The sequence below is a fragment of the Rhodoferax sp. genome, from assembly GCF_025354435.1.
GTDB lineage: Bacteria > Pseudomonadota > Gammaproteobacteria > Burkholderiales > Burkholderiaceae_C > Rhodoferax_B.
Map to the genome: position 1 here is coordinate 1 of NZ_JANXMU010000069.1, position 44,779 is coordinate 44,779.

Consider the following 44,779-nt stretch of genomic DNA (forward strand, 5'->3'; position numbering starts at 1 on the left):
CCAATCCGCCATCACCACCCAGTTGGGTAGCGATGCCAAGGACGTGACCGTTACCGCCAGCAACGGCACCGTGACTCTGCACGGCTGGGCACAAGGCCCCCAAGAAGAAGCCAAGGCCCGTTATGTCGCCAGCACCGTACCCGGCGTAGCCAATGCCTACAGCAACGTGCGTACTTTCTCGACCGACACCAACGACTAAGCCACTGCACTGCGGTGCCGCAGTACACGCAGCCCACGGGGCCGGAAGCCATTCCGGCCCCGTGGGCTTTTTTGCGTGGGGTGCACTTAGTCCCAGACGGGTGCCAGACCTTCGGGGCTGGTCAGGCGACCGCCCCGGTCCAGCGCGGCGATCTGGGCCATGTCGGCCTCGCCCAGCACCAATTGCTGCGCCAGCAGATTGCTCTGCAGGTTGACCCGCTGGGTAGACGACGGAATCACCGCGTAGCCCAGCTGCATTGCCCAGGCCAGCACCACCTGCGCCGGGGTGGCCGCGCGGGCCTGGGCGATGGCCTGGATGACGGGGTCGTGCAGCACCTTGCCGTAGGCCAAAGTCATGTACGAGGTGATGGCAATGCCCTGGCTTTTCGCAAATGCGGCCACCTTGCGGTTTTGCAGGTAGGGATGCAGCTCGATCTGGTTGGTGGCGATTGCACCCGCACCCACGGCGGCAATCGCTTGCTGCATCAGATCGATGGTGAAGTTGGACACGCCGATCTGCGTGGCCAGGCCCTGGCGCTTGGCATCGTGCAGCGCAGCCATGAATTCGGCCACCGGCACGGCGTTGCCGGGCGACGGCCAGTGGATCAGCGCCAGGTCCACATGGTCGGTGCGCAGCTTGGCCAGGCTGTCTTGCAGGCTGGGGACCAGCTTGTCGTGGGCGTAGTAGTCAATCCAGATTTTGGTGGTGATGAACAGGTCTTTGCGGGCCACGCCGCTGTCGGCAATGGCCTGGCCGACTTCGGCCTCGTTGCCATAAATCTGCGCGGTATCGACCACGCGGTAGCCGAGCGCCAGGCCGTGGGTAACCGAGTCGATGGCGGCCTGGCCCTGCAGGCGAAAAGTACCGAGGCCGAAGGCGGGAATGGGGTGCGTCATAGGGAAATCCTTCAAAGTGGCCACTAGTGTCGCGCCCATGCCTTTGCAGAAAAACCCCTGAATCCCCAAAACACTGTTGACTCCGTTTCCACAATGGTCAGTGCCCGCCCCGCCGCCAAAGATGACAAATGCAACACAAGCCTCCAGTTCCGACACACAAGCAAGCCCGTGCCTTGGGAAGATCACTCTATCGCACCAAGGTGTGCACCTTTCAAAGGAAACTGCCATGACACGCTCTATCCACCATATTGCTGCTGCCGCCTTGATCGCCCTGGCCGCAGGCCCTTTCATGTCGGCACAAGCCGCCACGAGCGATGCCGATCTGGCCAGCGCAGTGCAGTCCGCCCTTAGCACCTCGCTCGGCAGCGATGCCACCAAAGACCTCACCGTGACCGCCCATGACGGCTCGGTCACCTTGCACGGCTGGACCCAAGGCCCCGTGGAAGAAGCCAAGGCCCGCTATGTCGCCAGCACGGTGCCCGGTGTGAGCAACGCCTACAGCGCAGTGCGTACCTACTCCACCGACAACGACGAGTAGCCAATTTCCCAGGAATTGCGCAGCGCCCAGCTGGCAGGTTTGCGGCCCTCTGGCCGGACGTTGCGTAATTCCATGTCCTGTGTCCCGGATACCCGGTCCAGCTCCCCTAGGGCTGGCCCAATCGTTACGGGTTAAGGCCTCTGTCGCATACACAAATATGCGGCAGGGGTTTTTTTTATGGGCGCCTGAAAGTAGCCCTGAACCGTGGGCCCCCAGGGCTTTCACAAAGATGTCATACCCCGTGCGTAACCTGAAACTTTACAAATCCTACACGTTGCAGACACACGATGAACACACCTACCCACGCCCTCACCACCACCTTTACCGACCCTGACGACCTCGACAACAACCCCAGCCTGAACCACCATTTGCAAGACGTGATGGCCGCCCCCATGAGCCGCCGCCAGGTGCTGCGCTCTGGCGTGGGCGCACTGGCCACGGCCAGCCTGGGCGGCGTGGCTCTGACGGCCTGCGGCGGTGGCGATGACGATGTGGCGGCAACCGCCCCGCTGCTGCCGCCCGTACTGGGCTTTACCGCCGTGGCCAAAAGCCTGACCGATGCCGTTACCGTACCCGCGGGCTACACCGCCACCGTGGTCTATGCCACCGGCGACTCCATCGACAGCGCCGTCAACGACTACAAAAACGACGGCACCGACAGCAACTTCGCCCGCCGCAGCGGCGACCACCACGACGGCATGCATTACTTTGGCCTGGGAACCGACGGCACGCCCTCGCAGACCAGCAACACCCGCGCGCTGATGGCCATCAACCACGAAGCCATCAACGGCACGGTGCAGTTCATGCACCCCAACGGCCAGACCAACATCGGCGCCAGCGCTGGCCCCCGCCCCGAAGCCGAAGCGCTGAAAGAAGTCGAAGCGCACGGCGCATCGGTCATCGAAATCAGCAAGACCTCCGGTGTGTTTGGCGTGGTCAAGGCATCGACCTTCAACCGCCGCGTCACGCCCCGCACGCCCATGGTGTTCGGTGGTCCGGCCAAGGGCTCGGCTCTGCTGAAAACCAAATACTCCACCGACGGTACCGCCACCCGCGGCATGATCGGCAACTGCGCCAGCGGCTACACGCCCTGGGGCACCTACCTGACCTGCGAAGAAAACTTTGCCGGTTTCTTTCGCCGCGGCAGTGCCGACGATGCCCTGCGCAGCGCCAAGGAACGGACCGCCTTCAAACGCATCGGCCTGGCCCAGGGCGCAGGCGGCGGCCAACGCTGGGCCACCGTGGTGCCCGCCGATAGCAGCAGCACCGAATACGCCCGCTGGGATGCCAGCAAACTGGGCGCGTCTACCGACGGTACGGACGACTTCCGCAACACCCACAACACCTTTGGCTGGGTGGTCGAGATCGACCCGTACAACCCCGCCTCCACCCCGGTGAAGCACACCGCCCTGGGCCGCTTTGCGCACGAAGGTGCCTGGCCGAGCAACCCGGTGGTCGGCCAGCCGCTGGCCTTCTACATGGGCGACGACTCGCGCAGCGAATACGTCTACAAATACGTGTCCAACGCCGTGTGGAGCGCTGCCGATGCCAACCCCGCCGACCGCCTGGCCACGGGTGCCAAGTACCTGGACAACGGCACGCTGTTTGCGGCCAAGTTCAATGCCGATGGCTCGGGCACCTGGCTCAAGCTGGACCTGAGCAACACCGCCATCAGCGGCAACAGCGCCTACGCCTTTGCCGACCTGGCCGACGTGCTGGTCAACGCCCGCCTGGCCGCCGATGCCGCCGGTGCCACCAAGTGCGACCGCCCCGAGTGGACGGCGGTGAACCCGCGCAATGGCGAGATCTACATCACCATGACCGAGAACCCCGACCGCGGCAACGTCGGCAGCACCAGCAGCAACAACGTGCCGAATCCCGATGTGGACCCGGCCTTCCCGCGTTATTGGCTGGACAACAAGGGCGTGTCCTCCCAGAGCGCCAGCACCAGCACCCTCAAGGGCAATGTGAACGGCCAGGTCATGCGCATGCGCGAAACCGGCAACCTGGCATCGGCCACCACCTTCAACTGGGACATCTACCTGTTCGCCAACCAGGCCACGGCCGACATCGGACTGGACAACGTGAACTACCAGGCCAACGTCAACCTGTCGGGCCTGACTTCAGTGAACGACCTGTCCAAGCCCGACGGCTGCTGGTTCTCCAAGGCCAGCGGCATCCTGTGGATCGAAACCGATGACAACGCCTACACCGACGTGACCAACTGCATGCTGCTGGCAGCGGTACCCGGCAGCTACGGTGACGGCGGCAAGATCACCGTGACCAACCAGGCCAACGGCAAGCCCGGCACAGCAGGCACGGCACCGGTAGTGGTGGACACCTATGCCGGCAAGAAGATGAACGACACCATCTTCCGCCGCTTCCTGACCGCGCCGCTGGGCTCCGAAGTCACCGGCGTGGCCGAATCGCCGGACGGCAAGGCGCTGTTCATCAACATCCAGCACCCGGGCGAAAACACCGCCGCCGCCAACATCGGCGACCCGACCAAGTACGAAAGCCATTGGCCTGGCAACGGTGCCGGTGTGGCCGCCTACGGCCCGGGCAGCAGCAGCGCCCGGCCCCGCTCGGCCACGGTGATGATCACCAAGAACGACGGCGGTGTGATCGGGCTGTAAGCGCACAAAGCACAGCGGTATAAAGTTCTATTTTAATAGCGCTTTATACTGACTGGACGGGCACGGCAAGCATTTTCAGCCGTGCCCAGTCGCTTTCAACACCATGGGATTTGCCTCCAGCCTTCGCAGTTTCCGCGCCAAAGTCCGCCGCTCCTTTGCCCACCGGGGCCTGTGGGGCACCCTGGCCTATGTGCCCGAGTTCGCCAGCTATCTGGCCCGCAGCCTGGCCCCACAGCGCAGGCGCTGGGAAGCCGATGCCCTGCGCGTGCAGCAGCAGTTTGACCGCGACTTTCAGGTGGACACCGCAGGCATCACGCAGTTGAGCGACCTGGCCGTAGTGGGCCAGCACCGCGACCTGGGGCACTACTACCATGGCACCGATCCGCAGGTGTTCCAGCGCCAGTTGGAGCAGCTGCCCATAGACCACGCCCAATACAGCTTCATTGACTACGGCTCGGGCAAAGGCAAAGCCCTGCTGCTGGCCTCGCTGTGGCCCTTTCAGGCCGTGTGGGGGGTGGAGTTTGCCGAAGCACTGCACGCCGTGGCGCTACGCAACATCGCCAGCTTCCAGCACCCCGGCCAGCGCTGCCGCACGCTGCAGTCCGTGCACCTGGATGCCACCCAGTTCGAATTACCCGGCACTCCCTGCGTAGCGTATTTTTACAACCCGTTCAGCGAGGTGGTGCTGGCGTCCATCCTGCAAAAAATCCAGGCCTCATTGGCCGCCCAGCCGCGCGATCTGTGGGTCTGCTATACCCACCCCTACGCCCACACACCGCTGGACCAGACCCCCTTTTTGCACCTGGTGCAGGCGCACGCGCACTACCGGATTTACCGGGCGGTGTAGTCGATTACCAGCTCGGACCGCGGCGGATGCCGTCGATCTTGCCTTCGAGCTTCTTCACACTCTCGGCCCCGGTGGCTTTGCCGGACAGCACTTCGTGGGTGGCGTTCCAGAAGGCGGCGGACACCTCGTTGTACTTGACCCCGGTGGCGGTAGCCGGGCGGGGGATGGCAACCTTCAGCGTCTCGAACAGGTCGCCGTAGAACGGGTTGGCGGCCAGGATGTCCTTGTCCTGGTAAAGCGCGGGAATCGTGGGGTTGGACAACAGGGTGATGGAGCGCTCTTTCTGCACTGGCTGGCTGGTCATGTAGAGCACCAGGTCGGCGGCTTCCTTGGGGTGCTTGGAGTATTTGCTGACCGCCATTTGCCAGCCGCCCAAGGTGGAGGCCGAGGTGCTGCCTGCACCCTCGCCCCGGGGCATGGTGGCCACGCCGATCTTGCCTTTGATGCCGCTGTCGGCCCCGTTGCCCAATGCCCACGCATAGGGCCAGTTGCGCATGAACACCGCGTTGCCGTTCTGGAACACGCCGCGGGCTTCTTCTTCGGCGTAGTTGAGCACGCCGGTGGGGGCGATGGTGCCGATCCAGCTGGCGGCCATGTCCAGCGCCTTGGCGGCCTGGGGGTTGTTGATGGTGGTTTTTCCCGCACTGTCGATGATGCTGCCACCGCCCATGCTGGCCACCCATTCCAGCCCGCTGCAGCTCAGGCCTTCGTAGGCCTTGGCCTGGAACACAAAGCCCTGCATGGCAGCGTTGCCCGCCTTGCGCTCGGCCTCCATCACCTTTTTGGCGGTGGCGGTGAGCTCGGCCCAGGTGGTGGGGGGCTTTTCGCCGTACTTGGCCAGCAGGTCTTTGCGGTAGAACAGCACGCCTGCATCGGTCACCCAGGGCAGGGCCAGCAACTTGCCGTTGACCGTGTTGTTGACCACCATGGCGGGGAAGAAGTTCTTTTCCACACCCTGGCTGTAGGGCTTCAGGTCGAGCAACTGGTCTTTCAAAATACCGGGCCAGACCACGTCGATCTGCATCACGTCGAGCTTATCGGACTTGGCGGAAAACATCTGGCGAAACAGCCCCAGGGTGTCGCTGGACGACTGCGGAATGTTCAGCAGCTCCAGCGTGTTGCCGGTTTTGGCCCCCCACTCGGCGGCGATCTTTTTGCAGTACTCGTGGTCTTGCCCCACCGAGCCGCACGACATGGTGAGCGTCACACCCGCTGCCTGCGCATTGGCCGCGCCCAGTGCCAAGGCACCCATCCACACCATCTTTTGCATCTTCATTTTTTGTCTCCTGAAAGTTATTCAAAAACCACTCACTCCAACCGAAAGATTGCCGCCTCATAAGGCCTTAAAACCATGTTCTGCAGACCAACTCCCGTCTCGGGGTAGTTGCCAATCACCCGCTGCGCCGCGCGGTACGGCACATCCAGCACCGGCGTGCCACCGTAAAAGTTGCACACCACCAGCCAGCGCTTCTTGCCCAGGGCGCGCAGGTAGGCGTAGATCTCGGGGTGCTCGGCCAGCAGCAACTTGTAGCGGCCGTCGACCAGCACCGAGTGCGCCTTGCGCAGGGCAATCAGGGCGCGGTAGTAGTGGAAGACCGAGTCCGCATCAGCCAGCGCCGCTTCACTGTGGACGGCGGGGTAGTTGGGATTCACCGGCTGCCAGGGCGTGCCGGTGGTGAAACCGGCGTGGGCGCTGGCATTCCACTGCATGGGTGTGCGGGCGTTGTCACGGCCCTTGGTGCGGATGGCCTGCAGGGCCACCTCGGGGTCTATGCCGCGCTCTTGCGTGGCAGTGCGGAACATGTTGCGCGACTCCAGGTCGTAGCAGTCGTCTACCGAGGCGTAGGGCTTATTGGTCATGCCCAGCTCTTCGCCCTGGTACACGTAGGGCGTGCCCTGCATGCCGTGCAGCAGCGTGGCCAGCATCTTGGCAGATGCCACGCGGTGCACGCCGTCGTCGCCAAAACGGGACACGGGCCGGGGTTGGTCGTGGTTGCTCAGGTACAGGCTGTTCCAGCCGCGGCCCGCCAAACCGTCTTGCCAGCGCGACAAAGAGGTTTTGAGATCACCCAGTTGCAGCTTTTGCAGCGCCCATTTGCCTTCGCCATGGCCGGGCACGGAATCCAGATCCATGTGCTCAAACTGGAACAGCATGCCCAAGGCCCCGGTCTCGGGGTGGGTGATCTCCACGCCCTGGCGCAGCGTGGCGCAAGGCGCTTCACCCACGGTGATAGTGTCATAGTGGTCCAGCACCTCGCGCCGCATCTCCTGCAGGTATTCCACCAGGCGTGGGCCGTTGGTGACCAGGGTGAATGCGGGCTGCAAGAAGCCGGGCCGCACCACCGGAGCGTTGGGCAGGCTACCATCTGCCGCGTAGGTTTTGGACACCATATTGATCACGTCCATGCGGAAGCCGTCAACACCCTTGTCCAGCCAAAAGCGCATCAGCGCATGCACCTCGGCACGCACCAGCGCGTTCTCCCAATACAGCTCGGGCTGCTTTTTGGAGAACATGTGCAGGTAGTACTCGCCGGTGGGCGCATGGAATTCCCAGGCCGAACCGGAAAAAGCGGCTTCCCAGTTGTTGGGTGGCCCGCCATCGGCTGCCGGGGCACGCCAGATGTAGTAATTGCGGTAGGGGTTGTCTTTGGATTTGCAGGCTTCCGTGAACCAGGGGTGCTCGTCCGAGGTGTGGTTCACCATCAGGTCCATCATCAACCGGATGCCGCGCTGGTGCATCTGCGCCAGCATCTGGTCAAAGTCGGCCATGCTGCCGTATTCGGGCGCAATGGCGCGGTAGTCGCTGATGTCGTAGCCGCCGTCGTCGTTGGGCGACTGGTAGATGGGCGACAGCCACACCACGTCGATGCCCAGCGTGCGCAGGTAGTCCAGCTTGGAGGTGATGCCGGGCAAGTCGCCCACGCCATCGCCATTACTGTCGCAAAAACTACGCGGGTAAATTTGGTACGCGACGCTGCTTTTCCACCACGGCTGGGCCATTGAAACTCCTTGTTGTGTGGCCGAAAGTTTAGGAGCCCAGGTCGCCCACAGCCAGCGAATCCACTGCCAGAAAACTGCAAGATATGCAATAAAACTGGGATGCATGGAAAGCGATGACTCAGGGTAAATACGGGTTAATCATCCCTGGTGCAACGCAAGGTATCTGGTTTTAATGGCAGATCTATGCAACAAAAACCAGAGCGCCGGGGCCTGCAAGCGCTGGAGGCCAAAACCGCCCGCAACAGCGCCGACAAAGCCCGGTGGATGCGCCAGCAACTGCGCCACAGCATGGCCGGTCTGCTGGCCGACACCCAGCCGGTGCGCCCCTGCGGCAGGCCGCGGGTGGCCGATCTGCGCGGCGAAGGGCACTTCCACCTGGTGCCCGAGCTGTTCTTGCAAACCGGTGGCAGCACCTGCTTCACCCTGCCGCACGGCCCTTTGGCCCTGCACGCGGGCGAGGCCCTGCTGATGCCGCCGCGCATGCTGCATGCCGAAGCCACCGTGGGCACCGCTTTTAGCAACATCGTGGTCTACGCCGACGGCACCGCCCTCACCTGCCACCTCGCCACCGAGACCTCGCCGGGCCGCCCCGGCATTGACCACCTGGAGTCGCGCCAGCACCCGCACGCCGCCCGCATCCACGACTGGCTGGCCGATGCCGCCACGCTGGGCAGTGATGCGGAAGATGCCGATGCCCGGCTGCAGGTGCGCGCCCTGCTGGCCAGCGCCTGTGCAGGCGTGCTGCGGGTACTGGACGATGCCGCGCCACGCACCCAGCCCGAGCCGCCGCTGGTGGCCCGGGTGCGCATGTGGGTCAACAACCAGCTGGGCGACCACGCCCTGACCGTCACCGCCCTGGCCGCGCAGGCCGGGTGCACGCCCGAATATTTGTCGCACGTGTTCAGCCAGACCACCGGCGGCCACCTGATCGCCCACATCAACCGCCAGCGCATGGCCCGCGCCGCCCACCTGCTGGCCGAGACCGACATGGCCGGCAAAGAGGTGGCCTGGGCCTGCGGCTTCACCACCCCCAGCTACTTCATCCAGACCTTCCGCCAGCAGTTCGGGGCCACACCGCAGCAGTGGCGCGCCAAACGGCGGGCCGAACTGGGCGACACTGCACCCTCTTAGGAGCCCCCATGTCCACCCACCCCAGCACCGCAGAATTTTTACTCGACCAATTGGCCGCCACCGGCAACGCATCGGTGCGCCGCATGTTTGGCGAATACTGCCTGTACCTGGCGGGCAAGCCGGTGGGTTTGGTGTGCGACAACCAGCTATTTCTAAAGCCCACCGACGCAGGCAAGGCCGTGATGCCCCAGCCCGTGGAAGGCTTCCCCTTCCCCAGTGCCCGGGCCCACTGGTGCGTCACCGCCGACCAGTGGGAAGATGCTCCCTGGCTGTGCCAGCTCATCCAGGCCACGGCGGGGGCGCTGCCGGAGCCGAAAGCCAAGGCACCCCGTAAGCCACGGTCAAAAACTACAAAATAGATAGCTGCTTGTGCTCATCCAATAAGCACAAAGTGCCAATTTGATCCTCGAAAATCTAGGCTGCCCGTAGCGCCTTGCGGGGCTCAAACAACTGGCCGCTGGCGGTCAGTGCGCCGTCCTCGTGCAAGGCATGGATATACGCGGCCAGCCGTGTGCCCACGTATTCGGCCAGCTTGACGGGCACGGCATTGCCAATCACTTGCTCCACGTCCGACTTGGTGCCGGGCAACTGGAAGCTGGCGGGAAAGGTCTGGATCAGCGCCCGCTCGGCCGTGGTCAGCGAGCGCAGCCCGTCGGTCACCGGCACCGGGTCGCCCGCGTGGCCGGGATAGCCTTTGGGAATGGGGCGGTTGACTCCCCGGATGGTGGGGCTGGGCTCGTCGATGCTGAAAACACCCCGGCGCGCATAAGAACGCGGGTGGCGGTAGTAGTGCTCAAACGGCAGGCGGTTGCAAAAATACTGGCGCAAGGTCACCGGCTTTTCGCTCAGCCCGGCTTGCAGCGCATCGTCTAAAAAACCATCTTTGCCGCCCAATTGCCCGATGACGATCAGCCGCTTGCGGGACTGGGGTGCGCCGCAATGGGCTGCATTCAGTAGCTGGATGGTCAGGCCGTAGTTGGCGCGCTTGAACACGTCCAGCGCCACTTTGAAGGCCTTGGAGCTGGCTGCACGGGCCACGTTTTCCATCACAAAAAACTGTGGCCGGTAGCTGGAGATGACATTGGCGAAATGGATGGTCAGCGATGCCCGCCCGCCACCTTCGTCGCGCTTGCCCGCGCTGGAGAAATCTTGGCACGGCGGGCCACCCACCACGATCTCGGGTCGGTAGCTGTCCAGCAGTTGCAGAGTGGCCAGCTCGTCGGATAGGTCCAGCTCCACGGCATCGTGGTCGGGAAAGTTGGCGCGGTACACGGCCAGTGCGGGCTGCCAGTTCTCTACCGCGCAGACCATGTCGAAGCCCGCCTGCTGCAGGCCCAGGCTGAGGCCGCCGCCACCGGCAAAAAATCAACCGTGCGCAGCTGCATGGGGGTCTCCAAACAAGTCGGTAGAGAAGTACAAGATGGCATCAAAACGCCGCTCGGGGCTGAGGAACTTTTGTCCACCACCAAGGATGATGTGCTGGATTTCGTCCCGTGCAATGGCCGGTTTGACCAGCCGGGCGCAGGCCATCAGCTCGCGCGAGCGGGTGCCCGACATGGCGAATTCTTTGTCGTTCTGGTTGTCGAAGGTCATACCGTCGAAGATGGGGGCCTGGAACACCTTTTCGTCCTTGGAGCGCTCGTATAAAAACCGCGCCAACCGCAGGGCAGCGCGGGCGTAACGAGAGATAGAAGTGGTGTCGGGCGGCTTGCGGGCCGAATCCAAGAACAAATGGGTCAGCCCAAAGTCGCTCCACACAAAGATGTCCAGACAGTGCTCGGCCAGCACCGGTGACTTGCCCACGGTTTTCCAGATCGGCTGCATTAGCAATGGCGATTGCAAATGCTTGAACTCGGTCAAAAACAGCTCCAACGCAGCGACGGCCCGGGGGGTGATTTGCACCATTTCGGCTTTGCTGTCCCAGTTGCGGACGCGGGCAAACACGGGCTCGAAAATCTCACGGACCCGGCTGCGGTACGGATCCACCGCCAACGCCATCGACAAAGCCATGTAGCGCACGGTGGCAGAGCGGATCACCAGCTCGGCACCGTATTTGTCTTCACTCAGGGATTCGGTGGTGTTGTCGGGCAGCGTGGTGAGCTTGACCTCGATAGGACGGATCTGCCGCACCGGGTCGCCCGCCCCACTACCAGGTCGATCGCGGGCAGCTCGTCGTGGACGAAAGAACGGAAATGGTCAAACCGTGCCTCGAACGCGAAGTGGAGTTGCTCGTTCGGCAAAGTGCTGCCAAACAACTTTTCCACATCCAGCTCACCGACTTCGGTTTTACCCGTGTCTTTGAACTGCACATATACCAGCGGCAACTGCCGGGACCGCATGTAACAGGCCAGCGCCACGGGGAAAGCCGAGTTAAATTGGTTCTTGCCCCAGTAGTACGGGCCGGCAAAGTTCCGGTTGCTGCGGGAAATGCCGAAAAGAGAGGGACTGATGAGCTGGGACATGCTGCTATTTTATACAGTGTTTACGCAAATCCAAGGCTCAGCCCAAGGCGTAGCTCCCCACCACCCCCACGAACACCGCACACCCTACCCAGTGGTTCAGCCGAAAGGCTTTGAAGCAGCCATCGCGGCCCCGGTGGCGGATCAGGGTCCAGTGCCACAGGGCTTGCAGGGCGGCCCCACCAATTGCTATGTAAAAAAAAGCACTTAGCGCATATGGAATAAGCGCCACCACCCAAATAAGCATAAAAATGGTGTAGAAGGCCATGACCCCGGCCACGTCGAAACGGCCCAGCGTGATGGCCGAGGTTTTCATGCCGATCTTCAGGTCGTCGTCGCGGTCCACCATAGCGTATTCGGTGTCGTAGGCCAGCACCCAGAACAGGTTGCCCAGCAGCAATACCCAGGCCACGGACGGCACGCTGGCCGCCAGCTTGGCCAGCGAAAAATCGGCCCATCCGGCGGCAGACAGCACCTGCCACGGCGGCCCGCCCTGCACGGCGGCGAAGGCCATGGGGATGCCAAAGCTGAAGGCCACGCCCAGCACCGCCTGCGGCATGGACACATAGCGCTTGGCGTACGGGTAGACCACGGCCACGGCCAGCGCGGCGAACGACCAGACCACGGTGGCTGCGTTGGTGGTCAACACCAGCGCAAACGCGGCCAGGGCCAGCAGCGCGCCAAAGCGCAAGGCCGCCCCCACCGACAGCGCGCCACTGGTCACCGGGCGCTGGGCGGTGCGCTTGACGTGCTTGTCGAATTCGCGGTCGGCCACGTCGTTCAGGCAACAACCCGCGCTGCGCATCAGGATGGTGCCCAGGGTGAACACCAGCAGCAGGTGCCAGCCGGGGAAGCCGCCAGAGGCGATCCACAGCGCGCTGAGCGTGGGCCAGAGCAAGAGCAGCCACCCGGCGGGGCGGTCCCAGCGAATAAGCTGCAAATAAAGACGGGAATATTTCATAGTCAAACAGGCCTCTAGTGCATATGGAACATACGCTAGAAGCTATTATTTAAATAGCAAATGACTTACAGGCCCAACTGGCGTAAATCCAGTTGACCGCCACGCACCGGTGGGCACCACAGGTAGGCCCCGGTGACGGGCTTGGAATAGGTAAACGTGGCATCCACAATACCGTCCTCTTGCCCAGCCATACGGCGCATCTGGGCTTCGAAAGCGTTCAGGGTCGCACCAAAGGCCACAAAGAACAGGCCGCACTGGTGGCCCACGGCCCAAGGCAGGCTGCGGCGCAGCACAAAGGCTTCGGGGCTGAAACTTTCTTGCGCGGTGCGTTTCACGTGGGCGGATGCGGGGGCATCTTCCAGCTCTTCGTTGTCGCTCATGCGGCGTCCCATGGCGTTGTCTTGGCCCTGGGTGCCCAGCGCGTCGAAGGCATCCAGGTTGTGCACCCACTGCTGGATGGCGACGAAGCTGGAGCCGGCCATGCCCTCAGGCGCGTCGTGCACCAGGGCGGCGGCTTCGGCCTCGTCGCCCTCGGGGTTCTCGGTGCCGTCTTCAAAGCCGATCAGGTCGCGGTCGTGCGCGGCGGCAGGGTCGCCGTGGCGAAAGCCGTCCAGCACGCGGTCAAGGTGGAAGGCCGGGGCCAGGGCTTTCTCAACGCGGCGGGCGTGCAGCACCACCTCGCCCTGGGCCGCTCCGCGCACCCAGCACCACAGGGCTACCGGGGTGCTGGGCACCTGCACGCCGTGGCCGGAAAAGTCGGGCATGGTGCGCAGACCGGGGATGTCGGCCCCCAAGGTGTGCGCCAGCGTGGGGCCGATGCCAACGACGACCGACTGACCGTCCACCGACGCGGCCAGCTGCTGCAAAGCCGCACCCACAGCGGCGGGTGTGGCCCCGGCGGTGGGGGATAAAAACAGATAGCGCCCATGGGCGGGTACAGATTCCAAAATGCCGGGTTGCGCAAACTTCACACAGATCTCCACAAGTTCAAGAAAGACGTTTCACACCCGGTAGCTCGCAAGCGTAGATGGCGTTACGCAGGGCGGCAATCGCCTCGTAGCGGGTAAAACTGCGCCGCCAGGCCAGCACCACGCGGCGCATGGGCGACTCGCCGTCGAACGGCAAATAGCGCACGTAGGGGTCGTCGTCGCGGGCACGTTTGGGCTTGGCGGCCAGGGCGGACTTGGGCACGCTCAGGCGCGGCACCAGGGTGATGCCCATGCCCGCGGCCACCATGTGCTTGATGGTTTCCAGCGACGAGCCTTCAAAGCTCTTGCGGATGCCCTCGGCCCCGCTGGAGAAGCGGGCGAATTCAGGGCAGACCTCCAGCACGTGGTCGCGGAAGCAGTGGCCATTGCCCAGCAGCAGCAAGGTCTCGGCCTTGAGCTGCTCGGAGGTGACGCTGGTCTGCGCAGCCAGCGGGTGGTTGGTGGGCACGGCGACCATGAAAGGCTCGTCGTACAGCGCAGCCACGGCCAGGCCGGTGTCGGGGAAGGGCTCGGCCATGATGGCGCAGTCGATCTCGCCCATGCGCAGCATTTCCAGCAGCTTGACGGTGAAGTTCTCTTGCAGCATCAGCGGCATTTGCGGCGTGCGGCTGATCACCTGGCGCACCAGATCGGGCAGCAGGTAGGGGGCGATGGTGTAGATGATGCCCAGGCGCAGCGCGCCGCCCAAGGGGTCTTTGCCGCGCTGGGCAATTTCTTTGATGGCGGCGGCCTGCTCCAGCACGCTTTGCGCCTGGCGCACGATTTCTTCGCCCAGTGGGGTGATGGTGACTTCGTTGGCGCTGCGCTCGAAGAGCTTCACGTCCAGCTCCTCTTCGAGCTTCTTGATGGCCACCGACAGCGTGGGCTGCGACACAAAGCAGGCTTCGGCCGCCTTGCCAAAGTGCCGCTCGCGGGCCACAGCCACGATGTATTTGAGTTCGGTGAGGGTCATGGGCGCTATTGTCTACCCGCTACAGCCGCAGGAACAAGCCAGCTCAATCTGGCAGCACCGCGCCCACCACCGCCCCGGTGGCCTTGACCCCGGTTTTGACAATCACCGCCCCGGTGGTGACCACCGCGTCGGCCACCGCGATCACGGCGCAGCCGCTGCAGACCCAGGCCACACAAGCCACCAGCACCAGTACACGCATAACCGACCTTCTTCCTTGCAAGTAAGGCCGCATCTTACCGGTGGCTGGGCTGGCTCAGGAGACGATGCGCAACTGCACCTGGTTGCCGGGGTAGACCGGGGTGACCGTGTGGCCATCCACCGTGATGCTGCTGAACGTGCCGTGCACACGGCCCGCGCGCAACACCGTCAGCACCGTGCCCACGGCAGGCTGGTAGCCAGTGGCGAAGCGGATGGTCAGCGCCCCGCCCAGGGTGGCGTCGTTGGCCACGGCTAGCGGGATCTGGTTGTCACTGCCTAGCACCAGTTGCAGCGTGCCACCGGTCTGGGTGTAGCGGGCCGCCAGGGCTAACTGGCTGACCGGGCGGATGCGCAGCACGCCACCGCTTTGGAACACGTCGCCGCTGCCAAACGCCGTGGCCGAAGTCCCTTCCAGCGTGCCCGCTTCCAGCACGGTGCCGCCGCTGTAGGTGTTGCTGCCGGTGAGCGTGAGCTCGCCGCTGCCGCGCTTGGTCAGCAGGCCTGCGCCCACGATGTTGTTCTGCCAGCTGTCCGAGGCGTTGAAGCCCAGCAGGCTGGTGTCCATGGTGACGGCCACGTCGCCGTCCAGGCGGGCATAGCCGTCGGCAGCGTCGAACAGGTTCAGGCGGCCCCAGCCTTCGGCATCGTCCAGCACCGGGTAGCCAGACGGCAGTGCGGTGGTCTTGAGCACCACGCGGCGCTGGTCGGCGCTGAGGTAGGGCAGGCGGGTTTCCAGCAGCACCTCGGCCCCCTTGGGCACGGTGGCGGCTTTGGTGCTGTCGGCCATCTGCGTGAACCCGTAGGTCAGAGAGCGGCGGTAGTTGGCCTTGTTGGTGGCGTGGTCGGCAAAGCGGTCGGCGCTGCTGCTTTGCGCATGGGCGAAGGTGTTGAACGCGGCCGGGTCGGCTGCGCCCACGGCGGCCATCAGGGTGCTGCGCGCCTGGGCGGCAACCGCCACCCGGGTACCGCTGTTCATGCCGGCATACAGGCTGGCCGCGGCCACGGCCTGGCCCTGGATGCGCCCGCCCATCACGTCCATCGGGGAGTGCATGCCGGCCAGGATGCGGTTCTCACCCAGCTCACCGGCACGGGTCAGCAGTTCCTGGAAGCGCTCGGGCACCACATAGGCCATGGCCAGGCTGCGGCGCATGGCCTCGGCCGTGTGGCCGCTGACAAAGCCGCCGTCGGTCTTGGGCGTGCTGCTTTTGGCCGGTACCAGCGCGGGCACCACCTGCACGCTGCTGCTCCAACGCCAGGGGCGGGCGTATTTGTAGAAGCGCTTGGCGGGCTCGGTGGACCCGTTTTCGCCAATGTTGGACACCAGGTCCACCACCGGGCCGAAGTTCTGGGTGTTGGCACTGCCGCCCACACCCACGTCGTTGCCGGTGTCGTTGTAGAGCACCGTGGTGGCATCCGCCGCAATGCCGGTGATGGAGGTGGTTTGCTGCGACGCGGTGCGCCAGGCGCTGGTCAGCGGGCCCATGCCGTCGCTGACGCTGTAGGCCTTGTTGCGCCGGTCGTCCAGGTGGGCCGCCAACTCCTGCGCCGGGGTGCGGTTGGCGGTGGCGGTGACGACGTACTGGATGTTGGCGGTATGCACGGCGGCATTCAGCACTGTGCCGTCGGTGGAGTCCCCAGGAGTGCCCGACCAGAGCGAGGCCACTACCGCCGGAAAGCTGCCGCTGGCAGCAGCGGTGACACCCGCATCCACAACCAGACTGCTGGGCCGCCAGATGTCCAGAAAACCGGCTACCACGCGCACACCGGCGTTGGTGGCCAGGGTGGCGTAGCGGGCATCGCCGCGCTGGTTGCTGGCCACGTTGTCGACAAACGGGGGGACGGAAACGGCATCGGCCACGGCGGCGCTGTCCGCACGGCCCAGGCCGGTGGGCGCGGCGGGGGTGACCCACGGCGCATCGCTGCCGCCGCAACCGGCCAAAACGAATCCTGCGGTAATGGCTACACACAGGGCGCGGGGTAAATAAGGGAAAGAAGTCTGCATGGGGAAGTCATCAAAAAGACGTGGTGGCGACATGCCAGCCAGCGACCTTAATGAGGCGGCGTGACATGGTGATGACGTTTCACTGCGCCCATCCGCAGCTTCTAAAATAGTAGCAATAAATGCTGAATGGAGCAGCACCAACTGCCATTTTTATACCTAATATGGAGGACGACTTGCCGCCTATTTATGCATGAAAAACTGCATACTGCGCCATACTGGCCACACCCCCACCCCGCTGCGCACCATGCTCAAACGTATCAGTGTTCAACACCTGACCCTCGGGATGCATATCGACGGGTTTTGTGCGCCTTGGATGGAGCATCCGTTCTGGCGCAACCACTTTGTCTTGACCGACCCACAAGATATCGTGCGGGTACGCGCCAGCACCGTGCAAGAGCTGTGGATCGACACCAGCAAGGGTTTGGACATTGCGCCCGAGGCAGCGCCACAAGCCTTGCCCGAGGTGGCCGTGGCCCCTATCACCGCGCCTGCCGCTGCCCCCACGCCACAGCGCGACACCACCCCCACCACCGCGGCCGTGGAGTACGCGCGTGCCGCCCAGATCTGCGCCAAAGCCAAGCAGGCCGTCACCACCATGTTCCACGAAGCGCGGCTGGGCCAGATGGTGCAAACCGAGCTGGCTGAGCAACTGGTGCAGGAAATCACGGATTCGGTGATGCGCAACCCCAGCGCCATGGTCAGCCTGGCGCGCATCAAAACGGCGGACGACTACACCTACATGCATTCGGTGGCGGTGTGTGCACTTATGGTGGCGCTGGCGCTGCAGCTCAAGCTGGACGCGGCCCAGACCCGCTCGGCCGGTATGGGCGGGCTGCTGCACGACCTGGGCAAGGCGCTGATGCCGCTGGAAGTGCTGAACAAACCCGGCAAACTGACCGATGCCGAGTTCACCCTCATCAAAGCCCACCCCACCAAGGGCCACATGCTGCTGGTCGAATGCCTGACGGACGACCCGGCGGTGCTGGACATCATGCTGCACCACCACGAAAGAACCGACGGCTCCGGCTACCCCAACGGGCAATCGGGCGATGGCATCAGCCTGCTGGCCAAAATGGGCGCGGTGTGTGATGTGTACGACGCGATCTCCTCCGACCGGCCCTACAAGAAAGGCTGGGACCCGGCCGAATCGCTGAAGAAAATGGCCGAATGGACCCACGGCCACCTCGACACCCAGGTGTTCCACGCCTTCGTCAGAAGCATGGGCATCTACCCCACGGGATCGCTGGTGCGGCTGGCCAGCGGACGCATTGCCGTGGTCACCGGGCAAAGCACGAGCACCCTGCTCAAGCCCATCGTCAAAGTGTTCTTTTCGACCAAGTCCGACATGCGCATCCCGCCGGTGGTGGTCGATCTATCGGCACCCGACTGCACAGACAAGATCACCGGGCGCGAGGACCCGGCGTATTGGCGCTTTCCAGACCTGAACCAGCTGTGGTCGGGGCTGGGGCCGCTGAGCTAGGCTTTCAGATATTCGGCCTTGCCGCCCAGCCAGCGCAGCACATGCTGTTCGGCCAGATGGGGGTAGCGGTCCAGCATCTGCGGGGCCAGTGCGCGGGCCCATTCCAGCAGCTCGCCATCGGTTTCCAGGTCAGCAAAGCGCAACAGCGGCGCGCCCGATTGGCGGGCACCGAGGAATTCGCCGGGGCCGCGGATTTCCAGGTCGCGGCGGGCGATCTCGAAGCCGTCGTTGGTCTCGGCCATGGCCTGCAGGCGAGCGCGGGCGATCTGGCCCAGGCGCGGCGCATCGCCGGTGGAATACAGCAGCACGCAGGCCGAGGCCGCCGCGCCGCGCCCCACCCGGCCCCGCAGCTGGTGCAACTGGCTCAGGCCAAAGCGCTCGGCATGTTCGATCACCATCAGCGAGGCATTGGGTACGTCCACGCCAACTTCGATCACGGTGGTGCTGACCAGCAGGCCCATGCTGCCTTCGGTGAACAGCGCCATCACCGCCTTTTTCTCGGCCACGGGCATGCGGGAATGCAGCAGGCCAATCAGCACGCCCGGTAAGGCTTCGCTCAGCGCGGCATGGGTTTCAGTGGCGTTGCGCAGGTCCAGGGCTTCGCTTTCTTCAATCAGCGGGCAGACCCAGTAGATCTGGCGGCCCTGGGCGATTTGGGCGCGGATGCGCTCAATCACCTCTTCACGCCGCGCATCGTTGATGACCTTGGTGACGATGGGCGTGCGGCCGGGTGGCAGCTCATCGATGGTGGACACGTCCAGGTCGGCGTAGTAGCTCATGGCCAGGGTGCGCGGAATCGGGGTGGCGGTCATCATCAGCAAATGCGGCTCTAGCACGCCATCGACCATCTTGCTGCGCAGGGCCAGGCGCTGGGCCACGCCGAAGCGGTGCTGCTCGTCGATCAGCGCCAGGGCCAGGTTCTTGAAGACCACTTTCTCCTGGATCACGGCGTGGGTGCCCACCACCAGCGCGGCCTCGCCACTGGCGATTTTTTCCAGCATCTCGCGGCGCTGCTTGGTCTTTTGGCTGCCGGTGAGCCAGGCGACGCATTTGCCCAGCGGGGCCAGCAGCGGCTCCAGCCAGGCGACGAGTTTGCGGAAGTGCTGGTCGGCCAGTATCTCGGTGGGGGCCATCAGCGCGCACTGCCAGCCCGCGTCCATCGCGGTGCAGGCGGCCAGTGCGGCGACCACGGTTTTGCCCGAGCCCACGTCGCCCTGCAACAGGCGGTTCATGGGGATGGGCAGGGCCAGGTCGGCGGCAATCTCGGCCCCCACACGCTGCTGGGCGGCGGTGAGGGCGAAGGGCAGCGCGGCGCGCAGGCCATCAAGCAAACCATCCTCCCGTGCGGCCAGCGGCGGGGCTTGCAGCAGATCGCGCGCGCGCTTGGCCTGGAGCTGCGAGAGCTGCTGGGCCAGCAGCTCCTCGGCCTTCAGGCGCTGCCAGGCGGGGTGGCTGCGGTCTTCCAGCGCGGCCAGCGACACGTCGGGCGCGGGATTGTGCAAAAATGATAGCGCCTCATGTAGGTAGTAATTACGCTGGAGGCCTGTTTGGCTTAAATATCCCGGGTTGTAGTTCGGGCAACCCGGTGGCAGGGTCTCGGACAAATTGGCGCGCTTCAAGCCGCCCAGCACGGCGCGGCGCAAATAGGCCTGCGGCAAACCGGCCGTACTGGGGTAGACCGGGGTGAGCGCCGTGGGCAGGTCGCCACTGGCCAGCTTGAACACCGGGTGCAGCATCTGTTTGCCCAGAAAGCCGCCTTTGACCTCGCCGCGCACCCGCAGGCGCGCACCCACGGCCAAGGTTTTCTGGTGCGAGGGGTAAAAGCTGAAGAAGCGCAGGGTGCAGGTGTCGCTGCCGTCATCCACCGTCACCAGCAACTGGCGGCGCGACTGCAGGCCGACTTCGCTGTGGGTGACGGTGGCCTCGATCTGCACGGTGTCGCCCTCGCGCGCGTCGGCCAGGCGGCTGATGCGGGTTTCGTCCTCGTAGCGCAGGGGCAGGTGCAGGGCCAGGTCGATGTCGCGGCGCAATCCCATTTTGAGCAGGGCTTTTTGCGCAGGGTTCAACTTGGGTGGGGGGGTGGCCATGGGGGCGAATTTTGCCTTGTTGCGTTCTCAGAACGCTTGCACCCACAGCGGCGGGCAGGCAGCGCCTCGGTCCAGGACGCTAAGTTAACCTCGCACACGCTTGTAAAGTAAACGTATCATATTGTTTCATGTGTCGTTTGTTGCGCGCACCCTGTCCTTGTCGTTTTGACCCCTTTAGTCTGTTTTCCCCCGCAGCGTTTTATGCTCAAACGAATCAACGTCCAACAACTCACTCTGGGGATGCATATCGACGGATTCTGCGGCCCGTGGATGGACCATCCTTTCTGGCGCAACCACTTTGTGTTGACGGACCCCAATGACATTGACCGGGTATTGGCCAGCGCCATCCGGGATGTGTGGATTGACACCAGCAAAGGTCTGGACGTGCCGCCCGGTGCCGAAACGGTGCGGCAGGCTGCAACCATCCAGGCGGTAGTGCAGGAAATTTTGCAGGCCGACGCCCCCACACGCGACACCTCCCCCACCTCGGCCGCAGACGAATACGCCCGGGCGGCGGAAATCTGCGCCAAGTCCAAGCACGCGGTGATGGCCATGTTCCAAGAGGCGCGCATGGGCAACGCGATCGATACCGAGTTGGCCCACGCCCTGGTGCACGAGGTGTCCGACTCGGTCATCCGCAACCCGGGAGCCATGATCAGCCTGGCCCGGCTGAAGAATGCCGACGACTACACCTATATGCATTCGGTGGCGGTGTGCGCGCTGATGATTGCGCTGTCGCGCCAGCTCAAGCTGGACGAGGAGCTAACCCGCTCCATGGGTTTGGCTGGCCTGCTGCACGACCTGGGCAAGGCCATGATGCCGATGGAGGTGCTGAACAAGCCGGGCAAGCTGACCGATGCCGAGTTCCAGATCATCAAATCCCATCCGGTGCAAGGCCACCGCATGCTGGCAGAAAGCGGGGTAGTGAACGACATAGTGCTGGATGTGGTGCTGCACCACCATGAAAAGACCGATGGCACCGGCTACCCCAACCGGCAAAAAGGCCAAGACATCAGTCTGTTCGCCAAAATGGGAGCGATTTGCGATGTGTACGATGCCATCACGTCCAACCGCCCCTACAAGAGGGGTTGGGACCCGGCCGAATCGCTGAAAAAAATGGCCGAATGGACCCATGGCCACCTGGACCCGCAGATATTCCAGGCGTTTGTCAAAAGCCTGGGCATCTACCCCACCGGATCGCTGGTACGGCTGGCCTCGGGCCGCCTGGGCGTGGTAATAGAGCAAAGCCCCAGTTCGCTGCTCAAGCCTGTCGTCAAAGTGTTCTTCTCCACCAAGTCCGATGTGCGTATCCCGCCCGAAGTGCTGGACCTGTCGGCATCGGGCTGCAAGGAAAAAATCACCGGCCGCGAAGACCCCGAATTCTGGCGTTTCAAGGACCTGAACGAACTGTGGTCGGGCATGGCGCAACTCAACGGCTAATCCTGTCGGCTTTTCTGGGTTCCAATTGGGGCCATGCTTATTCCTGAAACCCCCTCCCGCAGCTTCACGCTCAGCGACTTCGATTTTGTCCTGCCCCCCGAGCTGATCGCCCAGCACCCCGCTGCCGAACGCAGCGGCTCCCGCTTGCTCGATGGCACCGGCGAAGCCCCCGCAGACCGCATCTTCCACACCCTGCCCAGCCTGCTCAAAGCCGGGGACTTGCTGGTGTTTAACGACACTAAGGTACTCAAAGCCCGCTTGTTTGGCGAAAAACCCAGCGGCGGCAAGGTCGAGCTGCTGGTCGAGCGTGTGCTCACCGGCAACCAGGTGGCGGCCCACATGCGGGTCAGCAAAAAACCCGAACCGGGCACCACCATCACCCTGGCTGGGGGTGGCGGGTTTTGCGCCACCATGCTGGGCCGCTGGCCCGATGCCAACGGCACGCTGTTCCGCTTTGTGCTGAGCAACGACGCGGGCGACGACCCCTACACCCTGATGGAACGCCACGGCCACATCCCGCTGCCGCCCTACATCACCCATACCGACTCGGAAGAAGACGCGCTGCGCTACCAGACCGTGTTCGCCCGTGCCCCCGGTGCCATTGCCGCGCCCACCGCCGCCCTGCACTTTGACGATGCGCTGCTGGCCCAGCTGGAAGCCCAGGGCGTGCAGCGCGCCAGCGTGACCTTGCACGTGGGGGCCGGCACGTTCCAGCCGGTCAAGACCGAAAACCTGGCCGAACACCAGATGCACAGCGAGTGGTACGCGATCCCCGAGGCCACCCAGCAGGCCATTGCCGATTGCAAGGTGCGCGGTGGCCGGGTGGTTGCGGTGGGCACCACCACCGTGCGCACGCTGGAATCCTGGGCCCAATCGGGCCTGACCACGGGCGACACCCGCATCTTCATCACACCGGGCTTTGTGTTCCAGCACGTGGATTTGCTGGTGACCAACTTCCACCTGCCCAAGTCCAGCTTGATGATGTTGGTAAGCGCGTTTGCCGGATACAGGAAAATCATGGCCTTGTACCAACACGCGATTGCGCAGCAGTACCGATTTTTCAGCTATGGCGATGCCATGCTGCTCCCCAAAGTGAGCCCCGACCATGTTGCAATTTGACCTTCTCACCACCGACCAGCCCCGCGGCGACTACGCGGGCAGCCACGCCCGCCGCGGCACGCTGACGCTGAACCACGGCGTGGTGCAAACCCCGATCTTCATGCCCGTCGGCACCTACGGCACCGTCAAGGGCGTGATGCCGCGCAGCCTGGAAGAAATGGGCGCGCAAATCATCCTGGGCAACACCTTCCACCTGTGGATGCGCCCCGGCTTGGACGTGATGGCGCAGTTTGGCGGCCTGCACCAGTTTGAGAAGTGGAACAAGCCCATCCTGACCGACAGCGGCGGCTTCCAGGTCTGGAGCCTGGGCGAAATGCGCAAGATCAGCGAAGAAGGCGTGAAGTTCTCATCACCCGTCAACGGCGACAAACTGTTTCTTACGCCCGAGATCAGCATGCAAATCCAAACCACGCTGAACTCCGACATCGTGATGCAGTTCGACGAATGCACGCCCTACGACACCAAGGGCCACATCACCACCGAGCGCGAAGCCCGCGTCTCCATGGAGCTCAGCCTGCGCTGGGCCAAGCGCTGCCAGGCTGAATTCGCCAAGCTGCAAAACCCCAACGCCCTGTTCGGCATCGTCCAGGGCGGCATGTTCGAAAACCTGCGCCAGGAATCGCTGGAGCAGTTGGTGGAGATGGACTTCCCCGGTTACGCCGTGGGCGGTGTCAGCGTGGGCGAGCCCAAGGACGAGATGCTACGCATCATGGCCCACACCCCGCACCGCCTGCCCGCCCACAAGCCGCGCTACCTGATGGGCGTGGGCACCCCCGAAGACCTGGTGCAGGGCGTGGCCGACGGCGTGGACATGTTCGACTGCGTCATGCCGACCCGCAATGCCCGCAACGGCACGCTTTTCACCCGCTTTGGCGACCTAAAGATCCGCAACGCCCGCCATAAAACCGACGAGCAGCCGCTGGACGTCACCTGCACCTGCCACGCCTGCGCAGGCACCAGCGGCGTGGCCTACGCCGATGGCGGCCGCGACGGCTTCAGCCGCGCCTACCTGCACCACCTGGACCGCTGCGCCGAAATGCTCGGCCCCATGCTGGCCAGCATCCACAACCTGCACTACTTTCTGAACCTGATGTCTGAGGTGCGTGCGGCGCTGGATGTGGGCACGTTTGGCGCGTTTCGGGCGCAATTCAAGGCCGAGCGAGCGCGTGGAGTGTAGATCAACTTGCTATATATTTTATAGCAACAAAGGTATTATATAAAAGCGCTAAAGCTGCTTTTAATTGATATTTTTTACCCGCCCGGCCCCGGCTTCCACCCCCACACATGCACCGGCGTATGCCCCTTCACGGCCTGTGCGCCCAGGTCGGTAAAGAAGGGAAACTGCGCCAGCTCGGCCACCACCGCCTGCGAACACACCAGCGGGTGGCCCAGGTCTTTGGTCAGGCCCTCGATACGCGAGGCAACGTTGACGGTATCGCCGATGGCCGAATAATCGTGCCGCGCCTGGGAGCCCAGGTGGCCGACGATGGCATCGCCCACGTGCAAACCGATGCCGATGGCAATGGGCGGCGTGCCTTCGGCCTGCAGCGTGGCGTTGAGCTTGTCCAGCGCAGCCAGCATGGCACGGGCCGCAGCAAAGGCCGGTACGCTGGGCGTGGCCAGGGTTTGCGGCGCGCCAAATATCGCCATGATGCCGTCGCCCATGAAGCAGCTGATGGTGCCGCCCTGGTCGTGGATGGCCTGGTTGACCTGCTCGAAATAGCGGTTCAGCAGGGTGAGTATCTGCTGGGCCGACAGGGTTTCGCTCAGGCTGGTGAAGCCCCGGATGTCGGCAAACAAAATACACACATGGCGCAGTTCGCCGCCCAGCGCGGGGGCCAGGTGGCCCCGCACAATTTCCTGCATCACCCGCGGGCTGACGTAGCCCGCAAAGGCTGCGCGCAGGCGGCGGCGCTCGCCTTTTTCCAGCACGGCGGTGAGCGTCCAGCGCCCGGCCAGCGCCAGCAGGCCCACCAGCACCGGCACGCCCATCGCCAAGTACACGCCGTGCTGCAAGCACCACATGGCCACAGCCAACAGCATCCCCAGCAGCGCCGCCTGGGCCGCCGCCCGCAAGCGCAGCGGGACAAACCAAAGCAGACTGCACAGACCTGCCAATACAGCGATCCAGCCCCAGGCCACCGGCTCCACCAGCCCACCGTTGAGCAGCGAGCGCAAGATTTGCGCATGTACCAGCACGCCGGGCACGGTTCGGCCGTTGTCGGGTTCCCAGCCTGCCAGGTTTACCGGCTGCAAAAGCCGGTCTTCCAGGGATAACACGCTGCCCAACAGCACCGGCTTGCCCGCAAAGGCCTGGGTGAGGTGCGCCATGTCCCCGGCATCGGCCCACGCGGTAACTTGCTGCAAAGGGATGTAGTGCGGCAGGGGTGGCAACGCGTAGTTGATCAACCCGGACTGGGGCAGCGCACGCGGCCTGATTTTGCGTAGCATTTGCCCGGCCAGCGTGGGCACGGGTTCGCTGCTGGCGCCGAGTTGCTCGTTGAAGCGGCGCACCACATGGTCCGCATCGGGGGACAGCAGCAGCGAGCCGCTGCCACCGCTGCCCGCCATGGCCAGAAACGGCGGGTAGATCGGGCGGGGCTGGCCCGCATCGTCGGCCGACACGCCCAGCACCAAGGGGGTACGCTGCCGCGCCACGATCAGGCCGCGCAGCAGTTGCAGGTCGCTGCCGGGCACCACCGCATCGAACGAGCGGTTGGGCAAGACCACGTCCAACCCCACCACCGCGGGTTGGGCCAGCGCCATCCCGCGAAAGAAGCGGCCCAGATGGCTGTGCCACAGGGCAAAAGGCTCGGCAAACTGCTGCAAAGTGGCTTCGTCAATGCCGACGACCACCACTTCTTTGTGCACTTGCTGCGGGGCGTAGCGCAACAGCAGCCGCTGCTGTGCGTCCAGCAGGCCGTATTCCAGCGGCCGGGCCAGCGGCGTACACAGCAGCACGGCGGCCAGGGCCAGCAGTAGCAGGTAACCGGCCCACAGGGTGGGAAGCCCCCAGGTCGTCGCGCGCAATGGCATGCCCGGCTTATTTCGTGGCCAAGCTGCGCAGCTCAGGCAGGTCCGGCCGCTCTTGGGCCAGCGCCTGCCACAGCTTGCGGGATTCGCTCAAAAACCGGCCTTGCTCCAGCAGGGACGCAAAAATCAGCCGGTCGGAAAACGGGGCTTGCGGGCCGGGGCGCTGGGCTTCCATGCGCTCGCGCTCCGGGGCGCTGGGCAGCGAAAAGTAAGACGAGCGGGCCAGGCTGTGGACCCCCGGCACCTCGATGCTGACGGTCCACAGGTAGTTCACCCCGGCCTGCAGCGGCACGCTGTCGTCCAGCACCAGCTGGCTGCCTTGCACGGCGGTGCTCAGCAAAACCTTGTCGCTGCCTTCGTCGCGCAGTTCAAACTGGACGCTGGGCACACCGGGGGGCATGGTCCAGGCAAACACCGGGCGGGCGCTGAGCACTTTGCCGGTGGGCTCCAGCAGCTGGAGGCGCTCCAGTCCCGCGCCGCGCATCACCATGCCGCCCAGCACCACGCGGCCATTGGTGGTTTGCAGCTTGGCCGTCTCGGCCGCCACCACCGAGCGGCGCAGCACCGCGGTGGCCCCGGCCACAGATTGCGGCTCGGTCGCACCCACGGTGGCCCGCGCAGGGCCGATCAGCTGGAATTCGGTGCCCGACTGCAGGTATACAAAGCTCAGCATGCCGCCCCGCTCCAACGCAATGTCGGCCCCTGCGGCCAGCTCGGACAGCAAGGCCACCGGCGGGCCGCCCGGCGCAAAAACCACCCCGCCTTTGACATTGGTGACCACGGCCACGGCCTGCGCGCTGGCCGGGGTGGCCAGCAGGCTGCAGCACAGCAGCAAAAACCCGCCGATCCAGCGGATCGGGACGGTTGAACGGGTAGGCAACATGGAATTCCTCACACAGGGAGGAATCGAACCATCATCGCACCGGATCGCCAAACAGCGCATACGGGGCCCAGTAAAACGGGTGGCTCCAGCGCCCAGCGCCCAGCCCACCATCGGCCATGGCCAGTTGGGCCTGGCGCAGGCTCTCGCCACGCGTTGCCGTGCCCTTGGCCTGGGTACCAAAGGTGGCGCTGGTCAGGGCGGCGGCAGAGCTGGACTCGACCGCCCAGTGGGTCGCCAGCACCGAGCGCGCTCCGGCAAAAAAGAAGCCGCGCACCAGGCCAGACATGGCCGCCCCACCCTGCTCGCCCGCCGCGGTGTTGCAGGCCGACAGCAGCACCCACTGGGCGTTTAGCCGCAGGCCGAGCACGTCGTCCAGCTCCAGCAGCGGCGACTCGCGCTCATCGGCCGTGGCAGCCATCGCCAGCGAGGGCTTGGAAATGCCTGGCAGCTCGCCCGGCAGCAGGCCGTGGGTCGCAAATGCAACCACCCGGCGGTCGAGCAGGTTGGCATCCAGCACCGCGCGGCGGGTGGCCTGGGCACCCAGCACCAGGTCGGTTTGGGCATTGGCCCCCAGGGCGCTGGCCAGCGCCAGCAACTCGGTGCGGGTATCGGGCAGAGGCGGCATGTCGGCATAGCGGAATCCCCATTCCGCGTCGTAGCGGGCGGCCCCGGCGGCCAGCGGCTGCGCCTTGGCGGGTGGGCTGGCCGCCGTGCTGAACAGCGGGTCGCCAAAGCCCATTAGTGCCTTGGGGGCGACCAACGGCTGGGCCACGCGGCGCAGGGCTTGCAGGGCCGAGGACGCGGGCAGTTGCGTCACCGCCATTTGCCGCACCAGCCAGGCCGGAGGTGTATTCGGCACGGGCGGCTGGGTCACCAGCGCCGCCAGCGGCAGGCTGGCCAATGGGCCGTCGGTGGCCACCAGCAGCGAGCGCACGGTGCGCAGCGCCGGGTCCAGCGGGCCGAGCAGGTCTTTGTACAGCGCATACAGCGCGGCGGTGGGCAAGACCGGTTTACGCCCGGCGGGGGCCGCGCCCAGATCCAGCAGGCCCCGCAAATCGGCTACGCGGCGGGCCAGGTCGGCGCGGGTGAGCCGGGCGGCGCTGAAGGCTTGGCTGCCATCAGCCCCCAGCAGCCAAACCAGGGTGGCGGTGTCGGTGGGGTAGACCACCAGCAGGGATTCCCCAGTGCCCAGCAGCTGGCGCAGTTGCTCTGGCTTGGGGGTGCTGGGCGTGACCAGGTCGGCGTAAGCGGGGAACTGTTTGGCAATCGCGTCGCGCTGGGTGGTCAGCACGGCCCGCGCCGCCGCGGCATCGGCCTGCTGGGTTTTGATGCTGTCGCGCACCACTTGCTGGCGGTCGGTGAGGGTTTTGCGCTCGGCTTCGGGCAGGGCTTTGAATTCCGGCGCTTGCGCCTTGCGCCGCAGGCTGTCTTCGTCCGTCAGGCTGGCGTTGAGCGTGGCCACCAGCGCGGCCACGGCCTGGCGCTGGGTTTGCTCCTGGTCCAGCAGCGCGCGCAGGGCGGGGGTGCTGGCCAGCACCCGGGCCGTGCTGTCGGTGATGGCCCGCTGGGTCACGCCCAGGCTGCTGCGGTCGGAGATTTGCAGGGCGCGGTCGCTCATGGCCACATCCACGGCCTCGCCTTTCAGGGCTTTTTCGGCCACAAAACGCATGAACTCGTCAAAAGCAATGCCCAGCACGTAGCCGCGTACGCCGCGCAGCTCCAGGTCGAGCCAGCCGCCGGGGTTGTCCAGCGTAGCGGCGAACAGGGCTTCGTAGTCCAGCATGGCCAGCCGCAAATCGCCACGCAGCAGGCGCACCACACCGCGCATGCCTGCGGCCTCCTGGGTTTGCGGGTGGTTGCTGCCGTACAGGTGGTTGCGGTAGCGGTACGAGCGCTCGGCCTGCTCCAGCGCTTCGTCCAGGCGGCCGCTTTTGGCCGCCAGCAGGGTCAGCACACGCCAATCGGATGCGCGGGTGCGGGCCAGGGTGTCGGGCGGCATGCTGGCCAGAAAGCCGCGGTAGGCGGCATCGGCTTCGGGCCACCGCTTCAGGCCGATCAGGGCGCGGACGATTTCCTGGCGGGCCAGCCACACCACATGGCTGGCAGCACTGGCACCTTCTCGTTGCAGCATGTCGTTGGACAACTGCGCAGCGACCAGGGCGGGCGCGTATTGCTGGATGGCGTTCAGGCTGCTGGCCAGGCGGTAGTTCCACCGGGCCCCCAGGCCGTCGCTGGTCTGCCCGGCCCGCCATAGCGCCAGGTTGGACTGCGCCACGTTGACGGCTTCTTGCGGGCGGCCATCACGCACCAGCGCGTAGACCAGCATGCCCATGCTGCCGTCCAGCCAGCCGTAGGCATCCAGCACGGCGGGGTCGCGGGGGCCACTGCTACGGCTGCGCACCGCTTGCAGCATGCGCCGCCCCAGGCCCACCGCTTCCCGCAGCGTGGCCAGGGCCGCCTTGCTGTCACCCTGCATGCGTTCGATCTCGGAACGCACCTGCAGGCGCTGCAAGGCAAAAGTAGGCGGCAAGGGTGCCCCGGATTTCACTGCCTGGTCCACCAGGCTATCGGCGCGCGACCACAGGCGGGCCGTGATGGCGCGGTCGTTGCCTTGCGATGCGTAGTAGGTCTGGCGCAAGGCGGCGGTGGCACGGCTGGCGAGGGAGCGGCGGGTATCGGTAACAAAAGTATCGCTGGCCTCCAGCGCCTTGCCCGAGCTGCCCCAGGTGAACTCCGCCCCCAGGTACGCGCCAATCCAGTCTTCGCCACCAGGGCGGCCCTGGCCTGCATCGACCAGTTCGCGGGCCACGGCGATGAGCCGCGTACGGTCGCCCAGCAGTTGCGCGGCGCGGTACTGGCGCTGCAGCAAGGCATAGCGGGCATCGGGGTTGTCGGGCAGGGCCTGGGCCAGCAGCTGGGTGGCTTCGTCGGGGCTGAGGGGGATGCCGCGGGTATCGGCATCTTCCAGGGTGGGCATGCCGCCGCCGTCATCGCGCTCGCTTTGCGCGTGGATTGCGGCAGGCAAGGCCAGGCACAGTGCCAGCAGGCAGGCAACTAGCCCGTAGCGACCCGGGCCCTGCAGCGCGGGCAGTAGATTCACGAGCAAACTCCCTTGGAAGCAAGAGAGGGAATCTTAGGTCTGGGCGATCGTATGTATTAGTCTGTTACAAACAACCAAATACTATTTTTTTGATAGCTACTGGCGTATATTTCAATTACGCTAGAGGCACTTTTTATGCCTAAATCCTAGTGTATAAAGACAGCCGCATCCCGAGCCACCTGCGTGCAGCCATGTTTGCGTGGCCAACGCGCCACAGGCATTGGACCAACGCTGGCGTGGCCATAGGCCTTGGGGCGGGGTAGAACTGGCTGTCGGCTCAAGCACCGTGCGTGAACAACCCCAGCTGCATCGCCTTCAAGGTGGCCGCGGCGCGCGTGCTGCAGCCGAGTTTGCGGAACACGTTCTCCAGGTGCGCGCGCACCGTGCTCGGGCTGATGCCAAGGGCGCGCGCCGCCTCCTTGTTGCTCTCGCCGTGGCTGATGCGGCTCAGCACCTCGACTTCGCGCGACGACAAGGCCAGGGTTTCGGCCGATGGCAGCGTTCTCGGCAGGGGCGCGGCAGCCTGGCCGGTGAGCGCCGCCACGATGTCCGTAGCGAACCGGCCCTGCGCCGCCTAGGCCTGCATGCGTGCGGTTACCTGGGCAAGGTCCAGCGCGGGCCGGCCGGGTCGGCTGGTCTGCAGCAGCACCCAATGCGCGGCCGCGGCCAGCACCTGGGCCTCCAGACTGATGGCCGCGCCGCTCGCGCCGCGGAAGAAGCCGGAGCCATCCAGACGTTCGTCGACAAAAGACGCAATCTCGGCCTCGGCGCTCAGGCTGCCGATGCGGCGCACGGCGCGTGCCGTCCAGTAGGGCACGAGGCGCAGCTGCTCGGCCGCACCTTCGCCTGGCGGGCCGGCGGCATCCCAAATATTGTTCGGCACCGAGGCCCGGCCAATGCCGTGGATAAGGGCCGCACGGTAGATGCGCTGCAGCGCCTGGTCATCCAGGCCCAGTGCGGCACCGCATTGGCGCGCGGTGCTGGCCACTTTGCGAGAGAAACCGGTGAGCCAAGGCAGTTTCAGGTCGATCACATCGGCGATGAGTTCGAGCAGCGCGGTGGCCCCACCGGCGGTGTCGGCAGCCAGGTCGCTGGCGGCGGCGCCCTGCTCCAGGCTGTGTAGCCAGTCAGCCGCATGCTGGCGCAGCATATCCACCAAGGCCACGGGGTAATACACATCGGCCTTGGCCGCGATGAAGGCCAGCGCACGGCTGATACCGTAGACGCGGCTGAAGATTTCCAGGTCGCCCGCGACCGCGACCATAAAAACTTCGAGCGGCACTCCTTCGGCATGGCTGTCGCAGTGTTCGAAGATGTGGCGCAAGGCGTGTTCAACCACGGGTGCCAGGCCCAAGGTGCGGGCCACGTCGCCAGACACCTCGCAGTGGATAGCGGTCAGCCCACCGGCTCCGTCGATGGCGGCAAGCATATTCGCCGGCAGGCTGCGCGATGAAGTGGCCAGCATCTCGCGCCGACCGTTCACATCGTCGCCGATGAGGTCCGAGACATCGGGCGCGTTCGCCGTGCAACCCGACCAGCGCAGCAGCGCCACATCGTGGCAATGCCGCTGCTGCGCGGTGTCTCGGCCCAGCACCGCAGCCAGACGCGACGCGATCCAGGCGGTGCGCAGCGAATGGTCTACCGGCTGCCCCATGCTCAGGTCACCGATGAAGGCCAGCGCGCGCACCGCGTCACCCACGGCGACATGCGACGCGGAATGGGGCGGGCTTGTCGGGTCCAAGAACAAAGCTTCGTCTGGCGGTTTATTCGCTGGCTGCGCGCACGGCTTCCAGGATCACCGCCGCCACCTTGGCGGGCTGCGACTGCTGTGGCACGTGGCTGGCTGCCAGGCTGGTGGTCTTGGCGTTGATTTTTTTGGCCAGCGCACGCTCGAGATCGGGTTGGATCATGTGGTCTTTCTCGCTCACGATGTACCACGAAGGCTTGGTCTTCCAGGCCGCCACGGTGAGCTTCTGCTCGAAGGCCTTGGCCTGGATCGGGCCTTGGGTGGCGGTCATCACTGCGGTGGCCGAGGCCGACAGGTCCTGCGCGAAATGTTGAGCCACGCCTTCCTGCGTGAGGCTCAAAAAGCCGGCCTGGTCGGCTACGACATGCGCCCAGCCAGATGCAGTCGGATAGTCCTTCACAAGTTCGCCAGCCGCTTGGCCCATATCGGGCACCAGGGCCGCCACGTAGACCAGCGCCTTGACCTTGGCATCGTCGCCCGCTTCGGTGATGACCACACCGCCCCACGAATGGCCGACCAGCACGACCTTGCCCGGTTGCGTGGCAATGGCGCGCTTGGCAGCGGCCACATCGTCGTCGAGCGAGGTCAGTGGGTTCTGCACGGCCACCACGTGCACGCCCTTGGCCTGCAGCAACGGGATCACCTTGGCCCAGTCGGAGCCGTCGGCAAACGCGCCGTGCACGATGACGACCGAGGGTTTGGCGGCATCCGCGGTGGCGGCCGATACGGCACCGGTGGCCAGGGTCGCCATTGCGGCGAATGACAGGGCCCGGGCGGCGTTGGTGATGTTCGAAATTGGGAAGCTTTTCATGGTGTTCGCAGGTGGATGGATCGAAGCCGTACTGTGGGCCGATCGCGGGTTTTCGGCTATGGGACGAATGTCCGATGCCGAAGCTGCCCAGGGTCAGGGCACCCCTGGCACTAGCGGCACTACCGGAGCGGTGGCGGCGGCCGAAGTACCACAGGCGTGGCAGAACTTGGCGAAGGCGCTCTTGCGGGTGTGGCAGGGCAGGCAGTGGTCAAACAGGCCAATGCCGCAGTGCGGGCAGAAGTCGATGCTGTCGTTCTTCAGGTCTACCGGACGCTCGCAGCCGGGGCACACGCTTTTGGCCAGTCGCGCCAGGGCCACGTCGTAGCTGAGCTCTTCGCGGCGCTGGGCATCAGGCAGGGCTTCGGCCAGCTTTTGCTTTTCCAGGTAGCAGTTCAACGCCACAATGGCCTGCCGCCCGACCAGCACCGTCAGCACGATGCCCACCACATAGCGCACGTAGCCGCCGTAACTCGGCAGGTAAGGCACCAGTTCAACAAAGAAGGCGAACAGCGCAAAGTAGATGAAGCCCCACACAAACGGCCAGTAGGTGCTTTTGCGCTTCTTGGCAAACAGCCAACCGGCGATGGCCAGTAGCGGCAGGGTCAGGGCTAACCGGTAGCCGAACACGCGCAGCTCCTGGGCCCGCTGGGCCTGCTGCCAGCCGCCATCTGCCGCGCGCTCCAGGGCGTTAAGCTGGGTTTGCGCGGCCTGCACCGACTGGCGGGCATCCAGCGCCTGGGTACGGCGGATCAACTCGGGGTCTTGGTCAGATCGGCCCGTGGCACCGCGGGTGGCCAGCCAGTTGTCGAAAGTTTCACGGGCGGCGCTGCTGTTGGCGCGGGCCGTTTGGTGCTTGAGCCGGGCCTGCTCCAGCGCGGTATCGGCGGCTTCTTCGGCTTTTTGGCCGCTGGCGATGGTGGCCCGTAACTGGGTGGCGGCGGGCTTGTCGATGAAATCCTCCAGGCTCAGGGTCTGCTCGACCTGCGGCAGATCGCCCACCACACTGCTGCCCAGGCCGATCAAAAACCCGGCAAAAACCACCGCCACCAGCCACAGGCCCCGCTGGAACCATTTTTTCTGACAAACGCAATGTTTTGCTCATTTCAACTCCTATTTACAAGGCCAACTGTACGGGTGCGGCCGCCAGCTGCGCACGCTGCAGCCAAGCGAACACCGAATCGACCGTAACGGTCTCGATGTGGTCGCTAAAACGCTTTTCATTGGGGTGGTCGTCAAACGCCACATTGGCCTTGGTCACCCGTGCACCCAGCCGGGTTAGCGGCCCGATGGTGAGCGTGGTGGGCGTGTAGCCTTTGAACTTCAGCCAGGCCTGGGCCTGCGCGCGCGAATCCACGCCCGGCTCCATGGCGGCGGCCAGGGTTTCCAACGCCCACTGGTTGGACTGCTGGTATTTGGTGGCCCAGGCGTAGCTGACCAGGCTGTAGGGCTTGCTGTTCAGGCGCACGGCACGCGGCGTGTCTTGCAGCAAGGTGAGCAGACGCGCTTGCACCTCGGGCGTGGGCACGGCCCAGGCGGCTTCATAGCGCCACAGGTCGTCCAGGAAAAACTCGCCCAGGCCCTGGCGGTAAATAAACGCATCGGGCGTGCCGCACTGGTTGAGCTTGTGCAGCACCCGCCACACATGGCCGCCCTGCCCGTCAGGCTGCTGGTAGGCAAAGCCCAGATGGGAATAGTGCAGACCATATTTGCCCAGGTCTTGCCCGGCACGGGCCAGGACGACCACCTGTGCGCCGCTGGCATCCAGTGCCGACAGGGTGCGCTCGGCCAGGGTCAGGCCGCGCTCGATGGTGGCGGGCTTGGGGGGTTGCTCGGCATCGCAGGAGCGCCCGGCCCATACAGGTTGCGCCAGCCACAGACTGGCACACAGCAGAAGTATCGAAAACATTTTGCGCAGCATGGCAGCCTCCTTCAGTTCGTCACGTGTTCGTTGTGTAGCAAAGCACGGCCCAAAGCGTTGGGGATAAAGGCAATCGCCTCGCCCGCTGCGGACAGCACCACCCCCGCACCGATCACACTGACCGTGACCGCAGCCCCCGCCACCAGCGACACCCCTGCCACGCCCTTGCCGACCACCTCCACACTGGCCTGCGCACCGTCAGAGGCCCGCTCCAGCAAATACACCGTGCCGCGGGCGGTGGACTGCACGGTTTTCACCACCAGCACCGCGCCACCGGCCGACAGCGCGACCGGCACCGCCAGCACGGCCCCGGCCACCGCACTGGCACCCACCACCACCGATGCCAACGGCAAGGCCGAGACGGCGCTCAGGGCCGATACCTCACTCTGCGCTTGGGCATTAAAAGAGGCTCCAGCGCAGGTAACAAAAGCGCAAGAAGCTATTAATAAAGTAGCAAATGTGTTTTTCATGGTTTTCTCTTAAGAATGTGTTGAAGGGTGGTTCATGCCAGGGTGGCATCGCGCACATCGGCTTCGTGCTTGTCGCGCAGCGTCTTGGCCAAGGTGAAGGTGCAGGTGATCAAGTACAGCCAGCTCACACCCAGAAAGGCCTTGTAAGTTTCGTTCACTTCCATACGCGCCAGCCCCCAGCCGGTCAGGCCCATGGCCAGAAAAAAGCCACCCCACACCACGAATTTGAACATCGGCGTGTCCGCCGCGCGGGCCGTGCTGGCATCTGCCAGGGCGCGTTCGTTGTCGCGTACGAACTTAGCCAGTACAAAGGCCGCCGACAGGCAAAAGAAGTAGCCCATCACCATGAAGGCACGGTCCAGGTCCTGGCCTGGCAGATAGGCCAGGCCTACGGCACACACAAAAATGGCGATGGCGAACGACAGCCAAACCTGTAGCGACCAGGCTTTGGAGTCGCGGTGGATCAAAACAGCGGACGACGACGGGGAAGAGGCTTGCATGGTGGACTCCAGGGAGTGGTTGAACATGGGTGCCATTGTGTCCAGCGCCCCCTCTCAGGCGGGATGGATTTGTTCTTCGGTAGGGTCAAATACGCCACGAGGTATCAAATTACGATACTTTTCACCCACCCACAGCCCGGTGCAAAATGGGCCGCATGAAAGCTCCCCCCAGACTGCAAGCCTTGATCGAAGAAGGCCTGATCGACACCGTGGTTCGCCAGCTCATGAGCGGCAAGGAAGCCATGGTCTACGTGGTTCGCAGCGGCGACCACACCCTGTGCGCCAAGATCTACAAAGAAGCCACCAACCGCAGCTTCCGCCAGGCCGTGGACTACACCGAAAACCGCAAGGTCAAAAACAGCCGCCAGGCCCGCGCCATGGCCAAGGGCAGCAAGTTCGGCCGCGAATCCCAAGAGGCGGCATGGCAAAGCGCCGAGGTGGATGCGCTGTACAAGCTGGCCGATGCCGGGGTGCGCGTGCCCAAGCCGTTCAACTTCTTCGAAGGCGTGCTGCTGATGGAGTTGGTGACCGATGCCCACGGCGATGCTGCCCCGCGTCTGAACGACGTGGCCTTCAGCCCCATCGATGCGCGTGCCCACCACGCCACGCTGCTGGCCGAGGTGGTGCGCATGCTGTGCGCGGGCACGGTGCACGGCGATTTGTCGGAGTTCAACATCCTGCTGGCTGCCGACGGCCCGGTCATCATCGACCTGCCCCAGGCCGTAGACGCGGCCGGCAACAACCACGCCCAGCGCATGCTGCTGCGCGACGTGGTGAACCTGCGCGACTTCTTCGGCCAGTTCGCCCCCGAACTGCTAAAAACCAACTTTGGCCCCGAGATGTGGGAGCTGTACGTGCGCGGCCTGCTGTCCACCGAGGTGGTCCTCACCGGCCACTACCAGCCGCAGCACGGAGCGGTAGACATGGGCAGCGTACTGCGTGAAATTGACGACGCGAAGGCCGAAGATGCGGCGCGTAGGCTACGGATGGCAGGTTAACAACCCGGCCACCCGCTCCCGCAGCGCCTCCGGCTGCACCGCATCCGCCGCCATCGCAGGCCCCACGTTCAACCCCACCCGGTTCAACACCCCGCGGCGAAACGGCTTGGCCATGGCGGTGCCGCCTTCAACGCGGCTGAAGTACGAGCCCCAGAGGTGGGTCAGCGCCATGGGGATGACCGGCACCGGGGCGGCTTCCAGTATCTTCATGATGCCGCCCTTGAATTCTTGCAGCGTGCCATCCTTGGTCAGACCGCCTTCGGGGAAGATGCCCAGCAAATCACCTTCTTGCAGCACCTTGGCGGCAGCGGCAAAAGCGGCTTCGTAGGCCACGGGATCTTCGGCGCGGGGCGCGATGGGGATGGCCTTGGCCAGGCGGAACAGCCAGCCAAGCACCGGCACCTGGAAGATGCGGTGGTCCATCAAGAACACGATAGGGCGCGGGCTGGCGGCCATGAGCAGCACGGCATCCACAAAGCTGACATGGTTGCACGCCAGGATGGCCGGGCCAGCAATGGGGATGTGCTGGTCGCCCGTGACCTTGAAGCGGTACACGCAGTGCGACAGCATCCAGGCCACAAAGCGCAGCAGGTACTCGGGCACCAGCAGAAAGATGTAGGCCGCCACCACGGCATTGGCGATGCCGGTGAACAAAAAGATCTGCGGAATGGTGAAGCCGCTGGTCAGCAGCGCCCCGGCGATCACCGAGCTGGCAATCATGAACAGCGCATTCAGAATATTGTTGGCCGCGATGATGCGGGCGCGGTGCGTGGGCTGGCTGCGCAGCTGGATCAGCGCGTACATGGGCACGCTGTACAGCCCGGCAAACAGGCTCAGCAGCGCCAGGTCGGCCATCACCCGCCAGTGGGCGGCGCGGGCGGTAAAGGCGGCCAGGCCCATCACCTCGCTGGACGGCAGGCCGCGCGCGGCAAAGTACAAATCGATGGCAAACACGCTCATGCCGATGGCCCCCAGCGGCACCAGGCCGATCTCGACGTGGCGGCGGCTCAGCACCTCGCACAGCAGCGAGCCGGTGCCGATGCCGATGGAGAACACCACCAGCAGCAGCGTGGCCACCTGCTCGTCACCGTGCAGCACCTCTTTGGCAAAGCTGGGGAACTGGCTCAAGAACACCGCGCCAAAAAACCACATCCAGCTGATGCCCAGCAGCGAGCGGAACACCACCGGGTTGCTGTTGGCCAGCTTCAAATTGCGCCAAGTCTCGGTAAAAGGGTTCCAATTGATCTTTAAACCGGGGTCGGTGGCGGGCAACTGCGGAATCGCCTGCGCCACCCAGCGGCCTACCAAGGCCAAGCCTACGCAGCCAATGGCCACGGCGGTGTGGCCCACCTCGGGAATCGCTACCAACAACCCGCCGACGATGTCGCCCAGCAAGATGGCCACAAAGGTGCCCATCTCGACCATGCCGTTGCCGCCGGTCAGCTCGGCATCGCTCAGCACCTGCGGCAGGTAGGCGAATTTCACCGGGCCAAACAGCGTGGAATGCAGGCCCATCAAAAACACGCAGGCCAGCAGCACCGGCACCTGCACGTCGACGTTATTGGTGAAAAAGCCGTAGCCCGCCAGCAGCATGATGGCGATTTCCAGGTTCTTCACCGCGCGGATCATCGCGGTTTTGGGGTACTTGTCGGTCAGCTGCCCGCTGGTGGCCGAAAACAGCAGAAACGGCAAAATGAACAGCGCCCCGATCACCAGCCCCGCCAGCGCAGGCGGCAACCAGCTCACGCTGAGCTGGTAGGTGACCATCACGGTGAACGAGAACTTGAACAGGTTGTCGTTCGCCGCGCCCGAAAACTGCGTCCAGAAGAACGGCGCAAAACGGCGCTGCTTGAGCAGGGCGAACTGGTTGGGGTGGGCCGTGGCATCGGTAGAGGAATCGGCGTGATAGACTTGCATTTTTTAAACCAAATAGGGCGCTGGCGCAGATTCTATGTGCGCTTATAGCTATTAAAAACAGAGCATTCGGAAATTACAGGACCGCTGCGCCATGCAGGCGTTGCGCACCATTGTGCCCAGCCGTGCGTGACGGCAGTGCAGCCAGCACCGGCCAAGCCGCCAGGGCCGCCACGGCGTGCTTCAGACTGTGGCCCGACACCCAGCCGCCGGTCCAGGCAAACACGCTGTGGTCGCCCTGCTCCAGCAGCTTGGCCAGGGCGTACGCGGCAATTACCCCGCCCAGACGGATGCCCCAGGCACCGGGGCGTGGCGGGCACAGGGCCAGGTACAGCACCAGCAGCATGCCGCCGCCTTGCAGCACGGCCCAGGGCAACAGGTTGCCGGTGGCCGACCACACCGCCACCGACAGCGGCCCCCACAGCAGCACCGCGCCCGCGGTCCACAGCCCCGCGCGGTCGCTGCTGCGGTCGGCCACGGCCAAGCCCAGCAAACCGGCGAACACCGCCACCATGCCAAAACGGTCTAGGGCCAGCCGGGTGTCGCCGGGCTGCCAGTGGTAGATGCTGGAACATAGCGCGGCCACCAGCAAACCCGCAAAAAACAAGGCCGCCAGCCCGCGCTGCACGCTGGGTGGCTGCTGCTTCAATACCAGCAGCCCCCACAGGCCACCCACGGCAAACGGCAGGTTGCTCAGCACGTCCAGCGCATTCGGCAGGCCTGCCCAGGCGCGCTGGTCAGCAAACGCGTGGTAATGCGCCTGCTGGGCAACGGCCGGGCCGCAGGCGGCGGCCACGGCGGCGATGGCCACGGTCCACAGCAGAGTTGTTTCCAATCGGTTCACGGTGCATTCCTTCAAAAAATGGGATGGCGCGAGTGTCGGCACACTGACGTGGCCAAGGCGCTTATTTCAGACTTCACCCACATATTCATACGCAAAGTATCCATAATCGATACCTATGAGCACCACCGCCGACCTCGTTACCGCACTCAAAAAAGAACTCAAAGCCGCGCAGATGACTTATGCCAACCTGGCCATCCAGCTGGGGGTGGCCGAGTCCAGCGTGAAGCGCATGCTGGCCAAGGGCGATATGCCGCTGTCGCGCGTGGATGCCATCTGCCGCGCCCTAAAGCTGGATTTTGCCGAACTGGCCCGCCGCGTGGCCGATGCCCAGCCGCTGCTGGTGGCCCTGACGCAGCAGCAAGAGCAGGCCGTGGTGGCCGACAAGAAGCTGCTGCTGGTGGCGATATGCGTGCTCAGCCAGTGGACGCTGGAGCAGATCACCGCCAACTACCGGCTCAGCGAGGCCGAGTGCATCGCCTGCCTGGCGCAGCTGGACCGCATCGGCATCATCGAGCTGCGCCCGCTGAACCGCTACCGCCTGAAGCTGGCCAAGGCGTTTCGCTGGCGGCCGCACGGGCCGGTGATGCAGTTCTTCCGCGAGGACGTAGTGCTGGACTACTACAGCGGTGGTTTTGACGGCCCAGGCGAAGGCCTGCTACTGGTGCACGGCTCGATAAGCCGCAGCCTGGCACCGGTGTTTTTAGAACGTTTGCAGCGGGTGGCGCAAGACTTTGCCCAGCAGCACTTGGCCGACCAAAAGCTGCCCGAGGCGGCCCGCGAGGGCTACACCCTGGTGCTGGGCATGCGGCGCTGTGAGTTTGCGGCGTTCACCGCCCTGAGACGGTAGGCTTTTACGGACCTAGGTCGGAAAACACCGTCAGCACGCCGGTGTACCCGTACAGGTTTTGCCGGGCGATTTCACCGGCGGCAAAGAAGCCCACCAGGGGCACGTCGCCCAAGGCGCGACGCACGATTTGCAACTCGGCACTGGGGCCGCCGAAGTGGTTGCCACCGCGGCCGGTGCAGCTCACGTAGATGGCTCCGGCAATGCGCCGGGCCGGGTGCGGGGCGGATTCGGCTTCGGGTGCAGCGAGTGCGGTGGCCAGCTCCATCGACAGCTCCTCGGGCTCCAGCTCTTCGCGGATTTCGGCGCAGACGCGCACCAGATCGGCCTTGGCCGCGGCCATGTTGCGCTGGCAAAACGCCAGTCGGGTGCCCACGGCGACGTGGTCGCCAATCGCCACGCCTTTGCGCGTCGGGTCCAGGCCGATGATGTGGCGCACCACCACGTCGCTGCCGAAGTGGGCGGTGCGTACCGGCGCGTCGCCCACGGTGGCACGGGTCAGGCCGACCAGGGTGGCGCGGACCCGGCCCAACGCCTCTTGCGGGTGCTCCAGGTCCACGCCCAGGTCGGCCAGCAGCACGGCCAGCGCGGGTTGGCCGTCCAGCTCCAGCACTAGGTTGGCATCGGACGCGGTGACCACGCGGTTGGCGGTGATGGGCTGGCAGCCCTGGGTGACGCGCGAGACCAGCGCCACGGCGGGGCCAAACGCCACGCCGCTCAGGCCACCGCTGAACACACCGCGCGCTGCGCCGTGGCCCTTGATGTTGCCGTTGCCGCCCACCGCAAACTGCACCGAACGCGAGCGGCTGGAGGCTAGGCCGCCGAACAGGTAGCCGGTGTCGGTGCGGGCCGCCATCTCGGCGACCAGCTCGGTCAGGTCGGGGGTGTTGGCATCGGCGTGGACCAGGGCGGTGTGGGCCTCGAAGCCCAGGCCCAGCGGGGCCACGCCAGAGAACACGCGGTACTGGTCGGCGGGCAGGTCGCAGAGCATTACGCTCAGGGCCGGTTCGTCGAAGTACTCGACGTTGTTGGCGCAGATGCCAATGCCTACCGTGCCCGACCAGTCGGTGACCTCGGGCAGCTCACCGCTGAGATGGTCCAGGATGTCTTGCGCCACAGCACCGTAGTGGTCGGTGATGTAGAGCAGGCCCAGGGTGGGCGCGCTGGCGTAGTCGGGCAGCGCCATGTGGGCGCGCAACTGCGCCAGCATCAGCCCGGCCGCCATGCGCCAGTCGGGATGCGTCGCATGGCCGTGGGGGAAAAGTTGCATGGCGGCCTCCGTAAATATCTATGGCACTTGCAAGGCTCTAGGCCCTGCAAGCTGGGTGGGTTAGCCCGCGTGCTTTTTAGCCGCCGCCTTCTTGGCGGGGGCTTTTTTAGCCGGGGTCTTCTTGGCGGGTGCAAGCTTGCTGGCATCGGCCTTAGGGCCGGCGGGCGGCACCACGGTCTTGCGCGCGGCCTTGGCGATTTCGCCCACGCTTTTGAGGGCTTCGGCGGCGAAGTTGGTGGCCAGGTTTTTGCTCTTTTCCAGCGCGGCCTGGGTGCTGGCATCTTTCAGCGCAGCACCGGCGATTTGTTGGAACTGCTCGGTCAGTGAACCCCACCATTTCAGCGGATCGACCACGCCGGGCGCGGTGGGCGCATCGGCGTCGGCAGCAGCAGCGGTCGTGGGTTCTGGGGCTTTGGCCACAGGCTTTTCCGTGGCTTTGGCGGCCAGTGTGGCGGCTTCGGGTTTGAGCTTGAAGGCACTGGCCAGGTCGCCCATGCTGAAGTTCATGCCCTTTAGGGTGGCGAGGGTCATTTTTTGCACTTCCAGCGCCTGGATGGTGGCTTTCAGGGCCGTGGCGTTCTGGTCCAGCCAAAACTGCACGGCTTTGAGCTCGGTGATGCGCTTGTCCAGCTCTTCCACGCTGAGGGTCGGCGCAACCCAGCCGCCCATGGCCGGGGCGGCGGGGGAAGCGCCTTTGCCCAGGTTCTGCAAAAAGTCAAAACCGGGCACGAATTTGCTGAAATCAAAGGCGGGTGTATCGCTCATGGTGTCTCCTAATTATGGGGGTCTGCAGTCTTGGCTTGCAGTCTGTACAGCTTACCCCAATGTGTCACAAATGCGTCAGTGCTTGTGCTCTGCCATGCCGTTGGGCGCAGTGGTGGCCACCGGCAGTTTTAGCTCCAGCTTGCTTTCCACGCCCTTGGCATCTTTGAACACCAGGGTCATGGGAATAGTGCTGTCTTTGGGCAGCGCGGCTTTCAGGTCCATCAGCATGACGTGGTAGCCGCCGGGGGTCAGGGCCACCGGCTTGCCTGCGGGCAGGTCCAGGCCATCGGGCAGCGCGCGCATGCGCATCACGTCGCCGTCCATCTTCATCTCGTGCACCTGGGCCACACCGGCGACGGGGGTGGCGATGGCGACCAGCCGGGTGGCCTCTTTGGCGGTCAGGGTCATGAACGCGCCGGAGGCCTTTTGGCCCTGCACACTGGTGCGGGCCCAAGCATCTTTGACCTCGACGTTTTGGGCATAAGAATTTTGAACAAAAAGTCCGCTAGTGCAGACCAATGCTACGGTAATAGCTGCGAATTTCATAGTAATTATGCTTTCAATGTTGGTGGCCGCCGACGTGGTCGGAGGGGATGATTTCCAGCATCGCCGCAGGCGATTTCAAGTCGTGGGCAGATGCGCCCGCGGCGGGGATGTCGGCCCAGTCGGTGCTGCCTTTTTCGCAGGTCTGCAGCACCTTGAACCACATCGCACCGGCCTCGCCGGGCAGGTTGCCGCGCAGCACAAATTCGTCAAAGTAGGCATCGGGCAGCGCATTGCCGGGGGCGGCAGTCCAGGTCACGGCCAGCAGGCCTTCGGTGATGGGCTTGCCGTGGTCGTCAAACGGGGTGGCGAGCTTGCCCACGGTGGTGGACAGCACCCAGCCCGCCTTGGGCATGGGCTTGGCCCCCTTGAAACCGGCGGGCACAGTGACGCGGATGGCGGTGGTGGCCGAACCGTTGCAGCCGTGGCCGACACGCAGGGCCGCGCTGTAACCGGTGTTGCCCAAAGCCGCAGGGTCGGCCAGAACAATATGGGCAAAAGAGGTACAGGCGCAGGCAGACACTGCGCAAGCAGCTGCGAATTTAATAGCAAACGAAAAAGACATGGAAAACTCCAACCAAAATACACAAGAAATAGCCTTCCAGCGCAGGTACACCCTGCACGGGCAGCTACATATTTAGTAGTTCAGACGGACGTGGGGGGCCCGCGTGCAGGCAGTGGCGCAGCGGTGGCGTAGGCGGTGTACGCGGCAGGAATGCTGCGCAGCGCATACGACAGGGCGGGCGGCGGCTCCACCCGGGGGCTGACCGGCGCAGGCGGCGGCGCGCTGGCCGTCACACACAGCGGGCAGTCGCCCATCTGGCTGACCACCTGGGTGTTGCCGTCGGGGGCGGTGACGAGTAGCTTGACGGACTCGGCGCTGGAACACACCAGCTCCATGGCCTGCGGATGCGTCAGCGGCGACGCAATCGCCACGCCCAGCGACAGCGCAAAACACAGCAGCACCCAGCGCGCCAGGCGACGGGCGAAGGTGTGGGGGTTGCGCGGGCTGGGCATGGCGCGGATTATGCCGCGCGGGGCAGGCTCAGGCGCCGCGCACCATGGCCAAGACCTTGCCCGCATCCAGGGTGCGGGCGGTTTCCTGCATGGCGGGCAGGTAGCGGCCGTGCAGGCCTTGCGCCTCTTGGGCCACGCTGGCGTAGGCATCCTTGAGCACCTGGGTGGACAGCGTGCGCCCGCCCGCGTAGTAGCGTTTGGCCACGTGGCCCAGGGCGTAGGTGGCAGCAAAGCTCATGCCGGTGCTGACGGCCTGCTGGCCCAGCCCGCGCAGCAGGCCGCCGCCGACCTTGCCGAGCAAGCCGCCCAGCAGCTTGCGCCCGGCCTGCTCCAGGTACTGCGAAGTCAGGCCTACGCCGACGGTGGCCAGAAAATCTTTGATATGGCCCCGGTCCAACTCAAAACCATGGGCCTTGCCGATGCCGTACACCAGCCGCATTTGCAGGGGGATGATGGCCATGGTGGACAGGGATTCGGGCAGCAGCTCCAGCGCGCCGTTGACGATGGCGGCGTTCAGAATCAATGTGTCCAGCGCGGCATCGCCGGGCTTGGCAACCACCAGCGTGACGGTGGGTGCGGCTAAGGGTGCCGAAGCCATGGCATCGGCCTGCTGCACAAACTGCGCAGCGGCAGCCGGGGCCAGCCCCAAAGCCTGCTGCACGCTGGCCAAAAAGCGCTGCTCGGCCACCGACTGGACACCGTCCGCATCGCAGACGCAGACCGCCATTTCATAGGCCAGCTGCTTGGCTTCGACACTGCCCAGCGCGGCCACCACGCTGTCTAGCGAGACGCGCTTGAGCAGCACGTCCTGGTACAGCGTGGGCAGGTTCAGGCCATCGGCTTGCGACAGCCCTTCGGCGATACGCTTGATTTCGGCGCGTTCACGTTCGTGCTTTTCGCCATCCACAAAAGCGGCGAGCAGGCTCAGGGTGACGATGGCCCGGGTTTCAGATGCGTGCATGGAAGGTTCTCTGGACAAGACGGAACCAGTGGGTGCCTGCGCGGGCCCAAAGGTTCCGGCTAACCACCGATACCGCAACACCGCAGGCTTAAGGCAACGCTGAATAAGTCCCGACCTGGCGCGTGACTTGCATTGGTATTGTCATCCCTCACAAGGCGACAAAGATGAAGCAACACACCCTGGCCCTGGCCGCCGACCAAGAAGCGGGATTCGCCCAGCACCGCAAA

At 64.8% G+C, this 44,779-nt stretch carries 41 protein-coding genes and 2 pseudogenes; 12 read left to right on the forward strand and 31 right to left on the reverse strand.

Translation table 11 applies throughout. The features are described 5' to 3' along the window. On the forward strand, positions 1-199 hold a 199-nt coding region (locus Q0T48_RS17025; protein ID WP_295958608.1), incomplete at its 5' end, for a BON domain-containing protein. Between the two features lie 86 nt (positions 200-285). Here the strand turns inward: Q0T48_RS17025 and dkgB are convergent. Then, entirely contained in the window at positions 286-1,095 is an 810-nt protein-coding gene (dkgB, locus tag Q0T48_RS17030; RefSeq protein ID WP_295958611.1) for a 2,5-didehydrogluconate reductase DkgB, read from the reverse strand. A gap of 226 nt (positions 1,096-1,321) precedes the next feature. Between dkgB and Q0T48_RS17035 the strand changes: the two genes are divergently transcribed. From Q0T48_RS17035 to Q0T48_RS17045, 3 genes are all read left to right on the forward strand, one after another. Further along, positions 1,322-1,633 (forward strand): BON domain-containing protein, encoded by a 312-nt coding sequence (locus tag Q0T48_RS17035; protein WP_295958615.1) that lies wholly within the window; start codon positions 1,322-1,324, stop codon positions 1,631-1,633. A gap of 287 nt (positions 1,634-1,920) precedes the next feature. Continuing rightward, a complete protein-coding gene (locus tag Q0T48_RS17040) occupies positions 1,921-4,269 on the forward strand; it encodes an alkaline phosphatase PhoX (RefSeq protein WP_295958619.1) in 2,349 nt (782 codons plus the stop codon). 103 nt (positions 4,270-4,372) lie between these two features. Next, positions 4,373-5,116, forward strand: coding sequence for a hypothetical protein (locus Q0T48_RS17045; protein ID WP_295958622.1), 744 nt, complete (start codon positions 4,373-4,375; stop codon positions 5,114-5,116). 4 nt (positions 5,117-5,120) lie between these two features. Here the strand turns inward: Q0T48_RS17045 and Q0T48_RS17050 are convergent, their stop codons facing one another. Further along, the gene (locus Q0T48_RS17050) at positions 5,121-6,392 is read right to left on the reverse strand and encodes an ABC transporter substrate-binding protein (RefSeq protein ID WP_295958625.1); all 1,272 of its coding nucleotides are present in this window, start codon (positions 6,390-6,392) and stop codon (positions 5,121-5,123) included. 32 nt (positions 6,393-6,424) lie between these two features. Further along, complete coding sequence (locus Q0T48_RS17055) at positions 6,425-8,116, reverse strand: alpha-glucosidase (RefSeq protein WP_295958628.1); 1,692 nt, start codon at positions 8,114-8,116, stop codon at positions 6,425-6,427. A 183-nt stretch (positions 8,117-8,299) separates the two neighbouring features. Here Q0T48_RS17055 and Q0T48_RS17060 point away from each other — a divergent pair, with 183 nt between their 5' ends. Next, positions 8,300-9,247 carry a helix-turn-helix transcriptional regulator gene (locus Q0T48_RS17060; RefSeq protein ID WP_295958632.1) on the forward strand — a complete coding sequence of 316 codons (948 nt, stop codon included), beginning with the start codon at positions 8,300-8,302 and terminating at the stop codon, positions 9,245-9,247. An 8-nt stretch (positions 9,248-9,255) separates the two neighbouring features. Beyond that, positions 9,256-9,606: a TfoX/Sxy family protein gene (locus Q0T48_RS17065; protein WP_295958633.1), complete on the forward strand. Its 351-nt coding sequence runs from the start codon at positions 9,256-9,258 to the stop codon at positions 9,604-9,606. A 55-nt stretch (positions 9,607-9,661) separates the two neighbouring features. Here the strand turns inward: Q0T48_RS17065 and Q0T48_RS17070 are convergent, their stop codons facing one another. From Q0T48_RS17070 to Q0T48_RS17110, 9 genes and pseudogenes are all read right to left on the reverse strand, one after another. Continuing rightward, positions 9,662-10,081 (reverse strand): DNA cytosine methyltransferase, encoded by a 420-nt coding sequence (locus tag Q0T48_RS17070; RefSeq protein ID WP_295958712.1) that lies wholly within the window; start codon positions 10,079-10,081, stop codon positions 9,662-9,664. 63 nt (positions 10,082-10,144) lie between these two features. After that, positions 10,145-10,600, reverse strand: a pseudogene (locus tag Q0T48_RS17075) (DNA cytosine methyltransferase); the annotation flags it as partial. Positions 10,601-10,612: 12 nt separating this feature from the next. Continuing rightward, positions 10,613-11,377 carry a HindVP family restriction endonuclease gene (locus Q0T48_RS17080; RefSeq protein ID WP_295958635.1) on the reverse strand — a complete coding sequence of 255 codons (765 nt, stop codon included), beginning with the start codon at positions 11,375-11,377 and terminating at the stop codon, positions 10,613-10,615. Beyond that, a complete protein-coding gene (locus Q0T48_RS17085) occupies positions 11,311-11,709 on the reverse strand; it encodes a HindVP family restriction endonuclease (protein ID WP_295958638.1) in 399 nt (132 codons plus the stop codon). Before Q0T48_RS17085 ends, Q0T48_RS17080 begins: the two co-directional genes overlap by 67 nt. A gap of 37 nt (positions 11,710-11,746) precedes the next feature. Then, positions 11,747-12,667, reverse strand: coding sequence for a 4-hydroxybenzoate octaprenyltransferase (locus Q0T48_RS17090; protein WP_295958641.1), 921 nt, complete (start codon positions 12,665-12,667; stop codon positions 11,747-11,749). Between the two features lie 65 nt (positions 12,668-12,732). After that, positions 12,733-13,638: a Dyp-type peroxidase gene (locus Q0T48_RS17095; protein ID WP_295958644.1), complete on the reverse strand. Its 906-nt coding sequence runs from the start codon at positions 13,636-13,638 to the stop codon at positions 12,733-12,735. Positions 13,639-13,654: 16 nt separating this feature from the next. Further along, the gene (locus Q0T48_RS17100) at positions 13,655-14,608 is read right to left on the reverse strand and encodes a LysR substrate-binding domain-containing protein (RefSeq protein WP_295958647.1); all 954 of its coding nucleotides are present in this window, start codon (positions 14,606-14,608) and stop codon (positions 13,655-13,657) included. A 43-nt stretch (positions 14,609-14,651) separates the two neighbouring features. Next, positions 14,652-14,807, reverse strand: coding sequence for a hypothetical protein (locus Q0T48_RS17105; protein WP_295958650.1), 156 nt, complete (start codon positions 14,805-14,807; stop codon positions 14,652-14,654). A gap of 54 nt (positions 14,808-14,861) precedes the next feature. Continuing rightward, positions 14,862-16,808, reverse strand: a complete 1,947-nt coding sequence (locus Q0T48_RS17110) for a phosphatase PAP2 family protein (RefSeq protein WP_295958652.1) — start codon at positions 16,806-16,808, stop codon at positions 14,862-14,864. A gap of 244 nt (positions 16,809-17,052) precedes the next feature. Between Q0T48_RS17110 and Q0T48_RS17115 the strand changes: the two genes are divergently transcribed. After that, a complete protein-coding gene (locus Q0T48_RS17115) occupies positions 17,053-18,288 on the forward strand; it encodes an HD-GYP domain-containing protein (protein WP_295958654.1) in 1,236 nt (411 codons plus the stop codon). On the opposite strand, the gene recG is transcribed toward Q0T48_RS17115, so the two are convergent. Beyond that, positions 18,285-20,375: an ATP-dependent DNA helicase RecG gene (recG, locus tag Q0T48_RS17120; RefSeq protein WP_295958657.1), complete on the reverse strand. Its 2,091-nt coding sequence runs from the start codon at positions 20,373-20,375 to the stop codon at positions 18,285-18,287. The genes Q0T48_RS17115 and recG overlap by 4 nt on opposite strands. 201 nt (positions 20,376-20,576) lie before the next feature. Between recG and Q0T48_RS17125 the strand changes: the two genes are divergently transcribed. Genes Q0T48_RS17125 through tgt form a run of 3 tightly spaced genes read left to right on the forward strand, consistent with a single transcriptional unit; the run spans position 20,577 to position 24,111 of the window. Continuing rightward, the gene (locus tag Q0T48_RS17125; RefSeq protein WP_295958659.1) at positions 20,577-21,815 is read left to right on the forward strand and encodes an HD-GYP domain-containing protein; all 1,239 of its coding nucleotides are present in this window, start codon (positions 20,577-20,579) and stop codon (positions 21,813-21,815) included. A 33-nt stretch (positions 21,816-21,848) separates the two neighbouring features. After that, on the forward strand, positions 21,849-22,934 hold the full coding sequence (queA, locus tag Q0T48_RS17130) for a tRNA preQ1(34) S-adenosylmethionine ribosyltransferase-isomerase QueA (protein WP_295958662.1): 1,086 nt from the start codon (positions 21,849-21,851) through the stop codon (positions 22,932-22,934). After that, positions 22,921-24,111 (forward strand): tRNA guanosine(34) transglycosylase Tgt, encoded by a 1,191-nt coding sequence (gene tgt, locus Q0T48_RS17135; protein WP_295958665.1) that lies wholly within the window; start codon positions 22,921-22,923, stop codon positions 24,109-24,111. The genes queA and tgt overlap by 14 nt, the downstream gene beginning before the upstream one ends. A 74-nt stretch (positions 24,112-24,185) precedes the next feature. On the opposite strand, the gene Q0T48_RS17140 is transcribed toward tgt, so the two are convergent. The 10 genes and pseudogenes from Q0T48_RS17140 to Q0T48_RS17180 all read right to left on the reverse strand — a co-directional run bounded on the left by Q0T48_RS17140 (position 24,186) and on the right by Q0T48_RS17180 (position 35,396). After that, on the reverse strand, positions 24,186-25,970 hold the full coding sequence (locus Q0T48_RS17140) for an adenylate/guanylate cyclase domain-containing protein (RefSeq protein WP_295958668.1): 1,785 nt from the start codon (positions 25,968-25,970) through the stop codon (positions 24,186-24,188). 7 nt (positions 25,971-25,977) lie between these two features. Further along, a complete protein-coding gene (locus Q0T48_RS17145; RefSeq protein WP_295958671.1) occupies positions 25,978-26,850 on the reverse strand; it encodes a hypothetical protein in 873 nt (290 codons plus the stop codon). A gap of 31 nt (positions 26,851-26,881) precedes the next feature. Then, a complete protein-coding gene (locus tag Q0T48_RS17150; protein ID WP_295958674.1) occupies positions 26,882-29,950 on the reverse strand; it encodes a CHAT domain-containing protein in 3,069 nt (1,022 codons plus the stop codon). A 277-nt stretch (positions 29,951-30,227) separates the two neighbouring features. Next, a complete protein-coding gene (locus tag Q0T48_RS22065; RefSeq protein WP_366888116.1) occupies positions 30,228-30,494 on the reverse strand; it encodes a LuxR C-terminal-related transcriptional regulator in 267 nt (88 codons plus the stop codon). A 30-nt stretch (positions 30,495-30,524) separates the two neighbouring features. Beyond that, entirely contained in the window at positions 30,525-31,691 is a 1,167-nt protein-coding gene (locus tag Q0T48_RS17155) for an HD domain-containing phosphohydrolase (protein WP_366888118.1), read from the reverse strand. 22 nt (positions 31,692-31,713) lie between these two features. After that, positions 31,714-32,448: an alpha/beta hydrolase gene (locus tag Q0T48_RS17160; RefSeq protein WP_295958716.1), complete on the reverse strand. Its 735-nt coding sequence runs from the start codon at positions 32,446-32,448 to the stop codon at positions 31,714-31,716. 153 nt (positions 32,449-32,601) lie between these two features. Then, a pseudogene (locus Q0T48_RS17165) lies at positions 32,602-33,610 on the reverse strand (serine endopeptidase). A gap of 12 nt (positions 33,611-33,622) precedes the next feature. Next, positions 33,623-34,426 (reverse strand): DUF2145 domain-containing protein, encoded by an 804-nt coding sequence (locus Q0T48_RS17170; RefSeq protein WP_295958677.1) that lies wholly within the window; start codon positions 34,424-34,426, stop codon positions 33,623-33,625. An 11-nt stretch (positions 34,427-34,437) separates the two neighbouring features. Next, entirely contained in the window at positions 34,438-34,896 is a 459-nt protein-coding gene (locus tag Q0T48_RS17175; RefSeq protein WP_295958680.1) for a hypothetical protein, read from the reverse strand. Between the two features lie 32 nt (positions 34,897-34,928). Next, positions 34,929-35,396 (reverse strand): YiaA/YiaB family inner membrane protein, encoded by a 468-nt coding sequence (locus Q0T48_RS17180; RefSeq protein ID WP_295958683.1) that lies wholly within the window; start codon positions 35,394-35,396, stop codon positions 34,929-34,931. Between the two features lie 155 nt (positions 35,397-35,551). Here Q0T48_RS17180 and Q0T48_RS17185 point away from each other — a divergent pair, with 155 nt between their 5' ends. Continuing rightward, positions 35,552-36,394 (forward strand): PA4780 family RIO1-like protein kinase, encoded by an 843-nt coding sequence (locus Q0T48_RS17185; protein WP_295958686.1) that lies wholly within the window; start codon positions 35,552-35,554, stop codon positions 36,392-36,394. Here Q0T48_RS17185 and Q0T48_RS17190 read toward each other — a convergent pair. Both Q0T48_RS17190 and Q0T48_RS17195 read right to left on the reverse strand, forming a co-directional pair. Then, on the reverse strand, positions 36,377-38,311 hold the full coding sequence (locus tag Q0T48_RS17190; protein WP_295958688.1) for an MFS transporter: 1,935 nt from the start codon (positions 38,309-38,311) through the stop codon (positions 36,377-36,379). The two genes, Q0T48_RS17185 and Q0T48_RS17190, sit on opposite strands and share 18 nt — an antisense overlap. 73 nt (positions 38,312-38,384) lie before the next feature. Next, positions 38,385-39,152 carry a hypothetical protein gene (locus tag Q0T48_RS17195; protein ID WP_295958690.1) on the reverse strand — a complete coding sequence of 256 codons (768 nt, stop codon included), beginning with the start codon at positions 39,150-39,152 and terminating at the stop codon, positions 38,385-38,387. Positions 39,153-39,267: 115 nt separating this feature from the next. On the opposite strand from Q0T48_RS17195, the gene Q0T48_RS17200 reads away from it, so the two are divergent. After that, positions 39,268-39,999 (forward strand): helix-turn-helix transcriptional regulator, encoded by a 732-nt coding sequence (locus tag Q0T48_RS17200; RefSeq protein WP_295958692.1) that lies wholly within the window; start codon positions 39,268-39,270, stop codon positions 39,997-39,999. A 4-nt stretch (positions 40,000-40,003) separates the two neighbouring features. Here Q0T48_RS17200 and Q0T48_RS17205 read toward each other — a convergent pair whose 3' ends face one another. The 6 genes from Q0T48_RS17205 to Q0T48_RS17230 all read right to left on the reverse strand — a co-directional run bounded on the left by Q0T48_RS17205 (position 40,004) and on the right by Q0T48_RS17230 (position 44,552). Beyond that, complete coding sequence (locus tag Q0T48_RS17205) at positions 40,004-41,266, reverse strand: FIST N-terminal domain-containing protein (RefSeq protein WP_295958697.1); 1,263 nt, start codon at positions 41,264-41,266, stop codon at positions 40,004-40,006. A 60-nt stretch (positions 41,267-41,326) separates the two neighbouring features. Beyond that, a complete protein-coding gene (locus tag Q0T48_RS17210) occupies positions 41,327-42,031 on the reverse strand; it encodes a PhaM family polyhydroxyalkanoate granule multifunctional regulatory protein (RefSeq protein WP_295958699.1) in 705 nt (234 codons plus the stop codon). Between the two features lie 75 nt (positions 42,032-42,106). Further along, on the reverse strand, positions 42,107-42,577 hold the full coding sequence (locus Q0T48_RS17215) for a copper chaperone PCu(A)C (RefSeq protein ID WP_295958704.1): 471 nt from the start codon (positions 42,575-42,577) through the stop codon (positions 42,107-42,109). Between the two features lie 13 nt (positions 42,578-42,590). Then, the gene (locus tag Q0T48_RS17220) at positions 42,591-43,139 is read right to left on the reverse strand and encodes a YcnI family protein (RefSeq protein ID WP_295958706.1); all 549 of its coding nucleotides are present in this window, start codon (positions 43,137-43,139) and stop codon (positions 42,591-42,593) included. Positions 43,140-43,219: 80 nt separating this feature from the next. After that, the gene (locus tag Q0T48_RS17225) at positions 43,220-43,591 is read right to left on the reverse strand and encodes a DUF2946 family protein (protein WP_295958709.1); all 372 of its coding nucleotides are present in this window, start codon (positions 43,589-43,591) and stop codon (positions 43,220-43,222) included. A gap of 28 nt (positions 43,592-43,619) precedes the next feature. After that, positions 43,620-44,552, reverse strand: a complete 933-nt coding sequence (locus tag Q0T48_RS17230; protein ID WP_295958710.1) for a TerB family tellurite resistance protein — start codon at positions 44,550-44,552, stop codon at positions 43,620-43,622. Positions 44,553-44,779 lie beyond the last annotated feature (227 nt).

Coding starts and splice junctions, on each gene's coding strand:
- dkgB (WP_295958611.1), bottom strand. CDS start 1,095: ATGACGCACCCCATTCCCGCCTTCGGCCTCGGTACTTTTCGCCTGCAG.
- Q0T48_RS17035 (WP_295958615.1), top strand. CDS start 1,322: ATGACACGCTCTATCCACCATATTGCTGCTGCCGCCTTGATCGCCCTG.
- Q0T48_RS17040 (WP_295958619.1), top strand. CDS start 1,921: ATGAACACACCTACCCACGCCCTCACCACCACCTTTACCGACCCTGAC.
- Q0T48_RS17045 (WP_295958622.1), top strand. CDS start 4,373: ATGGGATTTGCCTCCAGCCTTCGCAGTTTCCGCGCCAAAGTCCGCCGC.
- Q0T48_RS17050 (WP_295958625.1), bottom strand. CDS start 6,392: ATGAAGATGCAAAAGATGGTGTGGATGGGTGCCTTGGCACTGGGCGCG.
- Q0T48_RS17055 (WP_295958628.1), bottom strand. CDS start 8,116: ATGGCCCAGCCGTGGTGGAAAAGCAGCGTCGCGTACCAAATTTACCCG.
- Q0T48_RS17060 (WP_295958632.1), top strand. CDS start 8,300: ATGCAACAAAAACCAGAGCGCCGGGGCCTGCAAGCGCTGGAGGCCAAA.
- Q0T48_RS17065 (WP_295958633.1), top strand. CDS start 9,256: ATGTCCACCCACCCCAGCACCGCAGAATTTTTACTCGACCAATTGGCC.
- Q0T48_RS17085 (WP_295958638.1), bottom strand. CDS start 11,709: ATGTCCCAGCTCATCAGTCCCTCTCTTTTCGGCATTTCCCGCAGCAAC.
- Q0T48_RS17090 (WP_295958641.1), bottom strand. CDS start 12,667: ATGAAATATTCCCGTCTTTATTTGCAGCTTATTCGCTGGGACCGCCCC.
- Q0T48_RS17100 (WP_295958647.1), bottom strand. CDS start 14,608: ATGACCCTCACCGAACTCAAATACATCGTGGCTGTGGCCCGCGAGCGG.
- Q0T48_RS17105 (WP_295958650.1), bottom strand. CDS start 14,807: ATGCGTGTACTGGTGCTGGTGGCTTGTGTGGCCTGGGTCTGCAGCGGC.
- Q0T48_RS17110 (WP_295958652.1), bottom strand. CDS start 16,808: ATGCAGACTTCTTTCCCTTATTTACCCCGCGCCCTGTGTGTAGCCATT.
- Q0T48_RS17115 (WP_295958654.1), top strand. CDS start 17,053: ATGCTCAAACGTATCAGTGTTCAACACCTGACCCTCGGGATGCATATC.
- recG (WP_295958657.1), bottom strand. CDS start 20,375: ATGGCCACCCCCCCACCCAAGTTGAACCCTGCGCAAAAAGCCCTGCTC.
- Q0T48_RS17125 (WP_295958659.1), top strand. CDS start 20,577: ATGCTCAAACGAATCAACGTCCAACAACTCACTCTGGGGATGCATATC.
- queA (WP_295958662.1), top strand. CDS start 21,849: ATGCTTATTCCTGAAACCCCCTCCCGCAGCTTCACGCTCAGCGACTTC.
- tgt (WP_295958665.1), top strand. CDS start 22,921: ATGTTGCAATTTGACCTTCTCACCACCGACCAGCCCCGCGGCGACTAC.
- Q0T48_RS17140 (WP_295958668.1), bottom strand. CDS start 25,970: ATGCCATTGCGCGCGACGACCTGGGGGCTTCCCACCCTGTGGGCCGGT.
- Q0T48_RS17145 (WP_295958671.1), bottom strand. CDS start 26,850: ATGTTGCCTACCCGTTCAACCGTCCCGATCCGCTGGATCGGCGGGTTT.
- Q0T48_RS17160 (WP_295958716.1), bottom strand. CDS start 32,448: ATGGCGACCCTGGCCACCGGTGCCGTATCGGCCGCCACCGCGGATGCC.
- Q0T48_RS17170 (WP_295958677.1), bottom strand. CDS start 34,426: ATGCTGCGCAAAATGTTTTCGATACTTCTGCTGTGTGCCAGTCTGTGG.
- Q0T48_RS17175 (WP_295958680.1), bottom strand. CDS start 34,896: ATGAAAAACACATTTGCTACTTTATTAATAGCTTCTTGCGCTTTTGTT.
- Q0T48_RS17180 (WP_295958683.1), bottom strand. CDS start 35,396: ATGCAAGCCTCTTCCCCGTCGTCGTCCGCTGTTTTGATCCACCGCGAC.
- Q0T48_RS17185 (WP_295958686.1), top strand. CDS start 35,552: ATGAAAGCTCCCCCCAGACTGCAAGCCTTGATCGAAGAAGGCCTGATC.
- Q0T48_RS17190 (WP_295958688.1), bottom strand. CDS start 38,311: ATGCAAGTCTATCACGCCGATTCCTCTACCGATGCCACGGCCCACCCC.
- Q0T48_RS17200 (WP_295958692.1), top strand. CDS start 39,268: ATGAGCACCACCGCCGACCTCGTTACCGCACTCAAAAAAGAACTCAAA.
- Q0T48_RS17205 (WP_295958697.1), bottom strand. CDS start 41,266: ATGCAACTTTTCCCCCACGGCCATGCGACGCATCCCGACTGGCGCATG.
- Q0T48_RS17210 (WP_295958699.1), bottom strand. CDS start 42,031: ATGAGCGATACACCCGCCTTTGATTTCAGCAAATTCGTGCCCGGTTTT.
- Q0T48_RS17215 (WP_295958704.1), bottom strand. CDS start 42,577: ATGAAATTCGCAGCTATTACCGTAGCATTGGTCTGCACTAGCGGACTT.
- Q0T48_RS17220 (WP_295958706.1), bottom strand. CDS start 43,139: ATGTCTTTTTCGTTTGCTATTAAATTCGCAGCTGCTTGCGCAGTGTCT.
- Q0T48_RS17225 (WP_295958709.1), bottom strand. CDS start 43,591: ATGCCCAGCCCGCGCAACCCCCACACCTTCGCCCGTCGCCTGGCGCGC.
- Q0T48_RS17230 (WP_295958710.1), bottom strand. CDS start 44,552: ATGCACGCATCTGAAACCCGGGCCATCGTCACCCTGAGCCTGCTCGCC.